Annotated in this window: 47 protein-coding genes and 1 riboswitch (2 of these 48 running past the window's edge); of the genes, 18 read left to right on the top strand and 29 right to left on the bottom strand. The window is 37.9% G+C overall.

The genetic code is table 11. The annotated features are described in order from the left end of the window. The 4 genes from Q4493_RS09470 to Q4493_RS09455 all read right to left on the bottom strand — a co-directional run. Positions 1-133: the start of an SDR family oxidoreductase gene (locus Q4493_RS09470; protein ID WP_303451916.1), read on the bottom strand. The gene continues 629 nt to the left of window position 1, outside the view; only the first 133 of its 762 coding nucleotides appear in the window; it begins with the start codon at positions 131-133; the stop codon falls past the left edge of the window. Between the two features lie 66 nt (positions 134-199). Beyond that, positions 200-1,336, bottom strand: coding sequence for an enoyl-CoA hydratase/isomerase family protein (locus Q4493_RS09465; RefSeq protein WP_303451914.1), 1,137 nt, complete (start codon positions 1,334-1,336; stop codon positions 200-202). 46 nt (positions 1,337-1,382) lie between these two features. Further along, positions 1,383-2,417 carry an oxidoreductase gene (locus Q4493_RS09460; protein ID WP_303451912.1) on the bottom strand — a complete coding sequence of 345 codons (1,035 nt, stop codon included), beginning with the start codon at positions 2,415-2,417 and terminating at the stop codon, positions 1,383-1,385. Between the two features lie 198 nt (positions 2,418-2,615). Next, complete coding sequence (locus Q4493_RS09455; RefSeq protein ID WP_303451909.1) at positions 2,616-5,996, bottom strand: methylmalonyl-CoA mutase family protein; 3,381 nt, start codon at positions 5,994-5,996, stop codon at positions 2,616-2,618. Between the two features lie 218 nt (positions 5,997-6,214). Here Q4493_RS09455 and Q4493_RS09450 point away from each other — a divergent pair, with 218 nt between their 5' ends. Next, a complete protein-coding gene (locus Q4493_RS09450; RefSeq protein WP_303451907.1) occupies positions 6,215-7,081 on the top strand; it encodes an AraC family transcriptional regulator in 867 nt (288 codons plus the stop codon). Positions 7,082-7,327: 246 nt separating this feature from the next. Here Q4493_RS09450 and Q4493_RS09445 read toward each other — a convergent pair whose 3' ends face one another. The 7 genes from Q4493_RS09445 to Q4493_RS09415 all read right to left on the bottom strand — a co-directional run bounded on the left by Q4493_RS09445 (position 7,328) and on the right by Q4493_RS09415 (position 19,980). Next, the gene (locus Q4493_RS09445; RefSeq protein ID WP_303451905.1) at positions 7,328-8,359 is read right to left on the bottom strand and encodes a glycosyl hydrolase family 18 protein; all 1,032 of its coding nucleotides are present in this window, start codon (positions 8,357-8,359) and stop codon (positions 7,328-7,330) included. Between the two features lie 28 nt (positions 8,360-8,387). Continuing rightward, the gene (locus tag Q4493_RS09440; RefSeq protein ID WP_303451903.1) at positions 8,388-9,944 is read right to left on the bottom strand and encodes a tryptophan halogenase family protein; all 1,557 of its coding nucleotides are present in this window, start codon (positions 9,942-9,944) and stop codon (positions 8,388-8,390) included. 88 nt (positions 9,945-10,032) lie between these two features. After that, a complete protein-coding gene (locus Q4493_RS09435) occupies positions 10,033-11,058 on the bottom strand; it encodes a cupin-like domain-containing protein (protein ID WP_303451902.1) in 1,026 nt (341 codons plus the stop codon). Between the two features lie 9 nt (positions 11,059-11,067). Continuing rightward, complete coding sequence (locus Q4493_RS09430) at positions 11,068-12,597, bottom strand: tryptophan halogenase family protein (protein ID WP_303451900.1); 1,530 nt, start codon at positions 12,595-12,597, stop codon at positions 11,068-11,070. A 159-nt stretch (positions 12,598-12,756) separates the two neighbouring features. After that, positions 12,757-16,023 carry a TonB-dependent receptor gene (locus Q4493_RS09425; RefSeq protein WP_303451897.1) on the bottom strand — a complete coding sequence of 1,089 codons (3,267 nt, stop codon included), beginning with the start codon at positions 16,021-16,023 and terminating at the stop codon, positions 12,757-12,759. Positions 16,024-16,573: 550 nt separating this feature from the next. Then, on the bottom strand, positions 16,574-19,348 hold the full coding sequence (locus Q4493_RS09420) for a glycosyl hydrolase family 18 protein (protein ID WP_303451895.1): 2,775 nt from the start codon (positions 19,346-19,348) through the stop codon (positions 16,574-16,576). A 218-nt stretch (positions 19,349-19,566) separates the two neighbouring features. After that, positions 19,567-19,980, bottom strand: coding sequence for a hypothetical protein (locus Q4493_RS09415; protein WP_303451893.1), 414 nt, complete (start codon positions 19,978-19,980; stop codon positions 19,567-19,569). A gap of 130 nt (positions 19,981-20,110) precedes the next feature. Between Q4493_RS09415 and Q4493_RS09410 the strand changes: the two genes are divergently transcribed. After that, positions 20,111-20,788: a hypothetical protein gene (locus Q4493_RS09410; protein ID WP_303451891.1), complete on the top strand. Its 678-nt coding sequence runs from the start codon at positions 20,111-20,113 to the stop codon at positions 20,786-20,788. 354 nt (positions 20,789-21,142) lie between these two features. On the opposite strand, the gene Q4493_RS09405 is transcribed toward Q4493_RS09410, so the two are convergent. After that, on the bottom strand, positions 21,143-22,327 hold the full coding sequence (locus Q4493_RS09405; RefSeq protein WP_303451888.1) for an acetyl-CoA C-acyltransferase: 1,185 nt from the start codon (positions 22,325-22,327) through the stop codon (positions 21,143-21,145). A gap of 225 nt (positions 22,328-22,552) precedes the next feature. Between Q4493_RS09405 and Q4493_RS09400 the strand changes: the two genes are divergently transcribed. From Q4493_RS09400 to Q4493_RS09355, 10 genes are all read left to right on the top strand, one after another. After that, complete coding sequence (locus Q4493_RS09400) at positions 22,553-22,945, top strand: MerR family DNA-binding transcriptional regulator (protein WP_303451886.1); 393 nt, start codon at positions 22,553-22,555, stop codon at positions 22,943-22,945. 48 nt (positions 22,946-22,993) lie between these two features. Further along, the gene (locus Q4493_RS09395; protein ID WP_303451884.1) at positions 22,994-24,163 is read left to right on the top strand and encodes an isovaleryl-CoA dehydrogenase; all 1,170 of its coding nucleotides are present in this window, start codon (positions 22,994-22,996) and stop codon (positions 24,161-24,163) included. A gap of 89 nt (positions 24,164-24,252) precedes the next feature. Then, positions 24,253-25,860: a carboxyl transferase domain-containing protein gene (locus Q4493_RS09390; protein WP_303451881.1), complete on the top strand. Its 1,608-nt coding sequence runs from the start codon at positions 24,253-24,255 to the stop codon at positions 25,858-25,860. 8 nt (positions 25,861-25,868) lie between these two features. Continuing rightward, a complete protein-coding gene (locus tag Q4493_RS09385; protein WP_303451879.1) occupies positions 25,869-26,705 on the top strand; it encodes an enoyl-CoA hydratase/isomerase family protein in 837 nt (278 codons plus the stop codon). A 43-nt stretch (positions 26,706-26,748) separates the two neighbouring features. Further along, positions 26,749-28,764, top strand: a complete 2,016-nt coding sequence (locus Q4493_RS09380) for an acetyl/propionyl/methylcrotonyl-CoA carboxylase subunit alpha (protein ID WP_303451933.1) — start codon at positions 26,749-26,751, stop codon at positions 28,762-28,764. Then, positions 28,761-29,663, top strand: coding sequence for a hydroxymethylglutaryl-CoA lyase (locus Q4493_RS09375; protein ID WP_303451877.1), 903 nt, complete (start codon positions 28,761-28,763; stop codon positions 29,661-29,663). Before Q4493_RS09380 ends, Q4493_RS09375 begins: the two co-directional genes overlap by 4 nt. 32 nt (positions 29,664-29,695) lie before the next feature. Then, a complete protein-coding gene (locus tag Q4493_RS09370; RefSeq protein ID WP_303451875.1) occupies positions 29,696-30,403 on the top strand; it encodes a CoA transferase subunit A in 708 nt (235 codons plus the stop codon). A gap of 10 nt (positions 30,404-30,413) precedes the next feature. Continuing rightward, positions 30,414-31,070, top strand: a complete 657-nt coding sequence (locus tag Q4493_RS09365) for a 3-oxoacid CoA-transferase subunit B (RefSeq protein WP_303451873.1) — start codon at positions 30,414-30,416, stop codon at positions 31,068-31,070. Between the two features lie 129 nt (positions 31,071-31,199). Beyond that, positions 31,200-31,293, top strand: a riboswitch (cyclic di-GMP riboswitch). 63 nt (positions 31,294-31,356) lie between these two features. Beyond that, a complete protein-coding gene (locus Q4493_RS09360; protein WP_303451871.1) occupies positions 31,357-31,716 on the top strand; it encodes a DUF3718 domain-containing protein in 360 nt (119 codons plus the stop codon). A gap of 223 nt (positions 31,717-31,939) precedes the next feature. Beyond that, positions 31,940-33,091: a patatin-like phospholipase family protein gene (locus Q4493_RS09355; RefSeq protein WP_303451869.1), complete on the top strand. Its 1,152-nt coding sequence runs from the start codon at positions 31,940-31,942 to the stop codon at positions 33,089-33,091. Positions 33,092-33,149: 58 nt separating this feature from the next. Here Q4493_RS09355 and Q4493_RS09350 read toward each other — a convergent pair whose 3' ends face one another. Continuing rightward, positions 33,150-35,117, bottom strand: coding sequence for a monovalent cation:proton antiporter family protein (locus tag Q4493_RS09350; RefSeq protein WP_303451867.1), 1,968 nt, complete (start codon positions 35,115-35,117; stop codon positions 33,150-33,152). 250 nt (positions 35,118-35,367) lie between these two features. Between Q4493_RS09350 and Q4493_RS09345 the strand changes: the two genes are divergently transcribed. Continuing rightward, positions 35,368-36,258, top strand: a complete 891-nt coding sequence (locus Q4493_RS09345; protein WP_303451865.1) for a GGDEF domain-containing protein — start codon at positions 35,368-35,370, stop codon at positions 36,256-36,258. A gap of 23 nt (positions 36,259-36,281) precedes the next feature. Here Q4493_RS09345 and Q4493_RS09340 read toward each other — a convergent pair whose 3' ends face one another. Together Q4493_RS09340 and Q4493_RS09335 are read right to left on the bottom strand one after the other, a co-directional pair. After that, a complete protein-coding gene (locus Q4493_RS09340) occupies positions 36,282-36,950 on the bottom strand; it encodes a hypothetical protein (RefSeq protein WP_303451863.1) in 669 nt (222 codons plus the stop codon). 2 nt (positions 36,951-36,952) lie between these two features. Next, positions 36,953-38,260, bottom strand: a complete 1,308-nt coding sequence (locus tag Q4493_RS09335) for a DEAD/DEAH box helicase (protein WP_303451861.1) — start codon at positions 38,258-38,260, stop codon at positions 36,953-36,955. A 192-nt stretch (positions 38,261-38,452) separates the two neighbouring features. On the opposite strand from Q4493_RS09335, the gene Q4493_RS09330 reads away from it, so the two are divergent. Continuing rightward, positions 38,453-38,653, top strand: coding sequence for a hypothetical protein (locus Q4493_RS09330; protein WP_303451859.1), 201 nt, complete (start codon positions 38,453-38,455; stop codon positions 38,651-38,653). Positions 38,654-38,678: 25 nt separating this feature from the next. On the opposite strand, the gene Q4493_RS09325 is transcribed toward Q4493_RS09330, so the two are convergent. The 14 genes from Q4493_RS09325 to Q4493_RS09260 form a co-directional block, all read right to left on the bottom strand. Continuing rightward, the gene (locus Q4493_RS09325; RefSeq protein ID WP_303451857.1) at positions 38,679-40,082 is read right to left on the bottom strand and encodes a sodium:alanine symporter family protein; all 1,404 of its coding nucleotides are present in this window, start codon (positions 40,080-40,082) and stop codon (positions 38,679-38,681) included. A 29-nt stretch (positions 40,083-40,111) separates the two neighbouring features. Further along, on the bottom strand, positions 40,112-40,987 hold the full coding sequence (locus Q4493_RS09320; protein ID WP_303451855.1) for a 1-acyl-sn-glycerol-3-phosphate acyltransferase: 876 nt from the start codon (positions 40,985-40,987) through the stop codon (positions 40,112-40,114). 142 nt (positions 40,988-41,129) lie between these two features. After that, positions 41,130-42,533 carry a Re/Si-specific NAD(P)(+) transhydrogenase subunit beta gene (pntB, locus tag Q4493_RS09315; protein WP_303451853.1) on the bottom strand — a complete coding sequence of 468 codons (1,404 nt, stop codon included), beginning with the start codon at positions 42,531-42,533 and terminating at the stop codon, positions 41,130-41,132. 11 nt (positions 42,534-42,544) lie between these two features. Next, positions 42,545-44,080 carry a Re/Si-specific NAD(P)(+) transhydrogenase subunit alpha gene (locus Q4493_RS09310; RefSeq protein ID WP_303451851.1) on the bottom strand — a complete coding sequence of 512 codons (1,536 nt, stop codon included), beginning with the start codon at positions 44,078-44,080 and terminating at the stop codon, positions 42,545-42,547. A gap of 295 nt (positions 44,081-44,375) precedes the next feature. Continuing rightward, positions 44,376-45,644: an extracellular solute-binding protein gene (locus Q4493_RS09305; protein ID WP_303451849.1), complete on the bottom strand. Its 1,269-nt coding sequence runs from the start codon at positions 45,642-45,644 to the stop codon at positions 44,376-44,378. Positions 45,645-45,653: 9 nt separating this feature from the next. After that, a complete protein-coding gene (locus Q4493_RS09300) occupies positions 45,654-46,157 on the bottom strand; it encodes a YcgN family cysteine cluster protein (protein ID WP_303451848.1) in 504 nt (167 codons plus the stop codon). A gap of 21 nt (positions 46,158-46,178) precedes the next feature. After that, positions 46,179-47,228, bottom strand: a complete 1,050-nt coding sequence (locus Q4493_RS09295) for a lytic transglycosylase domain-containing protein (protein ID WP_303451846.1) — start codon at positions 47,226-47,228, stop codon at positions 46,179-46,181. A 37-nt stretch (positions 47,229-47,265) separates the two neighbouring features. Continuing rightward, positions 47,266-47,553 (bottom strand): YcgL domain-containing protein, encoded by a 288-nt coding sequence (locus tag Q4493_RS09290; protein WP_303451844.1) that lies wholly within the window; start codon positions 47,551-47,553, stop codon positions 47,266-47,268. A 73-nt stretch (positions 47,554-47,626) separates the two neighbouring features. Beyond that, positions 47,627-48,772, bottom strand: a complete 1,146-nt coding sequence (gene rnd, locus Q4493_RS09285) for a ribonuclease D (RefSeq protein ID WP_303451842.1) — start codon at positions 48,770-48,772, stop codon at positions 47,627-47,629. Positions 48,773-48,822: 50 nt separating this feature from the next. Then, the gene (rluB, locus tag Q4493_RS09280) at positions 48,823-49,686 is read right to left on the bottom strand and encodes a 23S rRNA pseudouridine(2605) synthase RluB (RefSeq protein WP_303451840.1); all 864 of its coding nucleotides are present in this window, start codon (positions 49,684-49,686) and stop codon (positions 48,823-48,825) included. Between the two features lie 347 nt (positions 49,687-50,033). After that, on the bottom strand, positions 50,034-50,615 hold the full coding sequence (scpB, locus tag Q4493_RS09275) for an SMC-Scp complex subunit ScpB (RefSeq protein ID WP_303451838.1): 582 nt from the start codon (positions 50,613-50,615) through the stop codon (positions 50,034-50,036). Further along, a complete protein-coding gene (locus tag Q4493_RS09270) occupies positions 50,602-51,417 on the bottom strand; it encodes a ScpA family protein (protein WP_303451931.1) in 816 nt (271 codons plus the stop codon). The genes scpB and Q4493_RS09270 overlap by 14 nt, the downstream gene beginning before the upstream one ends. Positions 51,418-51,510: 93 nt before the next feature. Continuing rightward, positions 51,511-52,131: an L-threonylcarbamoyladenylate synthase gene (locus Q4493_RS09265; protein WP_303451836.1), complete on the bottom strand. Its 621-nt coding sequence runs from the start codon at positions 52,129-52,131 to the stop codon at positions 51,511-51,513. A gap of 12 nt (positions 52,132-52,143) precedes the next feature. Continuing rightward, complete coding sequence (locus Q4493_RS09260) at positions 52,144-53,013, bottom strand: PHP domain-containing protein (RefSeq protein WP_303451834.1); 870 nt, start codon at positions 53,011-53,013, stop codon at positions 52,144-52,146. 348 nt (positions 53,014-53,361) lie between these two features. Here Q4493_RS09260 and aroF point away from each other — a divergent pair, with 348 nt between their 5' ends. The 4 genes in view from aroF to trpD are tightly spaced (each overlapping or abutting the next) and all read left to right on the top strand, a layout consistent with a single transcriptional unit that may run on beyond the window. Then, a complete protein-coding gene (gene aroF / locus Q4493_RS09255) occupies positions 53,362-54,378 on the top strand; it encodes a 3-deoxy-7-phosphoheptulonate synthase (RefSeq protein WP_303451832.1) in 1,017 nt (338 codons plus the stop codon). Continuing rightward, positions 54,375-56,012 carry an anthranilate synthase component 1 gene (locus tag Q4493_RS09250; protein WP_303451830.1) on the top strand — a complete coding sequence of 546 codons (1,638 nt, stop codon included), beginning with the start codon at positions 54,375-54,377 and terminating at the stop codon, positions 56,010-56,012. Before aroF ends, Q4493_RS09250 begins: the two co-directional genes overlap by 4 nt. Next, on the top strand, positions 56,012-56,710 hold the full coding sequence (locus Q4493_RS09245; protein ID WP_303451828.1) for an aminodeoxychorismate/anthranilate synthase component II: 699 nt from the start codon (positions 56,012-56,014) through the stop codon (positions 56,708-56,710). Before Q4493_RS09250 ends, Q4493_RS09245 begins: the two co-directional genes overlap by 1 nt. Next, on the top strand, positions 56,703-57,671 hold the 5' portion of the coding sequence (gene trpD / locus Q4493_RS09240) for an anthranilate phosphoribosyltransferase (RefSeq protein WP_303451825.1). Its footprint extends 72 nt past the window's final position; the window shows 969 of its 1,041 coding nt (coding positions 1-969); the start codon lies at positions 56,703-56,705; its stop codon lies beyond the right edge, outside the window. Before Q4493_RS09245 ends, trpD begins: the two co-directional genes overlap by 8 nt.

Raw genomic sequence — 57,671 nt, 5'->3', positions numbered from 1 at the left:
TTTCACTTAATAACGCTTCATTCAAATCAATCAAAGCAAGCTTAGCACCTTGTTGTGCTAAGTTAATCGCCATCGCTCTGCCAAGCCCCTGACCACCACCTGTGATCACAATTGTTTTATCGTTAAGATTCATAACTTACCTTTATCTTTATGCTTAAATTTAATTTTTCTCAAACTATTCTATTTAAATCGGACTCTGCTATTTTTTAATTGTCGTAAAAAACCAAGCTACTTGCTGTTTATCTACCGATTCGATACTTTTATAAAACCAGTTAGGCTGTTTGTCTTTGTCCACTAATAACGCTCTCACGCCTTCGGTAAATTCAGAAAACTGACAACATCGAATTGACAAATTGAATTCTTGCTCAAAACATTCTGCTAATGATAACCCCTGACAATGGTTTAATTGCTGATAAATAATGTGCGCGCTCAATGGACTACCGTGCATTAAATTTTGTTTTGCCTTGTTGAACCAATCACTGCAATTTTCTGCATCGACAATCGCATGATAGATATCAACGACATTATCGTAAGCAGTGACGCTTTGGATCCTAGCTATTTCGTTGTCAATTTGCCCAATAATTTGCATTTCGCTTTTCGCAGCAAAACTATTCACTAGATCAGAAAGTAGTTGATGGTTTATGCTTTCATTCGTCGTTAATTCAAGTTTTAACAGTGAATCGATTAAAGTGGGAATATGCTCACTATCGATAGAATAGTCTGCCATTTTTAATCGCTTTGCATCTGCACCAGTAAAAGTCATGCCCGTTAAACCAAGAAATAAACCAACACCTTTTGGCATTTGATTTAAAAACCAACTTGCGCCAACATCAGGGTATAAACCTATGGTGATTTCTGGCATCGCCATCACTGTTTTTTCGGTAACAATACGGTGATTTGCGCCAGCGACTAAACCGATACCGCCTCCCATAACGTAACCATCGGCTAACATTAATATCGGTTTGCTTGCATGATGAATAAGTTGATCTAATTGATACTCTTTAGTGAAAAACTCGACACCTAAACAAGAAGATATTTCATCATCGTTTAAGGTATTTCTTGCGTTTATTTTATGTTTAGCAACCAGATCATGATAAACACTAACGACATCTCCTCCGGCGCAAAAAGCTTTATCTCCTGCACCTTGAAAAACAATAGCAGCAACACCATCATCAGCTAACCAAGATTTTACTTGCGGAAGCAGGAAATCAATCATAGGTAAGCTTAATGCATTTAAGCTTCTACGCGCATTTAAGGTAGCAAAGGCAACTTTTACACCGCTATCTAGTAACTGCTCGGTTAAAATAACCGGCGAATTATCCGAAGGCTGTATCATTATTTAACTACCACCTTTTCAAAAAGTTAATAACTGAATAGTGCGATTAAAGTGAATCATCAATGGCAACAACAGTTCTACCGGTAACACTTCCTTCTACATAAGCTTCAAATGCATTGGGTAAATCAGAGAACGCGATAGTTGTTGGAGAAATCACATCAAGCTTACTAGGCTTTAAATCAGTTGCTAAACGATGCCAAGCTTTGGTGCGCACAGAAATTGGCATTTCTACCGAGTTAATCCCGAGTAAACTCACGCCACGCAAAATAAAAGGCATGACAGTCGAGTCGAGTTTAACCCCACCGGCTAAACCGATGGAGGCAATATTACCCCAAACATTAGTGGTTCTAGTTAACCAAGATAGCGTTTCACCGCCAACATTATCAACAGCCCCGCCCCACAAAATACTTTCAAGTGGTTTTTTTCCCATTTCTACATCATGTCGATTTAATAAACGTGAAGCGCCCAGTGATGTTAAGTAGTCTTTCTGCTCCGATTTACCCGTAAATGCCACCACGTCATAGCCAAGTTCAGCAAGCATATTAATGGCAAAACTGCCGACGCCACCTGTCGCTCCGGTAACAAGAATAGGACCGAATTCAGGCTTTTGGCCATTATCTTCCATGCGTTGAATGGCTATAGCAGCTGTATAGCCAGCAGTACCAAGCGCCATAGCATCACGTAAACTTATCCCGTCAGGTAGATTAACGACTGAATCAGCTTTTACTCGTGCATAATCGCTATAGCCACCATCATATAATTCTGAAAGTTGTGCCCCACAAACCAATACTTTATCGCCTTGTGAAAAACGACTATCACTTGAAGAGACAACAATACCTGATAAATCAATGCCTCCTACAAGTGGGTAAGTACGAAGGATCCGCCCTTTTCCTGTGGCCGCTAACGCATCTTTATAATTGATATCAGAATAGGCAACTTTGATCACAACTTCACCAGCGGTTAAATCATCAAGACTGATTTTTTCAAAACCGCTAGTAATCACTTTTTTATCGCCAACACTATTTTGGTGAATGCGAAAAGCTGTAAACTTTTGAGGAATTTCATTTCTCGATTCGGTCATAATATTTTACTCAAATAGATTCAAATAGCGTCCTAACATAACTTGTTAAAGATAATGCCAAAAGACGACTTTAGTCCTAGAAACAATGTTAACATTTAGCTAAATACACGTGCTGGGTTCAAATAAAAAGCTCAATTTAAACAAGCTCATATATTATTAGCGCAATGTATTTAGTTTTGCCCTGATTTCTTATTACAACTACATATTACGACGGTACTGACCGCCGGCTTCAAATAATGAGTTAACAATTTGTCCAAGAGAGCAGACTTTACAAGCGTCCATCATTAATTCAAAAATATTCTCATGATTAATCGCTGCCGTTTGTAATCGTTTCAACAACACAGTTGTTTCTGCTTCATTGGCTTTGTGTAAACTCGCTAACATATCTATTTGATAGTTTTTCTCTTCTTGTGTCGCACGAATTACTTCATCTGGTACTACCGTTGGTGAGCCTTTTGAACTTAAGAAAGTGTTAACACCTATAATGGGATATTCGCCAGAATGCTTTAAATGTTCGTAATGTAAGCTTTCTTCTTGAATTTTTCCGCGCTGATACATAGTTTCCATTGCACCTAGTACACCACCACGTTCATTAATGCGATCAAATTCAGTTAACACTGCTTCTTCGACAAGATCTGTCAGCTCTTCAATAATAAACGCTCCTTGAATTGGGTTTTCGTTTTTAGATAAACCTAATTCACGGTTAATAATTAATTGAATCGCCATCGCGCGACGAACACTATCTTCTGTTGGTGTCGTGATCGCTTCATCGTAAGCGTTAGTGTGTAATGAATTACAATTATCGTTTATTGCATAAAGCGCTTGTAACGTTGTGCGAATATCGTTGAAATCAATTTCTTGCGCATGTAACGAGCGACCAGAAGTTTGAATATGGTATTTCAACATTTGCGCTCGAGCATTCGCGCCATATTTGTTTTTCATCGCTTTCGACCAAATACGACGAGCTACTCGACCAATAACCGCATATTCAGGGTCAATACCATTTGAAAAGAAAAACGATAAGTTTGGACCAAATTCGTTAATGTCCATACCACGGCTTAAGTAATACTCTACAAAAGTAAATCCATTCGCTAATGTAAGCGCTAATTGGGTAATGGGATTAGCGCCAGCTTCTGCAATATGGTAACCAGAAATAGACACCGAATAGAAATTACGTACGCCTTTTTCGATAAAATATTCTTGAACATCCCCCATTAATCGCAAAGCGAATTCTGTCGAGAAAATACAGGTATTTTGTGCTTGATCTTCTTTTAAGATATCCGCCTGAACCGTACCACGAACTTGCGTTAAAGTTTTAGCTTTTATCTCTTGATAAACTGCAGGAGGTAACACTTGGTCACCCGTAACGCCTAAGAGCATTAAACCTAAACCGTCATTTCCATCTGGTAACTCGCCTTGATACGTTGGACGTTCGCAGCCTTTCTCTTGATAAATTTTCTTAATTAACGCTTGTGTTTCTTTTTCTAAACCATGCTCAGTAATATAACGCTCACATTGTTGATCAATAGCAGCATTTAAAAAGAAACCTAACAACATAGGCGCTGGGCCATTAATAGTCATAGACACTGACGTCATGGCATCGGCTAAATCGAAGCCTGAATAAAGTTTTTTCGCATCATCTAAACAGCAAATTGACACACCAGCATTACCAATTTTTCCGTAAATATCAGGGCGAATGGCCGGATCATTACCGTATAAAGTTACAGAATCAAAGGCGGTTGATAAGCGTTTAGCTGGCATACCTTTAGAGACATAATGAAAGCGACGATTGGTTCGTTCTGGACCGCCTTCACCGGCAAACATACGGGTTGGATCTTCCCCTTCACGCTTGAATGGGAATAAACCTGCGGTATAAGGAAATTCACCTGGTACGTTTTCTTGTAAGCTCCATTTTAAAATATCCCCCCAACCTTGGTATTTAGGCATACTGATTTTCGGGATATTCGTATCAGACAATGATTTAGCATGGGTTTCAATTGAAAGCTCTTTATTGCGCACTTTAAATTTAAATTCAGGATCTTTATAGCGCTGAACTTTATTTGCCCATTCTTCTAGCAATAATTTATTTTTTGGGTCAAGGTCTAACTCAACCTTAGCGTATAACGTTTCAAGTTGTGTAATAAGCTGCGCTGAAACATCGGAGGGTGTTTCTTTTGCCGTTTCAATTGCTTGGTGAATGCCATAAAGTTTTTGTGCAACTTGTGTTTGCTTATCAACCCACGCATCGTAGCCACGATTATTTTCTGAAATTTCAGATAGATAACGAATACGACTACCTGGGATCACGCTGCTTTTATTGGCTAAAGTACCATCGATTGATAAGATATCACCAACCGTTAAGCCTGCTTTTTTGTTTAACTCAGTGATCACTGCATTATAAAGTTCTGTCATGCCGCGATCGTTAAATTGCGACGCTATGGTGCCAAATACCGGTACTTCATCATCACCTGCTTCAAACATGCCTCGATTACGTTTGTATTGTTTTTTCACATCACGTAATGCGTCTAAAGCACCACGCTTATCAAATTTGTTCAATGCAATTATGTCAGCAAAATCAAGCATATCTATTTTTTCTAGCTGAGTAGCGGCACCGTATTCTGGCGTCATCACATATAAAGACACATCTGAATGTTCTTCAATTTCAGTATCTGATTGGCCAATACCTGAGGTTTCTAAAATAATCAGATCAAAATCAGTCGCTTTTAAAATTTCTAGGGTGTCATTCACATAAACCGATAAAGCAAGGTTTGATTGACGAGTCGCTAATGAGCGCATGTAAACACGATCATTATTGACGGCATTCATCCGAATTCTATCACCTAGCAATGCCCCACCAGTTTTACGTTTTGAAGGATCAACAGAAACAATAGCAATTTTACTATCCGCTGTTGCCATTAAAAAACGACGAATAAGTTCATCAACTAATGAAGATTTACCTGCACCACCTGTGCCGGTAATCCCTAAAACGGGAGTTTTGCTAGCGGTTGATATTTTTCTAATTTTATCAAGAGCCGCTTTATTTTCTTCAGGGGCATTTTCTGCGGCAGAGATAAGACGGGCGATAGCTTGTTTATCATTCTTTTTAAGGTTGGCGACGTCATCTTTTTTAACGTTCGTACCTGTTTTAAAATCACAACGTTCAAGCATGTCGTCTATCATGCCTAATAAACCTAATTCACGGCCATCATCTGGTGAGTAAATACGGGTAATACCATACTCTTGCAGCATGGCAATTTCTTCAGGCAATATAACGCCACCGCCACCGCCAACAATACGAATATGCTCACAACCACGCTCTTTTAAAAGATCGTACATATATTTGAAATATTCGTTATGGCCCCCTTGATATGAGGTCATCGCAATAGCGTTAGCATCTTCTTGAATCGCTGTATTGACTACTTCTTCAACACTTCTGTCGTGACCTAAATGAATCACCTCAGCGCCACTTGATTGTAATATTCGGCGCATGATATTGATCGCTGCATCATGGCCATCAAATAAAGAAGCCGCGGTTACAATTCTAACTTTATTTTTTAATTGGTAACGTTCAGTCGTCATAACTCACTCACTTTTAATGTTATTGATTTATTGCCGTTGGATAAAACACAACGAAAATTAAATATTTAGTGTTTTCTTGTGAAATAAATTTACATTAACCATATTGGAACATACCAAAACCCTAGATAAAATTGATTTTATTGTTAAATTGATGGACTATATTGCTATATTTAAAGCTATAATAAAATTCCTTGTTTTTTTATTAGAAAACTAAAGTTATGAAAATTGATACCGAGCAAAGTATTCGTTTGATCATTCCATTATTTTTATTAACAAAATTAAAGCGTCACCCTTTAACATCTGGTCTATATCCTCTTTCATTAGGAAGGTCAGTTGACCAAATGTCGTTACACTTATCGCAAAAAAATGCTGCTCATTACACGTTAATATACAGCCCTTCTTCACAAGGAATTTTAGACTATAAAAACCAACAGCGAGAAATAAAACAAGGTGATCTTGTTATTCTTAGTCCAAATCAACCTTTTAAGTTTTCCAGCATTGAAAACAAAAGAAAATCACCAGAAAATGTTATTTATTGGATAAATTTTACGGGAAAATTAGCCGATGATTTTGCAGAAAGGTTATTGATGAAAATGAAGAATGGTATAGCGAATGTCGGTAGCTTAGGAGAAATCATAAGAGATTTTGATACGATATTAGCGTTAGGCCAACGTGGTTATACCGCAACTAATGTGATTCACGGTATTCACCTTTTACAGCAAGTGTTAAGTTCGTTAGCTCTACAATTAAGGTTAACAACTTTTAATCAAAATAGTCACTTTGATCTTAAAGCGATAGAAACATTAATGCAGGAAAATATGCATCATGAACTCAATCTTGATACCCTCGCGCATTATTGTCAGCTGTCAAAATTTCACTTTTCAAAGAAGTTTAAAGAATTAACAGATACGTCGCCTATTCAATATTTTATCAACATGAAAATTCAGAAAGCTTGTTATCAGCTTGATAATAGTCAAGATAGTATCAAACAAATTGCAGAGTCGTTGGGGTATAGCGATCCGTATTATTTTTCAAGATTATTTAAAAAGGTCGTCGGTGTTTCACCAAAAAATTATCGTAAATAAAATAGACAATTGGTAAGGGAAGTCGTTTCCCGTCATCTATAAAGGGAGCTAACAATGTGTGTCTTACCAATTGTCTAAAAACGAGATAACACTAAGACTGTTGATCTTTCGAGATTGTTTTTGCAGCATTTTGTTGGGTATTTATTCAAGGCAGAGCCTTGGTAATATGGTTGTTCCACATAAAAGGCGATAACGCCGTAAAAATGACCAACAAACGCTGTCCGAAGGTTCAATAGTCCCTATAAACTATTGAACTCCTTGATAATTTTTGACAGTTTCATTGATTATATTCAATAAGCCTTTACTACTTTGATGGTCTTTTGATAATTCCCAAATCATCACCCCTGCCCCTTGCTTAATAGCTAGCTCAGTTTTCGCTTTAGTGGTTTTATAGCCATTAAAAGTCAAATAACTACAAAGCTCACAATTTTTACCGATTAAATCAGCCTGAATAGCTTTCTCTCCAAACTCATTTAATAGATCATTAAAGCTATAATTAGCCTTGTATTGACCAAATCCATAACCATAAAAAGGTAAACCTAAGATTAATTTTTCTTTTGTTAAGCCTCTTTTTTTCCACAATTGAATATCCGCTTTTGCTTTTATCAGTGTTGAATGTTCAACACCCACATCTCCCCATGTCGGACCTACTGCGTCATAAGACATAATTGAAACGTAATCAAAATATTTTAGTGTTGACTGAGGTAACATGCCGCCTATATAAGAGCCAGTTGCTGCCGTTAACAGTTTTTCTTGCGCTACTAAGCTATTATTTAACGCTTTAACAAACGGTAAAAAATTTCCTTGATTATCTATTTCTGTTAATAAATTGCCTTCAATATCAATATCTACACCGTCTAAGTTAAATTCATCGACAAAGTGTAATAAGCGATTAACAATTGCAGCTCTTTTATCCGCGAGTAATAACTGTTGCCAGTCACCTGCACAACTTGGATATGAAGCGCCTCCAAAGGAAATAAGCACTTTGACACCGGCTTGATGCGCTTTGTTGACCGCATATACAATTTCATCTGATTTGAGTGGTTTGCCAAATTCACCTACCATGCATGTTGGTTGCTTATCTTCTAGAAAAACACCTTGTTTATTAGGATGTAAAAATGCCAGTGTCAAATGGGTTATTTTCGTAAAATCAACGTGTTCCACTTGTTTCATTAACCCGTAATAGCTAGGTAAATAACCAATAACAACCGTTTTAGCAACACTAGTTGACTGAAAGCAGCACAAAAAAAATAGCAGGTAAAATAGTCTAATATTCATTAAAACTCACTTAAATCACAAATTAAAATTACGGTAAAAGCAATTCATGATGCTTTTTGAAATTCATGCCACAGCGTCGAATAAAATCTTTAACGTCTGCAACTTCTTGATGATGAGCAGAATAATCAACTCGTCGGTTATTTAATTGTTTAGGAAAAACCCCATAGCCCGCTAACAAACAAGCCCACGACTTAGGCTTATAGCTTCCCCACAAATGATATTTATTCATATCCCCCTCGAAATCTTGGCTATTTTTCCACAAATATAAAATGCGCGTTAAATTTTCAGAGAGATGTGGGTTAGCAGAATTATCTCGCCAATAATTGGTATCGTTCCGTTGATTAGTTTTATAATGACAAACGATATAATCTCGAATGCCATCAAACTTTTCGTTTATGTCTGCGTTAAAGGGTTTCTCATATTGATTCGTGCCTTTTCCTTCTTGAAAACACTGAATAAATTGTGAAATGGTATTAAATGATAAAGCAATGGCGGTTGCCTCTAGCGGCTCTATAAAGCCTTGCGATAAACCAACGGCAAGACAGTTTTTATGCCAGTGCTTTTCAACTCGCCCAACTTTCATGGTTAAATGGCGAGCTTCTACATCACTTTCTAATAAACCTAAATGCGATCTTAATTCGATTTCAGCTTGATTTGAGTTAATGTAATTATCGCTATAAACATAGCCATTACCAAAACGATTTCGTAAAGGAATTTGCCAAGCCCAGCCATTCGTTAACGCTGTAGCGCGGGTTTCGGCAGGAACGTTGTCTGACATGTCACTGGGTAACACAACCGCAGCATTATTGACTAAATTATCCTTGAAGCTGTGGTAATTCACTTTCAAGGTTTGTTGTAATAACAGTGAAGAAAAACCAGAGCAATCAATAAAAAAATCCCCCTGAAATGTCATTGCTTCTTTTAAACGTTCCTCACTGTCATTATCTTGAATAAGCGTAACAGAGCTGATATTACCAAGGGTGTTAACTTGGGCATCAGTCACTTTGCCAAAAATTCTTTTTACTCCTAATTTTTGTGCATTTTTTGCTAGAAATTGTCCTAATAAAGCAGAATCAAAATGATAGCCATAAGCCACACCAAACGGGAAACATTCATTAGGAATAGGGGCTAAGTTGTTTCTTGCAAGGTAGGTTTCTAAAAAATAATCGTCAGGATTGGCGTTAATATCATACCCTTGCATCCGCGCTTGAATGTTTTTATAGAACAAAGGAAGGGTAAATAAATCGTCAGTTTGTGCAGCAAAAGGATGAAAGTAAGATTCATACCCTTCAATCGTTGACCATTTATCAAAAGTAATACCTGTTTTATAAGTAGCATTACAATGAGGCATCCACTCTGAATCAGGCAAACCAATAGCATCAAAGAAAAATTTTAGATGTGGGGTACTTCCTTCGCCCACACCAATAATGCCAATTTCTTTCGATTCAATCAGACAAATTTCTGAGTTTCTCCAATGGTGTGCCAACAAGTTTGCAGTCATCCACCCTGCGGTTCCGCCCCCCACGATTACGATCTTTTTAGGCGTACCATCACTGTTTAATTGAATTGATTGCTCGTTTATCATTATTTAATCACTTGTATAGAAAACGGTATTATTATTAATTACTTACAAATAAGCTTTAACACTTTTAATGGCTGTACTATCAGGTTTTTCATTTTTGATCTTGCCATTTTTGAATGAAATATGTTTTTATTGCTTCAACATACTTTGGCGTTAATTCGCCTAAGACATGTTGTTGGTGCTCTGGAATATAAGCAACCGGGTCAACACCTTGCTTAAATAAGTAATGATCGAATAAACAGCGCCACGCCTCACGTTGTTTAGGTGTCAAATCACGCATTGCCACAAGCGCGATATTTAAGCTGTCAATCACACTTGGTGATGTAGCAGAAAGCGCAGAAGAGCCATTCCACCAATAATTGATTAAGCCATTCACTTTTTCTAAAGACTCAACATGGTGCCACCAAAGCATGGGAATAAAAATCGCATCACCAGGTGACAGTTCAACACTATATGCGTGCGCTAAGGCATGTTTAAACAAAGGGTATGAGTCAAAATCAGGCTCGTTAATATCAACCAAACTTGTTGGTGCGCCAGCTGGGGTAAAATTTAATGGACCTGGATACAAATTTGCCGTTTGCTCTGGCGGAAATAAAACAAAGCGTCGGCGTCCTGCAACCACACACGCGAAATTATCTGAACTATCATAATGAGTATTCACTATTCCTTCATTTCCCACCCATAAACGTGGTGTTACTTCAGGTGAAAAAAAATCACTGCTATTTTCTCGAGATAAGTTTGGTAAAATATCTTCAATTACCGCCCCTTGCATTGAAATAGCCGGATAAACTTTTTTATCGACAAGTTCTAAAAGTCGACCAAGGTATAAATCAACGCGTTCTTCTCCTCGAATAAAGTTCACGTCGGTCATGGCATCATTGTAATAAAAACGCTTATTTGCAGCAGGTGGAGCAACCACCATGGCGGCTTTCTCCCCCGTATAAAACTGATTAATATAATCAACAAAATGTTGAGATGATTGCAATGAACACTGAACTAATGGCCAATGCTTTGCAAAATTTCGAATAACCACAGGCTGTTGAGCTGGGACTAGCTCCTCAAAAAATTGTTGGGGAGACATCGATGAAAACTCAGGAATCATTTTAAATTTATTCATCAGGATAAACTAATCTTGTGGTTCATTTTGACCAAACGAATGCGCAGGACAATTCGTTTGGATAAAATCGTGATGGCTGGGCATTTTCATAACCATATCTCTGATCTCTTGCACATTTTTATTGAGCGTATTAGCTAAATCTTGCGTATGAAAACCATCTAATAACGGGTGATATTTTTTCGAGTGAATATGCATGCCATTAAGAATTGAATACCAACTATCACTGGTGAAAAGTTTACCTTGTTCCTCTTCAATAGAACCACGGTGGCGAAAGGCTTTAATCTTCTCATCCAATGACGGTGGAATTGTCATGGTTTGGCACCAACGCCAAAAGTCAGAATCAGTACGATCAGAGGTACAATAATGCAGAATAATAAAATCTCGAATTTCCTGATAATCAGCATTTATTTTTTCGTTAAAAGCCGTTTCATTCAGTTCATCAAAATCTTTATCAGGAAAATGTTTGATAAAATGTACTAAGGTTTTATATACCAAATGAATCGCTGTTGATTCTAAAGGCTCTAAAAATCCACTGGCTAAACCTAAGGCTAAACAGTTTTTGTGCCAAATTTTTTCTCTTCTTCCTGTTTTAAAAGGAATAATGTTAGGTTCATTCAATAGCTTCCCTTTGACATTAGCTTTTAATAATGTGATTGCTGCTTCATCACTGCAAAACTTATCGCAATAAACATAACCATTGCCAGTACGATGTTGCAAGGGTATATGCCATGACCATCCGGCTTTTTGCGCACTAGCCACGGTATATGGAGGTGGTAAATCAACTTGCTCTGTTTGTACCGTAACAGCTCGATTACAAGGTAAATAATCAGACCAGTCTTGAAAGGCAACGTTTAACGATTTCTCAATAAGTAAGCCTTTAAACCCGGTGCAATCGATATAAAAGTCACTGCTTACAGGTGTGTTATCAGCCAATGATACGTTTTCAATAAATCCATCTTTATCTACATTAACGTTTTGAACTGTCGCTTCAATACGAATAACACCTCTTTTTACACACAGTTCCCGTAAATATTGTCCTGCTTTTACCGCATCTAAATGTAATGCATGAGCAAAGCTAGAAAAAATCCAATGTTGCTGTTGATTTGAATGCAACATAAATCGCTGATGTTCGGCCATAATCGCGTTGGGAGAATGATCAAGCCAGCGTGTTTTTTCGCCATCAGCAAGAGACTTTTGCCACGCTTGATAAAAATCAAAACCATTAACATCTTTACCAGTTTTACCAAAAGGGTGAAAAAAATTCTCTCCTGAGCTCAACCAATTATCAAATCGAATACCTAATTTAAAAGTGGCTGATGTTGATTGAATAAAATCCTTTAAATCAATTTGCGCCGCTTTGGTAAAATCTATAATGGATGGCACCGTGGACTCACCAACACCAATGGTATTGATGTCAGGCGACTCAATTACGGTTATCTTGATGCTATTACCACGAGTAATGCTCGACAGTAATGCCGCAGCCATCCAACCCGCGCTGCCGCCACCGATAATACAGATAGATTTTATTGGGTTTTGCATAGTCATACCGTAGTGAAATTAGGAATATCTAGCATAGTAAAGCGAAGATGAATGCTTGTATAACCTAAGTTTGAAAGGCGATGTAGTTGACGGTTAAGTAAAAGAAACTGTGCAGCTTGCTCACTACACAGTTTAATCACTTTATTTCAACATTCGCTTTTAAAACGTGCCACGTAAACTTAAGGCGTAACGACGTTCAGGAGAGAATGAAAAAGCATCCGTTTTAAATCCTTCCTGATTTTGTTGATATTGAGTTTTAGTTTCTGATTCTAGTAAGTTATTTACCTGTAAACCAATTTTAATATTTTCAGAAATATTATAAAACAAACTCATATCCATCATGCCTTGATCTTCAGAATAAGCTGGTACAAATTCTTCAGATTCACGCAGTGTTAATAAGTACTCTGAACGCCATGTGTAGGCTAAACGTACTGAAATATCATTTTTCTCATACATAGCAACAACATTAAAGTTTTGATCTGAGTACCCTTGTAGCGGTAGTCCGGTAAATTGACGGAAACTATTACGGTTATCCGTGATAGGTTCACCTGCTCCGTTATACGTTAAGTTTTGTGTTGGATTAGTATTAGGATCTTCCAAACCATTTTGGTCAATATAGGTATAATTGAACTGCAAACCTAAGCCACTCCAAATTCCGGGTAACATATCGTAGAATTGTGAATAAGCAAATTCAACACCACGAATAGTGCCTGAACCTGTATTAGCTGGTCCATATGCAGAAACAGGGTAATCCGTTCCATCTACTTCAACTTCTGTAGAAAATTGCTTGTTCCTAATAATGTTCGACAATTTTTTATGGAATAAGCCAACCGTTAATGAACCTGCATCGGCAAAATACCATTCAGTTGATAAATCAAGATTAATTGATTCTTCTGGTTCTAAGAAAGCATTACGCGCATTAGCACTTATTTCAATATTACGCAGATCAACGGTAGGGTTGGTTTCTTCATCCTTTCCTTGTGATGGATCTAAGTAAACTTCTTGATAATCTAAACTGATATTCATTTTGTTTGCTGAATCAACAAGGCTCGGGTAATAAAGTCCTTTTGAAGCACCAAACCTAATAATCAATTCATCCGTGATACCAAAATTTAGGTTTAAACTCGGCAATACCGTTGAGTAATCTGTGCCATCTATCGTGCTAGAAAATGTTTCTCCTGACGCTAAGGCGTAAATACTCGGGTATTGATTAAGCATAACTTGGTGAAGTGAATCAGTTTCAACAGTACCGCGCCGTGATGTAGAAGGTAAATTAATTCCGCCTGTAGACTGCAACTGATAATTCACATAACGTAAACCAACATTACCTTTAACAATAACGTCTGAGTTATCTAGATCAAAGTCAAAATCACCACGAACATAAAACTCGGTACGTTCAGTTTTACTTGAGCTGATATGACGAGGAGCAAAATGCGTGTGAACACGGTCAGCTAAATCTTCATAGGGAACCGCACATCCACCACTTCCATCCATGGCATTACCAATGGCACTCCATGTACCACATCCATCACGTAATGTTTGGGCATAGTTTTCAACTAAATCCATTTGTGGAAATAAGAAACTGTTATTCGCCCCCATTAACGTGGAACCGTTATAATGATCGGCAAAACTAACGCGTTGAAATAATTCAGGTACAACTTGAGGTGAAGCATTATAAGAAGCTTGTGCATTCCATGGGGTACCTAATGCTTGCCAGCCTTCATAATCAGTATCTCGAACGGTTAATGTTTTTTCTGAATAATAAAGTCCTGTTTTAATCGCGGTAAATGCTCCATCTAATGCATAAACAAAGTCGAGTTTAACACTATCAGAATCGGCCTCATTATGTACCTCTTGTTGCATACCACTAGCAAGACGTAAAATAGGGTTTGTATCCGCTTCTACGTCTTCAGGAGTTGAAGTATTTGAATTTAAATATTCAATTGTCGGATTATCGCCTCTTAGATCTAAGAAAAATGGCGCATATTCGCTAGTTTGATTACCATTAATTCGAGAAGTAAGTGAGTTATTGTGAACAATCTGTTCTGAATCTACATGTTGATAATCAAAAGCTACCGTTAACTCGTCAGTCGCTTTAAAAATTAAATTTAACGAAGTATCTTCCACCGTACTTTCATTAAAGTTATAGCGAGAGCGAAATTGAAGCGGCAATTCAGGTTCATTTGAACGTCCAATACCGGAAGTTACATAACCATTTGAATCAACACTTAAAGGATAACCTTCATCAGTTCCATCAAACCATTGAATCGCGTTAGGAGCATAAGGTAAGAACCCTCTATCACCAGACGCGATAACATTTTCACGCCATTCTAAAGACGATTTAGAATCAATATGCTCAAGTGTTGCCGTTATTCTTTCATCTTTACTTTGCCACTGTAAAGACGCTGTTAAGCCAGTACGTTTGCGATCGTTTTCTGCAGATGTCATTGTATAACTTGCAGGTGCATACCAAGTGGCTCCCTCAGGCTGTCCTTCTAATTCTTGACCTTCGAAGGCAGGAACATAAGCAGCAGCATCTTCTTCTGTGTACTGAACGGTATCCGCTAGGTCACCGCTACATGCGCGCCAATCTGTTGCATCAGGAATACAAGGATTCGAGTAATTTCCCGCCGTAATGCCTGGACTAGGTGTTCCCCAAACATCATAAGAAAACGTATCTACCGGACCTCGACTATGGAAATTACCAAGACCAAAACCATCACCACGGGTTTTAAATTCAGATTGAGAAGCGGCAATTAATACGCCGAATTTTCCTGAATCTGTATCCCAATTATCAGAGAATAGTGCGCTAAATGATGGGGTCGTTTCTTCACGGTAATCACCGTAGTTAGCTTGCGCGCTAACAGAAACCATTCTATCGTCAGAGTCAAAAGGTTTTCTTGTAACAAGGTTTACGGTACCTGCAATACCACCCGAGATTAAATCAGCCGTTTGGTTTTTAAAAACTTCAACAGCTCCTAATAATTCAGCTGGAAAATCTTCATAGCTTAACCCTCCATCAGGTTTAGCACTAAAAGAATCTCGACCATTAATTTCACTGCGAACGCGGTCTAAACCACGCACCAATACGCTGGTACCTTCATCAGCAAAATGCTTAGGATCACTAGATGAAGCAAAACGTTCAATCGTAACACCTGGTAACCGTTGTAGCGCCTCAGTTACCGATACATCCGGTAATGCTCCTATATCAGTAGCTGTAATAATATCTTTAACTGTGTCAGCATACCTTTTTAAACTTTGAGCACTTTCAACGCTTTGTCGCATGCCAAGTACTTCAATTTGTTCTATTTCTTCTTCAATTGCCGCTTTATTATCCACTTCTTGGCTAAAAGCACTTGAACTAGCAATAGAAAATGTACTGCATACAGCAGCGCAAATAATATTTCTTTTAAAATTCATCGACATTATGTAACCCCTTAATTGCGATCATTACTTTCTTAGATAATTGTCATTTTTATTTTGTAAATCTTTTTACGCTGAATATTATTTAAACAGTTATAAACCAACAATGACAACGCTGTCAAAATTTAATACAAAACTACTGCTCCATGAAAAATTTTTCAATAGTGGTAACAGCTATTTATTTGTGTCTATGTTTGTTTGGGTTGTTTGTTTAAAGTTCTTGCTCAATAACAGAGAAGTCTAAAAGTAAACTAAGCTAGGATTTTGCAAGAATCATTATATCCATGCGGTTACATTATCAAGTGGTTTGTCAATGTGATATAGGCTTGCTTTTCTAAATCATGAAACGTAACAGGAAAAACCATAAACATCTGTTATTAAACGATTAAATCAAAGATAGATAAGAATAATATTTCATGAACTGTAACTAAAAATGCTCCGTTTTCTTGAAACCAGCTAACAAGTTTTCTGATAAAAAAGTCAGATGAATCAAAAATAACAAGATTGTGGAAATAACATTAAAGCTCGGGAAAGTTATTATTAACATTAAGCGTTAGGCAAACCAGTGTGGGTATAAACCTTTCAATTCAGCAATATATGTTCGACTAATAGGAAGTTCTTCAGCACCGATCACAACAACGTATTTGAGTTTTGACACTTGTTTTACCTTAGTGACTTTTTTAGGGTTTACTAGATAAGAGCGATGTATTTGCAAAAGAAAGCTTTCATCAAAATATAATCTGACGGTGCGTAAACGCATGCTAATATAGCGCGGCTCTTTTTTACCTTGTGAGTAAATGCCTGTATAGCCTGATTCCGCTTTTAAATATTTAACTTTATCTTTATTACTCGTTAATTCGTAAAGCTCCGACAAAATTGTCGGTTCTTTTAAAAGCGCTTGAATAGATTTTTGAACCATCAAAGTTTGATAAACTAGTACTTGAATTAATTGTTGATCTTGTTCATTCAGTTCTTCTTGCGTAACAATTTCAATATTAATATCACTCGCATTAACAATCACCTCATGTCTAGACATTAAAGCCTGATTACCAAGTTTAGCAACGAGTTGATCATGATGGTTTATCGTAACTTTAGCGTCTTGATTTAATAAGTCGATAAAATACTGACTCGCTTGTTCAAGCCCTTTGTATATGTCTTTTTCAGGCGTGGCAAACATATTAAATGAAGTAATTCCGACAAATAAATTTGATTGTGACGCTAAATCAAAACTTCGATGTTCATGATCATTGCTACTTATTTCTCCAATTGGCTCACTAGCCTTTACTATCCTGTTATTTTTCTGGGTTGCTTCAGTACAGGCTTGAGATGCAATAAATGATAACTGATATGGCGTTTGAGCAGTAAAGCGTACATTTTCAAAGGGAATAACAACAGCTAAGCCCTTAACATTTGATTCGGTTGTTAAACTAAACCCAAGTGAACTTGCTTGATGATATAAAGAATTTAAACGTGCGTGGTTAATGGTAGCACTTTCATTGAAATTCACATCAGTTTTAAAACTTAATATTAAAAAAGGACTGTCTTTTATTGATTGAAACTCAAGAACATGGGTTATTTCGTTGAGGTGCTCATCAATAAAATCACATAAATTATACAGTAACTGATAAAAACGTGTCTCATTAGTAATAATTTCAGTATTCGATATTGGTTTAAACGTGATCGTTCTGTTTTTATTCAATGAAAATATCGTCTTAATATTCAACATCATTTGTTGTAAAGAAATAACCTCATTAAATTGATTCTCAACACCTGACTTCAAGTTTGTTTCAACTAATAAATGAGAGATAGGAGCTAACACTTTAGAAGACAAGCCGGTTAGAGCCTTAGTATTACTCGTCGTTAATAGTTTCCTTTCTTGAACTTTTTCAGCAACGGACACTAAATGTAAAAGCGGTTGTTCAATACCATGCAATAAATGTTGTAAGCGATTAAATGTTTGCTTTTCTATAAATATTTGACGATTACGTTTATTAAGTAATACGATAAAAGTAATAATGCTCACTAAAATTATCGATAACATTTGAATAAGTACTATTAAGGCATTTTCATTCTCTCGCCAAAATTCTTTCAACATAAAATAACGACTTTTCAGCCAATGATATTCCTTAAATACCGTTATTACAGGTTGGTCGCCATTATGTAATTGACGTATAGCTATTCCAGCTAATTGATGCTTCTCGGCATAATCAACTTTTGCAGAAATTGAACGATCATTTTCATAGGCAATAAAGTGCCCACCATATTTACTTGGATTATATAAATAACTGGTTTTACTTTTATCATCCCATAAACGTTGATAATGTTCAGATGATAGAAAATAAGATAAGTTTTTTTGATTATATATTCCTGTTGCCCCACTTTGGTTACTGTCCCAACTGCCCCAACTAAGATTAGTTGATGGTTGACCTAAACCATTATTAATATTACTTACGCCTTCAATCCCCACCGCAAACGACGCGATTGATAAAACAATTTTTCTTTTGTCTATACCAAAATGGGTTAATGTATTGACAACGGTATTAATTGAACGTTTATTGTCATCAGCATAAAGTGATGATTGAGGCTCAGCTATTTTCCCTTCATCACCGGGTAGCCTTGTTACATCAACAACCAATAAATCAACATTGTCATTTAGCATTTGAGCATTCCAAGCATCATCCAATGAATATGGCGCCAAAATAGCTTGCAACGAACAGTTAATTGCTTTTTGTTGACATTGATGATTAATTTCTTGCAATAACAGGTTTAAATGTTGAGGATCATTATCTCGTTTGCTAATGGTATCTTGATGTCGTTTTCTATTAATAGGAAATTGCCAGTCAATTTCAATGCCATCAAAATGATATTTCTGCATAAATGCAATGGCATTACGCGCTATTTTTTCACGCCCTTGCTGACTGGACGCTAACGTAGAAAAATTATCAGAACGGCCCCACCCACCAATACTTATTATGGTTTTTAATTTTTTATTCGCGTTTTTAACTCTGATTAATTGGCCAAAACTTCCTAAAAATTCCTCCTCACGATCCGCGCTCGGATAAAGGTGTTCCATATCGGCAAAAGAATCACCGGGTTCAACAACACCATCAACAGTTAAATCTGCACTTTTATAGACTAAATGCGTCATCAAATTAACGGGTAAGTCTTGAACATGAATATTAGGACTATATACCGCCCATTGAGAATAATACCCCATGATCACAGGCGGCTTCTGCGATGTGTCTTCTTGAACAATTGCTGACGATTTAACTTCAATCGATAAGAAAGTTAACAGTATGATAAGGAATAAAAAATTGAAAAATTTCATATCGGATTAATTACAATCGACCAATAAAGAGCCTATGAGCCGAAAATTGTTTGCCATAAATTTTAATATCGTAAGTTTAATAAAGAGTGAATAACAAAATGACCAATTTCACTACTGTAATTCAATTAATATACGAATGAAATATTAGTTGAGGCTTATTTTTTAACATTAGTGTGCTGCTAATCGTTATCGCAAATAATCATTAATGCCATTTTGCATTATATTGGGGGAAAATTTAATTCAGTTGCGATTAGGTTTAATACTTTAATTAACTTTTTATCGAGAAAACTAGCCAATAATTTAGGGTGCTGACAAAGTAAGCGTTGCTCAACATCAGTAATAGCGACAAAACAGCTGTGCAGATTATTCATTTGATCTGGTAAATAAATGACATCATCGGCAAATTCACTTTTTACTGTTGAATGAGTTTTGATGCTTATATCGTAAAATTTTTCAGGTGATTCTATAGATACACAAAGATTAAGAATGTTGTTTTCATCGCCATACCAACCGGCTGTCATCGTTTGAAAGTTAAGTTGGGATTCTAATCGGTTAGCAATAGATTCTAACGTCGAAAATTCTTCAGAAAGCAAACTATTTACTTTTATCGAGATGGGTAATTGAGATTCCATAAACACATTTAACAATGAAAAGGATAAAGCACATTAACGTATCTCATTTAAAATTAATAGTAAATGTAACCGCCTACAATTATTACATTTTTCAACTATACTCAAACTTATTTACTTAGCACCCTCACCAATGAAATTAACGCTTTTACTCATCTTTTGTTTACTAAACACCTGTAAAGTAGCAATAAGTAAAGAAGTGAAAGAAAGGTTCATCATTAGTTATGTCGAGCATGCCTCAATCATTAATTACTATGTGCCTTTGTTAGATGCAGCCTACCGTTCAATAGGTATCGAACCTGAGTTTGTGCAAATAAATGACAAACGAGCATTAAAGTTACTAAATCAAGGGGAAATCGATGCTGATACGGCTAAATCAGGGGAGGTTTTTGTTTTATATCCAAATATTATTAAAGTACCTACTCCCATCAGTAAAATTCAAGTAATGCTGATTTGCCAATTAACCATGGACTGTGATCTAAACGTGCTGCAATCACCTAACAAAATGTTGGGCTTAATTGCTGGTGATGAATTCTATAGCAACCTATTAGCCAGCAGTAAAATTCTCATTACCGAAGTCACTAGCTTTAAAATATTAATAGAAATGTTTAAACATAAAAGGGTTGATTATATTTTTATGGTTTTTGATGAAAGAGATATAAAAGCTAAAGCAGCCTTTGATAATAAATACTTAATCGAAGAAAAAATTGGCTTTCATATTATGAATAAAAAACACCGCGACCTTATTCCTAAGTTAGACAAAGCTATTCAAGCACATATGAATATGCCTTTCCCGCAAACAATCCATTAATTGACTATTCAGCTAAAAATTAGCCATAAAAAAATCGTAAACGATATATCATTTACGATTTTTTATCAGGTGGTAACTAGGGCGTGTTGATCTTTCGAGGTTAATTTTTGTTCAAAATAAAAGCCATTTATTCAAGGCGTGGGTTAAGTAGCATGGTTGTTCCATGTAAATAGCGAACAACGAATAAAAAATGGCTTTTAATTGAACCCTTCGGGCAACGTTTGTTTGTCATTTCTACTGCATTTTTGCTCATTGAGGTGGAATAACCACATAACATTCGCAATGCTTTGTATAAATACCAAACAAACAGTTGCAAAAATCATCGCGAAAGATCAACACGCCCTAGTCAATTATTTAAAACATTTCAACCGCAAATGCAGTTGCTTCACCACCACCAATACATAGTGAGGCAACCCCTTTAGATAAGCCTTTATTTTTCAACGCATGAATTAATGTCACAATTATACGTGCTCCACTAGCCCCTAAAGGGTGCCCTAAAGCACAAGCTCCACCATTAATATTAACTTTTTCAGCATCTAAATCTAACGCTTTCATACCTAACATAGTTACCATCGCGAATGCTTCATTAATTTCAAAGAGATCAACATCAGCAGTTGACCAATTTGCTTTATCTAACACTTTTTTCATCGCGCCTACGGGTGCAACAGTAAACTCTTCTGGCTTTTGCGCATGTGTCGCGTGTGCTACGACTTTACACAAAGGTGTTAACCCTCGTTTTTCAGCTTCTGATTGTTTCATCATGACTAAAGCCGCTGCGCCATCAGAGATTGAACTTGAATTGGCGGCCGTTATTGTACCGTCTTTTTTAAAAGCCGCTCTTAATGAAGGAATTTTTTCAGGACGTGCATTGCCAGGTTGTTCATCTATTTCAAACACCGAATCACCGCGACGTGATTTAATCGTTACTGGGGCAATTTCATTGGTAAAAGCGCCTGATTCAATAGCAGCATTAGCACGTGATAACGAACGAATGGCATATTCGTCCATAGCTTCACGAGTAAAACTGTTTTCATCTGCTGTCCCTTGTGCAAAACAGCCCATAGCAATGCCGTCATAAGCATTTTCTAAACCATCGGTCATCATATGATCTAATACCTGACCATGCCCCATTTTAATGCCAGCTCTACCTTTTGGTAATAAATGAGGGGCATTGGTCATACTTTCCATACCGCCCGCAATGGCTATATCAATAGAACCAGCAATTAAAGCATCATGTGCTTGCATGGCGGCTTTCATGCCTGAGCCGCACACTTTATTTATTGTGGTACACACAGTGGATAAGTCTAAACCAGCCGTCAATGCTGCTTGACGTGCAGGCGCTTGTTTTAAACCTGCAGGTAATACACATCCCATAATCACTTCATCTACTTGATCATTGTTAAGCTTGGCTTCTTCAAGCGCAGCTCGAATAGCCGTAGCTCCTAACGTAGGCGCAGTAACGGAAGATAAACCGCCCATAAAACCGCCCATTGGCGTTCTTTTGGCAGAGACAATAACAATAGGGTCAACAGTAGACATAAAACTCTCCAGCGAATACTCGCAACATAATATTTTCAAACAGTTGTTCGACATAATACCCGACTACCAAGTTTACGCCAACGTTAACTTGGTAGTTAATTAGTACTACAACCTTAGAAATGTAATAAATTATTGCCAGTTATTATGACGAAAAAAACAGAAAAGTTTACGTTTACGTAAACTTCATGGTATCGTTGGGATATATTAATTAAATTTGAGTATTTTATGAGTAAGCATACCACTGTTTCCTACTCTATTGGTGAGTTAGCAAAAGAGTTCGACATAACCACAAGAAGTATTCGTTTTTACGAAGACCAAGGGCTAATTTTACCAACCCGCAAAGGTCAAACACGAATTTATAACCAAAGAGACAAAGTTAGACTAAAGTTAATTCTACGTGGCAAACGATTAGGATTTTCTTTAGCTGAAACAGGCCGTCTTTTTGAGCTTTACGATGCAGATAAAAGTAGTGCTACTCAATTAAAAACGATTATGGATCTGATTGCTCAGAAAAAAAATGATCTCAATCAGCAGTTAGAAGATATCCAAGCAGTATTAATTGAATTAACCGGTTTAGAAAAAAATTGTCAAGATGCGTTAGATCTTATCAAAAAATAACAATAAAAATGCATTTTAAATACTAAATTATATCAATAAGGAACAGTCATGATTTCAAGTTTTTCATCTCTTAATTTTAATCTAGGCGAAACTGTGGACATGATCCGCGATCAAGTAAACGCCTTTTCTCGTGACGAAATTGCGCCTCGTGCTGAGCAAATCGATTTAGATAACGAATTTCCACACGACTTATGGCGTAAGTTTGGCGACATGGGTTTATTAGGCATGACTGTTGACGAACAGTACGGTGGTTCTGGCCTAGGTTATTTAGAGCATATGGTCGCGATGCAAGAAATAAGCAGAGCTTCAGCATCGGTTGGTTTAAGTTACGGTGCGATGTCAAACCTTTGTTTAAATCAGCTAAATAAAAATGGCAACCATGAACAAAAGCAAAAATATTTATCAAAACTTTGTACCGGCGAACATATTGGTGCCTTAGCAATGAGTGAACCTAACGCAGGTTCAGACGTAGTAAGCATGAAACTTCGTGCCGATAAAAAAGGTGATAAGTACATTTTAAACGGTAATAAAATGTGGATCACCAATGGCCCTGACGCGCATGTATACGTGATCTATGCAAAAACTGACACCGCTGCCGGTTCAAAAGGCATCACGGCTTTTATCGTGGAGCGTGATTACCCTGGTTTTAGTCGTCATCAAAAATTAGATAAATTAGGTATGCGTGGCTCAAATACATGTGAATTAGTATTTGAAGACTGTGAAGTGCCGGCAGAAAATATTTTAGGTGAAGAAGGCAAAGGTGTTCGGGTATTAATGTCTGGTCTTGATTATGAACGTTTAGTTTTAACCGGTGGGCCATTAGGCATTATGGATGCATGTATGGATCTTGTTGTGCCATATATTCACGATCGTAAACAATTTGGGCAATCTATCGGTGAGTTCCAATTAGTTCAAGGGAAAATTGCTGATATGTACACCCAAATGAATGCAGCTAAATCTTATGCTTATATGTGTGCTCAAGCGGCAGATCGTGGCGAAACAACGCGTAAAGATGCTGCAGGTGTTATTTTATATGCCGCAGAGCTTGCCACCAAAATGGCGCTTGATGCTATTCAATTATTAGGTGGTAACGGTTATATCAATGAATTTCCTGCTGGGCGTTTATTGCGCGATGCAAAACTTTATGAAATTGGCGCTGGTACGTCTGAAATCCGTCGTATGCTTATTGGCCGTGAATTATTTAACGAGTCTAATTAAGCAAAGTTGATCGAGGTAGGTTGTTAAAATCAGCCTACTGATAGCTTCATGATAATAAATCACAATTTCCACAATAAAGGTAGATAGTCGTGGCGAAGATAATATCTAAAATTAATTCCCGTAGTCCTGAGTTCATCGAAAATGCTCGAGCAATGCAAGAACAAGTGTGTGACTTAAAAGAAAAGCTAGCAGAAATAAAACTAGGTGGTGGAGAGCGAAGCCGTGAACGCCATTTATCACGAGGTAAATTATTACCTAGAGATAGAGTCAACGCCCTGCTCGATTCAGGATCACCTTTTTTAGAGTTATCACAACTAGCAGCATACAAGGTGTATGACGACAATGTACCTTCTGCAGGGATCATCACAGGTATTGGTCGTGTGGGAGGCCAAGAATGTATCATTGTTGCCAATGATGCCACCGTGAAAGGCGGGACTTATTACCCGCTGACCGTGAAAAAACACATTCGTGCGCAAACAATCGCTCAAGAAAACAATTTACCTTGCATTTATTTAGTCGACTCTGGTGGGGCGAATTTACCAAACCAAGATGAGGTTTTTCCTGATAGAGAACATTTCGGTCGGATCTTTTTTAATCAAGCGAATATGTCAGCACAAGCTATACCACAAATAGCTGTTGTGATGGGCTCTTGTACTGCAGGTGGCGCTTATGTTCCTGCTATGGCTGATGAGTCCATTATTGTTAAAGAGCAAGGTACGATATTTTTAGCAGGTCCGCCCTTAGTAAAAGCAGCCACAGGTGAAGTGGTAAGTGCAGAAGATTTAGGTGGTGCAGATGTTCATTGTCGTACTTCTGGGGTGGCGGATCATTATGCACAAAATGATCATCACGCCTTAAAAATTGCTAAAACCGCTATCAAAAATTTGAATCGAACTAAACCGGTTGAAATGAATATTCAACCTATCGTAGAGCCTGTTTACGACAGCGAAGAAATTTATGGCATCATCCCAAAAGATTCTCGCCAACCTTTCGATATTCGAGAAATTATCGCCCGCGTTGTTGACGGTAGTGAATTTGATGAGTTTAAGGCCTTATATGGCACCACTTTAGTTTGCGGATTCTCAAGAATTTTCGGTTACCCAGTTGGCATCGTCGCCAATAATGGGATACTTTTCGGCGAATCAGCACAAAAAGGTGCGCACTTTATTGAACTATGTGCGCAACGTAAGATTCCATTGGTTTTCCTACAAAACATCACCGGCTTTATGGTTGGACAACAATATGAAGCCGGCGGTATTGCAAAACATGGCGCAAAAATGGTGACCGCAGTCGCTACCGCTCAAGTTCCTAAGTTTACTATTTTAATTGGCGGAAGTTTTGGTGCTGGCAATTATGGTATGTGTGGTCGGGCATATGATCCTCGCTTCTTGTTTATGTGGCCAAATGCCCGAATTTCAGTGATGGGCGGCGAACAAGCAGCGGGTGTTCTTGCTCAAGTAAAACGTGATCAAAAAGAAAAACGCGGTGAAGCTTGGTCGGCACAAGAAGAAACGGACTTTAAACAACCCATCATTGATGATTATGAACATCAAGGCCATCCATACTACGCATCAGCCCGACTTTGGGATGACGGTATTATTGATCCAGCAGACACTCGTCAAGTATTAGGTTTAGCGATTTCAGCTTCGTTAAATAAGCCAATTGAAGAGACAAAATTCGGCATTTTCAGAATGTAGGCAGCAAGATGACTCAAATAGAAAATAATTTAATTATTGATAATAACAAGGTGCTTTTAACCATAGATCGTTATGGTGTAGCAACGGTTACCTTAAATAACCCTGAAAAGCACAATGCTTTTGATGATGGGGTTATCACTGCACTGACTAAAGTTTTCATGCATCTTAGTAAACGTGTTGATGTTCGTATTATGGTGTTAGCGTCAACAGGAAAAAGCTTTTCTGCAGGCGCTGATCTTAGCTGGATGAAACGCATGGCAAGTTATAGTTATGAAGAAAACTTAGCCGATGCCAATGCATTAGCCAACATGTTAAAAACCTTAAACTTTATGCCACAAACGACCATTGCACAAATACAAGGCGCGGCTTTTGGCGGTGCGGTTGGTTTAGCAAGTTGTTGTGATATCGTTATCGCAAGTAATAAAGCCAGCTTTTGTCTTAGTGAAGTAAAACTTGGTCTTATACCCGCAACTATCAGTCCTTATGTTGTCAACGCTATGGGTCAAAAAGCCAGTCGTCGTTATTTTCAAACAGCAGAGCGCTTTTTTGCTGATAAGGCCTTAAGCCTTGGATTAGTTGATGAAGTGGTTGAATTAAATGAATTACCCGCGGCCGTCGATAACATGATAAGCACGCTTTTAAGTAATAGCCCTGCAGCTGTCAGACAAGCAAAACAACTTGCATTAGATGTTGCATTCCAAGACATTGACGATGCATTACTCAATATCACCAGTGAGCGCATCGCATCAATTCGAGTTTCAAAAGAAGGTCAAGAAGGCTTAAGCGCATTCTTTGAAAAACGTGCGCCGAAATGGCAACAAGAGCCTTCAGAGCAAGGATCATAACATGTCGCAATCTCCTAATAATCTACCCACTAGGTCTGATAAAATGTTTACCAAAATTCTTATTGCTAATCGTGGCGAAATAGCTTGTCGTGTAATTAAAACCGCCCGTAAAATGGGGATATTAACGGTTGCCGTTTATTCTGATGCAGACAGTAATTCCCTTCATGTCAATATGGCTGATGAAGCTATTTACCTTGGCCCTTCGCCTTCAAGAGAAAGCTACTTAGTTGCTGAAAAAGTGATTGAAGCGGCGAAACGAACTGGCGCACAAGCGATCCATCCTGGTTATGGCTTTCTTTCTGAAAATGCTGACTTTTGTCGGATGTGTGAGCAAGAAAATATCAAATTTATTGGCCCTCCGGTTGCCGCAATTGAAGCTATGGGGTCTAAATCTGCCGCAAAAAATATTATGGAAAAAGCGCAAGTTCCACTTGTCCCTGGCTATCATGGTGAAGATCAAACAGAAGCGGTAATCAAAAAAGCTGCTGATGAAATGGGCTACCCTGTGCTATTAAAAGCAACCGCAGGTGGCGGTGGTAAAGGTATGCGACAAGTGTGGAGTGAAGCTGAATTTTCAGAAGGCTTCGCAGCCGCTAAACGTGAAGCTAAATCGTCATTTGGTGACGATACCATGTTAGTTGAAAAATACTTAACTCAACCTCGCCATGTTGAAATTCAAGTATTTTGTGATAACCATAATAACGCCGTGTACTTATTCGAACGAGACTGCTCTGTTCAACGTCGTCATCAAAAAGTCATTGAAGAAGCACCTGCGTTTGGCATGTCTGAAACACTTCGTCAAAAAATGGGTGAATCAGCGATCAAGTCAGCACAAGCAATAGGCTATCAAGGTGCTGGTACCGTTGAGTTTCTATTAGATGTTGATGGTTCATTTTACTTTATGGAAATGAATACTCGCCTACAAGTTGAGCACCCTGTAACTGAATTAATTACAGGTCAAGATTTAGTGGAATGGCAACTTCGGGTTGCAGCAGGAGAAGTTCTGCCAAAAACGCAACAAGAATTAGCCATTAATGGTCACGCTTTTGAAGCGCGTATTTATGCAGAAGATGCTAATAACGACTTCTTACCTGCAACCGGCAAACTTAACTTTTTACAACCGCCAGTTGAAAGTGACCATGTCCGTGTTGATACTGGTGTTAGACAAGGTGATGACGTCAGTGTTTTTTACGATCCTATGATCGCAAAATTAATAGTTTGGGATGAAAATAGAGAAAAGGCGCTACAACGTTTAACCAAAGCGCTTGCAGAATATCGTATTAGCGGTGTCACCACGAATATAGATTTTCTCTATAATTTAGCCACTTGTCCTGCATTTATTAATGAAGATATTGATACAGGTTTTATCGAAAAACATCAGAGCGATATTTTTCATAATAATGAGCAAACGCTTGCTGATGAATTACCCATTGCCGCGTTATATTTAGTCTTGTCGTTGGCAGAAAGAGCTAAAGCTAATGCGGCAGATACTTCTGATCCCTACTCGCCTTGGAATAGCACAAATGCATGGCGATTAAACGAGGCTCATATTCACCAGTTAACCTTGGCTCATAATGATATTGAGTATCCTGTCACTGTTGAACAAAAACGGCATGGCAGCGACAGCTATTATCTGATCACAGTCTCTAATAAAACCCTTGATTGCCAAGGGAGAATTTCAGGTGACACTTTATATGTCAGTATTGATGGGTATCGCAGCCATGCCACCATCGCTAGAAATGACAATGAAATCAGCTTATATCGCCAAAATGGAGCCTTTAACTTTACTTACATTGAACCAGAATGCGGCAATGATGAAACAACTAATAATCTAGGTGGCTTGCTTGCCCCTATGAATGGCACTATGGTCAGCGTGTTAGTAAAAACAGGTGATAAAGTTACAAAAGATCAACCATTAATGATAATGGAAGCGATGAAAATGGAACATACCATTAAAGCGCCAGAAGATGGCACAATTGACGCTTTATATTACGCACAAGGTGACATGGTTGATGGCGGCTGTGAATTATTAGCTTTTACGGCACAGGAAAAATCATGAATCAATTCCCTAAGCGCGTAAAAATTGTTGAAGTAGGCCCTAGAGATGGCTTACAAAATGAAAAACAATTAATCACCGCTCAAGACAAAATAACACTGATAAATAAACTCGCCGATGCAGGACTTAAAACCATCGAAAGTGGTAGTTTCGTGTCGCCCAAATGGGTGCCACAAATGGCAACGTCAACCGATGTTTTTAATGGTTTAACACGCCAACACGATGTTAGTTATGCCGCTTTAACTCCTAATTTAAAAGGCTTTGAAGCTGCCATTGCAGCCAATGCTGACGAAGTTGCCATATTTGGTGCTGCCTCTGAAGGATTTAGCCAGAAAAACATTAATTGCACCATCGCTGAGAGTTTAGCGCGATTTGAGCCGATTATGGCAGCAGCAAAAAACGCCAATATTCCGGTAAGAGGCTATGTTTCATGTGTTATTGCATGCCCTTATGATGGTGATATTGATCCTGAGCAAGTAGCTGAAGTTGCTGAAAAATTATTCAACATGGGCTGCTATGAAATTTCATTAGGTGACACCATTGGTGTTGGCACAGCGGCAAGTGTACAAAAGATGTTACAAGCAGTAACAGCCCGTATTCCGAGAGAAAAACTAGCCGTACACTTTCATGATACCTACGGGCAAGCGTTAACGAACATTTACACGGCTTTACAAAATGGCATTGCGATTATCGATAGCGCCATTGCTGGTTTAGGTGGTTGCCCTTATGCTAAAGGCGCTTCAGGCAACGTAGCCACAGAAGATGTCGTATATTTATTAAATGGGCTTGGAATCGAAACAGGTATAGATTTTAAAAAATTACTAACAGCAGGATGGTTTATTAGCGACGTGTTAGGCAAATCGCCAATTTCTAAAGTTTCTACGGCATATCGTGCGCAATAACCATCGAATAAAATTGAGTTAAGGAGTATATAGTGGCTGGATTTGACAAAGTAGTGTCAAGCTATGAAGAAGCAATGGCTGGTCTCGAAGATAATATGACGATTATTTCGGGCGGTTTTGGGCTTTGCGGCATTGCTGAGAACCTCATTACTGAGATCAAACGTAAAGGAACCAAAGGTTTAACCATGGTTTCTAATAATTGTGGCGTCGATGATTTTGGCTTAGGGGTATTATTACCAAACCGACAAATAAAAAAAATTATCGCCTCGTATGTAGGTGAAAACGCTGAGTTTGAACGCCAAATGATGAGTGGTGAGCTTGAAGTTGAACTTACACCTCAAGGCACCCTTGCTGAAAAAATGCGTGCAGGAGGCGCGGGGATCCCCGCTTTTTTCACCGCAACAGGCTATGGAACCCCTGTTGCAGAAGGAAAAGAAGAACGAGAATTTAACGGCAGACACTACATTCTTGAACAAGCAATTACCGGAGATTTTGCTATCGTCAAAGCGTGGAAAGCAGACCGTTATGGTAATTTGGTCTTTCGTAAAACAGCACGTAACTTTAACCCTTTAGCGGCAACCGCCGGAAAAATCACCGTTGTAGAAGTAGAAGAAATTGTTGAACCGGGCGAACTCGATCCTGATCAAATTCATACTCCAGGTATTTATGTAAATCGTGTTATTCAAGGCACATTCGAAAAACGTATTGAGCAACGAACCATTCGTTCTAGTGCTAAGTAAGGAGATAACAATGGCGTTAACAAGAGAACAATTAGCACAAAGAGTCGCTCAAGAATTACAAGATGGTTATTATGTTAATTTAGGTATAGGTATTCCAACCTTAGTGGCTAATTATGTACCAGAGGGTATAGAAGTTATGCTGCAATCTGAGAACGGTCTGCTTGGCATGGGTCAGTTTCCCACCGAAGAAGAAATTGACGCAGATTTAATTAACGCAGGTAAACAAACAGTCACCATGGCAACAGGCGCTTCAATCTTTGATTCTGCAGAGTCTTTTGCGATGATCCGCGGTGGCCATGTCGATTTAACCGTATTAGGTGCTTTTGAAGTGGATGTCAGTGGCAATATCGCCTCTTATATGATCCCTGGAAAACTTATCAAAGGTATGGGCGGTGCTATGGATTTAGTTGCCGGTGCAGATAATATTATTGTAACTATGACTCATGCTTCCAAGCATGGCGTTTCAAAATTATTACCGAGTTGTACATTACCGTTAACGGGTAAAGGCTGTATTAAAAAAGTGTTAACAGACCTTGCTTTTCTTGAAATAAAGGACGGTGCATTTCACTTATTAGAACGAGCGCCAGGTGTTTCAATAGATGAAATAAAACACTTAACTGCCGGAAAACTAGTAATTCCGGACGATGTTCCTGAAATGATTTTTTAACAAAAAATAGCCGTAACCCTTTGTTAATAATATAAATTAATTTTATTCATGGCGAATATCTCACATTAAAATGCGTAATATCTACACAGATGGTTGCAATTCTGTTTTATTTTGGTAATACTAAAAGTGACAAAGAAAAGGCAAGGTACGCGAAAACGTACTACGCAAAACCACCGGTCTAAGGGTTTATATATTATAAATCTATGACAGCGGAGTTACCATGTTATTAGGTACATCCCGTGGTTTTTTCTTTTACTAACTCAATTTACTTATTAAGGTTATTAAAATGAAAAAATTATTACTAGTTTCTACGATTACTGCTTTAACACTGACGTCTGTTGTATCAGCACCAAAAGCTGAAGCTGCTAACATAGCCCAGAGCTTATGTGAGTATGTTGCCGCCGATGACAAGAAACGCATGCGCTCATTTTTAAAGGCGAATAAATTAAAAATTCGCAGTATCTTCGATGGTATTCAATGTAATGGTAAAAACCTGTTGGTCTTTGCAGCTGATAGGGGTTCAGAAAAAACTGGCTCTTTGATGATTAACAAGCTGCCTAAGAAAGTTGTTTCAGCTAACTTGGCACTTTTGCAAAGCGGATCGCAACCATTAATAGACGCTGCTAACGAACGCGTTAGTAGTTAAATTATTTTTTAGTAGGCGTTATTTGTTCATGCAATAAAATGTTTTACTAGTCAATAATTCTATGTCGATTTAAAAAGCCAGCTTATGCTGGCTTTTTCTTTTCTTCAATTCAGCATATTTCAATAGTCTAGTCGTAATATTTCATTTATCAAATAAAACTTTTTCTGGTTTATCTTTATAAAGTCATTACAATAAATTCATTATGCTTAATGTAAAAAGCTAGATGTTAAAAAAATATAATATTAAACATAAACATAACGCGTTAATCTTAACGGGAGGGGGTGCAAGAGCCGCTTATCAAGTTGGCGTACTTTCAGCCATTAGTAAGTTTAGCCCTCGACATTATCCTGTTCCCTTCCCTATTATTTGTGGTACTTCTGCAGGTGCTATCAATGCCACGGGCATCGCCTGTTATGCATCATGCTTTCAATTAGGGGTAAAAAAACTGGAATGGGTTTGGAACAGTTTAAAAACAGATAGGATTTACCATAGCGACCCGTTTCGCGTAAGCAGTCATATCATCAGTGGTATTCTTGGAAGCTTTCAAGCAGATTATGCTAATAAATCAGCTCGCAGTTTACTAAATAATGCTCCTCTACGTACTTTGTTGAGCAATATTGTTGACTATAACAGAATTGATCAAAACATCTTAAAAGGAGATTTATCCGCGCTTTCTGTTACTGCATCTAGCTATTCTAATGGAAATTCAATTAGCTTTTATCAATCTCACGAGTCGATAAAGCCATGGTTTAGAGCTAAACGTAGTGGTATTCCCACACAAATTAATTCTGATCATTTATTAGCTTCAGCGGCAATACCATTAATTTTTCCGTCCGTTAAAATTAAAAGAAACCATTTTGGTGATGGCTCAATTCATCAATTATCGCCATTAAGTCCTGCTATTCATCTTGGCGGTAAAAAATTATTTATTGTCGGTGTTGAACAACCTAAAGAAACACTTCATATCAATGAAAACAACCCGCACCCTCCTACCACGGCGACCATAGCAGGTCATTTACTCGACGGAATATTTTCTGATACTTTGCAAAGTGATTTAGAACGCATGCACAGGGTAAATAAAACGTTATCTTTGATCACCGATGAAAATAAAATAAACAATGATGGCTTAAAAAACATTGAATCACTTGTATTAAACCCAAGCCATAATTTTAATTCAATGGCGGTAGAGTATTACCATGAGCTCCCCTACACCATTCGTTTATTGTTGCGTAGTATAGGTATCACAAATGATCAGGAGTCGAGTATTCTAAGTTATTTATTATTTGATAAAGCCTATTGTAAACAATTAATAAAACTTGGCTTTGAAGATGCCTTAGAGAAAGAATCAACCATTCGACAGTTTTTAAATATATAAATTTATTACTCACATATTTTCACATTACAAAGCAGCATGGCGATATTTAACAGACATATTATCGCCCTTCTTGCATATAACGCTCAAATCGTTCTACACGACGTGGTTTACCTCGAACCACTAAAGTATCTTGCACTTTAAGAATAACGTTATCATCTGGCTCTTCAGTCTCTACACCGCCACTTCGCAAGGCCACCACCACAACTCGTCTTGATTCAAGGTTTAATGATTTCAACGAATGACCTACCGCAAAAGAATCATCCGTCAGTAAAATTGCATGCGCAAATTCAATTCTATCAATAGCATCAGGGCTCATATCAGTATGCTCACCTTGGAAAAAACCATGAAGATGATTGTAGTGATTTTTCCGCTCTTTTTGCACACGACGCATAATGCGTGAAAAAGGTACGCCAGTTAAAGACAATACTTGAGAAACCAGCATTAAGCTCCCTTCTAAGCTTTCTGGAACTACTTGGTTCGCACCAGCTTCCTGTAAGGCATCGAGTTGGTCATCATTACGTGTACGAACTAAAATAGGCACATCTGGTGACATAGAACGCACTTTTTGAATAACGTCAATAGATTGTTTATCTTGACCAAAAGCTATAACCACTAACTTCGCCGTGGATAAATGAGCAGCCTCTAGTAATTCGTTTTGTCTTGATGAGCCAAACAATACATTTTCGCCGGCTTCTCTTGCTTTAGTTGTTCTTAACGGGTCTATATCAATGGCAACAAAATCAATCCCTTCTTGTTTTAAAAACCGGCTTACTGTTTGACCTATCCGGCCAAAGCCACAAATAATGACATGATCTTTTAATTCATTGTTATTCGGCAAAGTTGACAACTCTTGAGTATCCTCAGGTTGCTCATTGCTTAACCATAAGCCCATTTGTCGAGCATGATCTATCATGTAAGGGGTTATCGCCATACTGATAACCCCTACACCAAGTAATAACGAGGCAATATCAGGCGGTAGTATATTTACTTGAGTAGCTAATGCAATTAACACAAATCCAAACTCGCCCATTTGCGCTAGCATAATTGCCGATGCCCATGCATCCTTCGCTTGTTCTCCTGCTTTGATTGCTAAAGACTTTATTACTAAAATTTTCACGATCATAAAGCCAATCAACAAACTCACCATTATAAAAGGTGACTCAAACAGAACGGCTGAATTAAGCTTCATCCCAACGGTTACAAAAAACAAACCCAATAAAATGTCGCGATATGGCCTTATATCAGCTTCAAGTTGATGTTTATATTGGCTTTCACCTAACATCATTCCGGCTAAAAAGGCACCTAACGCCATAGATAAACCAAACCATTGTGTTAATGCCGAGGCAACTAAAGTAACAAGTAAGGTGGTTAAAACAAACAACTCATCTGTTCTCACTTGAGCGACTAAATTAAATAACCGAGGCAGTACCCATTTCCCCACAGAGAGTAAAATACCAACAACAAAAATACCTTTAACTAACGCAAACAGTAAGGCATAAATCATTGAGGTATCTGAGTCTTGTGCAAACATCGGAATAATAATTAATAACGGGACTACGGCAACATCTTGGAATAACAAAACTGCAACAGCGATCTGTCCAGACTTTCTTTTCATTGCACCAGATTCACTTAATTGCCTGATCACAATAGCGGTTGAAGAAAGTGCTAATATTCCCCCTATCACGAGTGAACTTGCAAAACTTTGTCCTAAAAGTAATGAAATAATTAAAAAGACTACTAAAGATATGCCAACTTGCAAGCTGCCAACAGCAACCACCAAATGGCGCATTGCCATTAATTTGGGTAATGAAAATTCTAAACCTAAAGTGAATAATAAGAAGACGATGCCGAGTTCAGCAAAATGCTCATAATCAACATGCTCATGAGCTAAAGCAAACCCATGCTCACCAACAAGCATGCCTGCGACTAAGTAAGCTAGAATTGCAGGTAAATGTAATCGTCTAAACAACCACACAATAAGAACAGCACTAGTAAGGATCGCTAATATTTCGAGATGGCTAGACACAAAACCTCTATTTAAAAATAAATTAACATGATATTAATCACTTAAGTATATCTGATAATTTAAAAATTATTCTCAAAAATAGTTAAAGTGGCAAAAATTTGCCGACATCTTTTTGACAAAAGGATTAACGTATTAATTAAGGCAACATTTTATCGTCATTACAAACACAATTTATTGATATAAATAACAAAAATATTAGAGGCATAATTTTTGCTTTTATTCACTGCAATAGCGTTATAAAGGTGAATATATGCAAACTCTAAATTTAGTAGAAAACTCAAATGTAGACTTTAATGCATTTAAATTATTTGATACTCGTGATCATGAAGATAATTATCGTAAACTTGCATTAACCGAACAATTACAAACAACTTTAGATTTAAAGTCACTACTTAATATATTTGCAATGGAAGTATCAAAGTATGTAAATTTTTCTGGTTTATACTTTAAACAAGAAAGTATCTCAGCTTCAGCAAGAGGAAGCAAACCAGGTAAAAAAGAGCGTTTATTTGAATTAAAAATTAATAAAGAATACATAGGCACGCTAACCTATACGCTTAATTCACCGATAAGCCTAGCTAATAAAAAAATCTTACAAGGTCTTCATCAATTATTGATCCACCCAATTAATAACGCGATAAAATACCAAAAAGCGATAAAGTTAGCGATGCAAGATGGTTTGACGGGGTTAGGTAATCGTCGATATTTTGATGAACAACTTAAACGAGCGATGCATCATGCCAATAGACAACGTACAAAAGTTGGATTAATGGTATGTGACTTAAATAAATTTAAATTGATTAATGATACTTATGGCCATCATATTGGTGATGAAATATTAGTTAACTTTGCGAAGACATTAGTCAGCTCAGTTCGCGATTCAGATAGTATTTTTAGATTTGGCGGTGACGAATTTGTCATTATTGTTGAAGATGCTAGCGAACAATCATTATTAATTATTGAAGAAAGAATTAACTATGGTTTAACCATCAATAGTTTATTAGCTAAATATCAGGTTGCTTGTGCATTAGGTTATACCTTTATGAATAGAGCTGATGATCCAACTAGCTTTTTTGAACGTGCCGATAATATGTTGTACCGTCAAAAGATCGCATCTCATAAAGCATTGAGTATCATTTAAGCAATAAAAGCCAAGATATGTATTTACTCATCGAGTAAATTGTTTAATGCCGCTTTTCTTTCGTTAGGCGTAGTCCCAACTAATAAGCGGCAAAATCTCACCGCATAGGCGAACCTTTCTTGACCAACGGCGACCAGAACTTCTTTAAAATAATCTACTGGTAGAAAGAATGTTTGTGCGTAATGGTTTATCGCATCTTCAATAGAGGGATATTCAACATTATCAAAATTGAATGTTTTATCTTCACTCCATTTTAATTCCTCGATATTGATACCATTAACGATTAGAGGCCAACCTTGAAAGTTAACGCGTTTTTTCGCAACTTCATACATAAACCAAGCGCTCCGTTGAAAACCTGCAAAATTACCGCTTTCAAATTCACTATTTGCCAATTCTTCTTGAGTCCAATTAATACCAATAGCGAGATCCTTTTGATATTGCTTGATCAAAAAACTTTTTACTTCTTTAAAAACTGACCAAATAGCGTTTGCTCGACTTTTATTAGCCGGCACATAACATTCTTGGCAACAATTCAAGCTTAATGCTGGATGCGGGCAATTTAGCACATGATTTTCTGCTTGAGGAAAATGATAAACCTTTGCTGCGGGCTCTGCACAGAACCAGCAGCAATGTCGAAAACTAAAAGGGCTTTCAATGAATGAATAACCGTTTTTCGGCAGTTCATTAAGCATAGTTATTTACGCTTTTTTTTCGACACTTTAAGCTTTTTACCTTTTTTAGCCTTGCCTTTTAACACTTTTAATGCTGATTTTTCACGTTTACGCGCGACTTCTTGATTTTTTTCTTGCGTTGCTTGGTATCGATTTTTCTTCACAAGCGGCTCTTCAGCATCGTTATATTGTTGAGGTAATGGCCTGTTTAATTCATAGCCAGGTACAACTATACGTTCAAATTTTCTTTCAATAAGCGCTTCAATATTCTCAAGAAAACGTTCATCTTTTGGGCTGACCAATGAAATTGCTGTACCAGATTTCCCTGCACGACCAGTACGACCGATTCTATGAACATAGTCTTCGGCTAAAAAGGGTAAATGAAAGTTCACAACATAAGGCAAGTCTGCAATATCTAAACCGCGTGCGGCTACATCCGTCGCCACAAGTACTCGCACTGTCCCATCAATAAATTGCTCAAGGGCTTTGTTCCTAGCGCCTTGCGTTTTATCACCATGACACAACGCCGCTTTAATTCCATCGAGTTTTAATTCTTTTGCTAAAATATTAGCACTTTCGCGTGTCCCAGCAAAAACAAGTACTTGTTGCCAGTTATTAACACCAATTAGCTCAGATAATAATTCCCTTTTCCGTTGTTCACTTACCCAGTAAACAGACTGCTTAACTTTACCTGAAGTAGTATTTTGTTTGGCAACTTCGATGTTTTTTGGTGTATTAAGAATTTGATTCGCCAAACTTTTTACTTTATTAGAAAAAGTAGCTGAGAACATTAACGTTTGATGCTTGCTTTTAATCAAAGGCAAAATGCGTTCAATTTCCGTTAAAAACCCCATATCTAACATGCGATCAGCTTCATCAAACACTAAAAAATTTAATTGTGATACATCAATATGACGTAATGCTAAATGCTCTAAAAGCCTACCGGGTGTCGCAACTAAAATATCTAAACCTGATTTTAATAATGTCGTTTGGGCGGGCATGTTAACACCGCCAAAGATCACTCCAGACTTTATCGACATAAACTGGCTATAAGTCGCAATATTTTCAGCAACTTGTGATGCTAACTCTCGAGTTGGAGTTAAAATTAAAGCTTGCAGATTTCCTGTCGATTTATTTTTAGCAATGGCATCTAAAATTGGCAAGGTGAACGCAGCCGTTTTACCGGTTCCCGTTTGCGCACTTGCAAGCAAGTCTGAGCCTGAACGAATCACAGGAATTGCCCGTTGTTGTATTGGCGTTAAATTTTTATAGCCACACGCCTTTACCGCTTTTAATAAGTCGGCCGACAAACCAATTGCATCTACACTCACACTATCACCTAAAGTCACTCACACAGAAATTGCTGCGGATTATAACAGTCTTGTCGCGAATAAACATAAATCGCTTCCTTATTATTTACACATTTCTTTCCTATTGTTTGAACATTCTTTACATACACTTAGCTTGAATGAATCGAAAGACTATCTTGTTTTACTTTGAGAAATAAAAAGGAAAAGCTAAATATGAGATTAAAACAATTAACTTTAAGCTTTATTCGTTTGAAGATGCAAAGTTGGAAGCAAAAAAGCTGGCATCAGCAACCAGCTTTCGCATTTAATAAAGATCATTTATCTTTCATCGTAAAAGCAAAGTTAAAGATAACGTCTCCCCCATTGACCGTAGAAATTATTACCCTTAACGGATTACCTAATCAAGAAAGATAATTTTAAAAGCGTCAAAACACTTACACTATTTTTGCCAGATCCCTTTCGTTAAATGGTATCTACTATGTTCTTCTTCATCTGGCATATATTCAGGTAACTGACCTGTAGAGCTTTGTTGATGATAATTTTTAGCCACACTGACAATCACTTTCGTTAATAAAAATAATGCACATACATTTAAAACTGTCATTAAGCCGGTAGATAAATCCGCTAACGCAATCACTTCAGGTAAACTGGCCACAGAGCCAAAGACGAGCATAGCCAAGAAGCCAATACGTAAAAACCAATGCCCTATTTTATTATCTAATTTTAGGTATTTTAAGTTATTTTCAGCATAGGCAAAGTTGGCGACAATAGAAGTAAAAGCAAATAGCATAATAGCAATCGTGATAAAGTCACTACCCCATTCGCCCACTTGAAACACTAACGCTTGCTGTGTTAATTGAATACCTTGTATTTCGCCTGATGCACCGTCAAACAATAAAATCAAAAAAGCAGTACATGAACAAATGACAATGGTGTCAAAAAACACCGCCAACATTTGAATATACCCTTGAGAAACTGGATGTGGCGGATGTGGAATTGCAGCTGCAGCAACATTTGGTGCGCTTCCCATTCCCGCTTCATTTGAATACAAACCTCGTTTAACCCCTTGCACTATCGCCGCGCCCACTAAACCACTGCCGGCTTCTTTTAACCCGAATGCAGAGGCGAAGATATCAGCAATAATTGCCGGAATAGCATGAATATTTAACCCTATGACCACCAAACAGACGCAGATATAGGCAACCCCCATCAAAGGAACCGTTAATTCTGCGAATCGAGCAATATTTTTTAAACCACCAAAGATTATCAAGGCAGCAGCAATAGTAATAATCATGCCGGTAGTCAGTGGCGCTATACCATAAGAGCCGTAGAAAGCATCTGTGATCGAATTAGCTTGCACTGAACTAAAAACAAAGCCATAACCGAAAAATAAACATAATGAAAAGCCAATGGCGAGTTTTTTATTTTGTAGACCTTTACTCATGTAATAAGCAGGACCACCTCGAAAATTACCTAAACTGTCTTTTTCTTTATATAATTGACCTAACGTGCTTTCGGCAAACGCTGTTGCCATACCAACGAAGGCGATAAGCCACATCCAAAAAACAGCACCTGCGCCTCCCAACGAAATAGCAACCGCAACGCCCATTAAATTACCGGTGCCAACTCTTGCTGCTAGCGATGTACATAATGCTTGAAAAGATGAAATACCATGAACATTTGCTTTGCGACTTGATTTAAGCAAAACAAACATATGTGAAAACTTGGTCAGCTGGATCCCTTTCAACCGAACCGTAAACCAAATCCCACAGCCAGTCAGAAGATAAATAAGCACACTTCCCCACAGGTACCCATTTATGGTACCAACCCATTGCTCAATCAATTGAATCTCCTAACAATTTTTTATTTATTCTATGCTAATGAAGGGTATAAATGAAGTAAACAACCTTTTCCTAAGAAAGTTAATTGATAACTGGCTAGGTTATGCTCTTGATCTGCTAAGGTTTCTTCCACGATGCCTTTATCAACGAGAAATTCTAAAACAGAAGTCGCAAGTTCTTGGCGTTTTATTTTAGTTGAAATTTCAACACAAGTGGCGAAACCTTTAAATGAATAAAGTGCCTTCATCACTAAAGCTTCTGTATCAGTAATTTGAGGGAGTGCACCTTCATAAGCAGGGAACTGCTTTTCAATAAATTTACCTGCAACACGTTTATAAGATGCTTGAATAGCTTGAATATCCTCTTCTTTATTACCAGTAATTTGATAAGAATGAAAAATACCCGCCTCTTTTATACGGTAATCAACCTTAGCGAGGAAAATAGGGATTTTGCAACTTTGCGCCACATGATAAAAACCAGTTTTCCATTTCTGCGCTTTTCCGCGAGTGCCTTCTGGGGTAAATAAAAAAAACACTTTACTGTCTTTTTGTCGTACAACAAATTGATTAATAAGCTCAACTTGCCCCTTTCCTTTTGAGGAACGATCTATCGGCATAGCGCCTAACCACATCATAAAATTACCGATAACCGGGAGTCGACACCAACTGTCTTTTATCGAAAAATAGATCTTAGTATCTTGTAAAATAGCAGCTCCTAACGCATAGATAAAATCCCAATTAGAAGTATGTGGAGCTGCAATGGCAACACCTGCTCCATGGCTAGATGTTTCAGTAATTCGCCAACCGGCTACTTTAAACCACAAGGAGAATATCGATTTCAAAAAATATTTGCTAAAAACGCCATCAAATATCGTTTTCTCACGAATAGTTAATACTTTTTTACTCATAAAATTTTCACTTCAATCAGACTTGGAACTCGAGGTATGACAAGATTAGAAGCGTTAAATATAGCACATTAAGCCAAATTAAAGGTATAAAAAAAGCCATAACATCCGTTATGGCTTGTAACTTTAAGTAACTATCAAAAAGCTATAATGCTTTGGAAATCTTCTCTACAGATTCTTTAGCATCACCAAATAACATTTGACTATTATCTTTAAAGAACAAGGGATTTTGCACTCCCGCATAACCTGTGCTCATAGAACGTTTAAAGACAATCACTTTTTTGGCGTGCCATACTTCTAACACCGGCATTCCAGCAATTGGGCTACTTGGGTCTTCACTAGCCGCAGGGTTTACCGTATCGTTGGCACCAATAACCAAAACAACGTCAGTATTTGCAAAGTCGTCATTAATTTCATCCATACCTAGCACAATGTCATATGGTACTTTTGCTTCCGCTAGTAAGACATTCATATGCCCTGGTAATCTTCCGGCAACAGGATGAATACCAAAACGTACGTCAATTCCTTTACTGATTAACTTTTGTGTTAACTCATATACTGGGTATTGAGCTTGCGCAACTGCCATACCATAACCTGGCGTGATAATAACGGATTTTGCTTGCGACAACATATCAGCTACGTCTTCAGCTTGCGCTTCACTATGTTCGCCATAATCTTTATCATTATCAACAACAACGTCAGTGCCAAAGCCACCCGCAATGACGCTAATAAATGAGCGGTTCATCGCCTTACACATAATATACGATAAAATTGCGCCAGAAGAGCCAACAAGTGCCCCAGTAACTATCAATAAATCATTACTTAACATAAATCCTGCGGCAGCGGCTGCCCAACCTGAATAAGAATTAAGCATAGAGACGACCACAGGCATATCAGCGCCGCCAATGGAAGCAACAAGGTGCCAACCAAATACTAGGGCAATAGCAGTCATAAGGTATAACGCAGAATTACCACCACCGTTTTGTACAAAAATGACCATTAAAATAAATGACACCACGCCAGCAGCTAAATTTAATTTATGACGATGAGGTAACATTAACGCAGCAGAATTTATCACACCACGTAACTTAGCAAAGGCAACAACAGAGCCAGTAAAAGTTACAGCACCAATAAACACACCTAAAAACACCTCAACTAAATGGATGTTCACTGCCATTTGTTGTTCTTCAGTCAACGTAAAATGTTCACTATGTCCCATACCAAAATAACTATTAAAACCAACTAAAACCGCCGCTAAACCAACAAAACTATGTAAAATTGCAACAAGTTCAGGCATTTCTGTCATTTCAACTTTTTTAGCAAATCTTAAACCAATAAAACTACCAATGGCCATAGCACCAATTATAATCGCGACATTACTGACACGCGGATCAGCAATGGTTGCAATTAAAGCGATAAACATACCGACAATCCCGTACCAATTGCCCGTTTCAGCGCTTTCTTGCTTACTTAAACCCGCTAAACTGAAGATAAATAATAACGCCGCAATGATATAAGCAGCACTGATCAAACCTTGAGATAATTCCATGATCTTGCTCCTTATTTTCTAAACATTTTTAACATACGTTTGGTCACCACAAAGCCACCTACTATATTTATTGTGGCAATTAATACCGCAATCCCCGCTAACACCTGAATTACCGTATTATCTTGGCCAACTTGCAATAAGGCTCCAACAATAATGATACCCGAAATAGCATTAGTAACACTCATTAACGGGGTATGAAGAGAATGACTAACATTCCAAACCACGTGATAACCAATAACACAAGCTAAGACAAAAACCGTAAAGTGAGAAAGAAAATCAGCCGGTGCCACACTGGCTATCCAAGCAAATAAAAATCCCGCTGCGGCCATCCACCAATGCTTTTTACTCGAAGATTTTTCTTCTTTTACTTCAGCTTTTACACGTTCAGTTTTAGTCGATTTGACCAGTTGTGGGGCAGCACTTACTTGAATCGGCGGTGGTGGAAAAGTAATTTCGCCTTGATGAACGACGGTCATGTTTCGAATCACCTGATCGTCAAAATCTATGTGAATCTTGCCATCACTTTCTTTAGTTAACAGCTTCATTAAATTCACTAAATTATTCGCATACAATTGAGAAGCTTGATTAGGCAAACGCGAAACAAGGTCGGTATAACCAATAATTTTAACCCCAGCAACATCGGTAATTTTACCGGCCACAGTTAACTCACAGTTTCCGCCACCACCTGCAGCTAAATCAACAATAACGCTCCCCGTTTTCATCGATTTAACCATTTCTTCTGTAATAAGCTTAGGTGCCGGTTTACCCGGGATCATGGCAGTTGTAATAATAATATCAACGTCTTTTGCTTGCTCAGCAAACAACGCCATTTCAGCATCAATAAAGGCTTTACTCATTTCCTTGGCATAGCCATCGCCTGAGCCTGTATCTTCTTCTTCGTAATCAAGCGCTAAAAACTCTGCTCCCATACTTTCAATTTGCTCTTGAACTTCAGGTCGCGTATCAAAGGCTCGCACAATAGCACCTAAGCTTCCTGCTGTTCCTATGGCTGCTAATCCCGCAACCCCCGCGCCGATAATCATCACTTTAGCCGGAGGTAAATTACCTGCCGCAGTAATTTGTCCTGTTAAAAAACGTCCAAATGCATTTGTCGCTTCAATGACGGCTCGATATCCAGCAATGTTTGCCATAGAACTTAAAGCATCTAAAGACTGAGAACGAGTCATTCGGGGGACCATTTCCATGGCAAGAGTATTAATAGATTTTTCTTTTAATAAAGATAATAATTCAGGGCTTTGCGCTGGCGCTATAAAACTCACTAAAGTGGCGCCATCCACTAATTGAGCCGCTTCATCTAAAGTCGGTGCATTTACTTTAAAAATAATGCTGTTTTCCCAACATTTTTTCTTGGTTACTATCTCTGCCCCCGCATCAATAAACTCTTGATCTGTGAAGCTAGCTTTCACACCAGCTCCTTTTTGTACATGGACACTAAACCCTAGTTTGATAAGCGCCTTAACGGCATTAGGAGAACTAGCAACACGGTTTTCACCGCGCAGAGATTCTTTAGGAATTCCTATATTCATAAACCACCTTTTGATTGTGCGTTTTTATAATTTTATTATTATTCGTACAATGTTTTACCACTAACAGCACAATAATTAAACACAAAAATCCCTTAAAAATGTAGACTTTAAGTTATAAGTTAGAAGATATTCGTGTGATAAATTTTGTTAGTTTAAGAGAGGTTATGTCGTAGAAGTGTGACTCTATCAGCGTTTAAACGCAGGTGTAAAACCAAGTTCATGAAGCATAGCGTTTAATGCTCCGAAATTAACGGTTAAAAAAAGATTAAGGGCGAAAGCCAAATAATGAGGCGTATTATTTCTTTGTAGCAGAGTAAAGAGATATTCTTTTTTGCTCTAATAACTCGGTAATTTTATTAACATCTTGATGATTAATGAAATCTGAAAACGCTTTTTTCGCAAATTCAGCCATTTCGAACTCAAACTCTAAATCAAAGTATTGACTTTGATAGTTAGCCGCTTCAAAAATTTCAGCCGTTTGTTTGATAATAGGTCGTCCATCAATTCTCGCGGACTGTTTTGGCGAAAAGGTTGAAAGGCCTTTATTAATAAAAATTTGTGTTTCATTGGTATTAAAAAACTGCAAAAACTTCGTCAAATGTGCTTTTTCAGCGCCATTCTTAGTTAAAGCAATCACCGACATCGGCGCTAACACACTATTTTCTTTACTATCAGCAATTGTTGGAAACGGAAAAAAGCCAATATCAGCTTGATTCTTCACCGGTAAGCTACTTAATGAAAAACTCCCTATTAAGTTAATCCCGACGACTTCACGATAAATTAACGGCATCAGCTCATCCCCATCAAAGAAACGATGCTGGGCAAAAATATATTTTTTATTTAATAAATTTTTCCAATAATTAAAGACTAACAGGACTTCATCTGAAGTATAAGCAAGCTTACCTTTCACCAGTTGTTTGTATTTGTCTGCACCATGTAATCGTAACATCAAATAATCAAACCAACCGGCAATCTGCCAAGGGTATTTAGTACCTAAAGCAATAGGCGCAATTTGATTTTGCTCTAAGGTATCTAATAGGTTAATAAATTCAGGCCAGGTTTTTGGGGTTTTCATGCCTAAACGAGCAAATAAAGATTTTTTATAATAAAATCCCCAAATATAGGAGGTCAACGGAATACCATAGACATTATTATTAAATAACACTTGATCCTTTGAAGCTTGTTTAAACTGAAAGTCTAAGTGGTTTTCTTGCCAATAATCATTTATATCGACTACAAAACCATTATCAACTAGGGTTTTTAAACGATTACTGGCAAACCAGTTAATAACATCAACTTCATCTTGCATCGCCATAAGTTCGGCTAACAAATCAGGGTAATTTCTTGAATGTAATCGTATTAAACGGACTTTTATATTGGGATGAAGCACCTCAAAATCCCGTACTCTATCACGATATATTTGTTCTTTTATTTTTGTATTCGCTAATACAGCAAAGTTAATCACCCGCTGTTCACTCATTGCATATGCAAGAGAAGATTTGAGTAAAATAAGTCCATAAAGCAGTATTGAAACAATACGGTTAACGTTCATTGTTTGAATCATTATTTAACCCTAATCAATATCATTTAATGGCCAACTAACAATGTAATCTTCAAAGAAATCAATATCAACTTGATTGTCTTTCACTATTTTTCCACGTACAGACATGCCTGCTTTGTGCATCGCAGTTTTTTTACCTTTATGAAGCAACGGGTGCCAAGATGGAATTCCTCTTCCCTCTTTTAAACGACGATAAGTACAACTTGGTGGCATAAAAAAGATGGCGTCTAAATTATCTTGAGTTAGTTGAACGCAATCTGGGACAAGTGTAGTTCGTTTGTCGTATTGAGTACATTGACAACTTTTGTCATTTAATAAATAACAAGCAATATTTGAGTAACTCATTTCCTCGCCTTCATTAATATGCGTTGTTGGCATTAACTCTGTTTCTTCAGTGGTGTCTTTGTCATCAATAAACTTATGTAAACAACATTTAGCACAACCATCACATAATGACTCCCATTCACTGCGAGTCATTTCTTCTAACGATTTAGTTTGCCAAAATTTTTCAGTCATAATTTTTAATCACTAGCGTTATTAATGAATGGGTGGAAATTTAATACGATCAGAAAGGTGTCCTACCGAACTCACAAAATAATAAGATAAATTCCAGTGCATTAAACTTTTATAATTATCATAAGCTAAATACACTCTGCCTTTTTCATCATCTGGAAAAACTAACGCCGCTTTAACATTTACTATCGGTAAGTTAGTGCCATCGGCTCGTCTAATACCTAACTTTTGCCATTCAGCAAGTGATTTTTCACTTTCACGCCAAGCTTTTAACCAATTCTTTCGACTACCAGTATTTTTAGGTATCGCTAAATTAATATCAAAATTTTCGGGTAATTTGACTTGTCTTCCCCACGTTAGCGCATCATTCCAACCTTCTTTTTTAAGATAATTTGCCATCGACGCAAATACATCATGAAGGTTACCCCAAATATCTTTTTTACCGTCTCCGTCACCGTCGACGGCATAGGCTAAAAATGAAGTGGGCATAAATTGGTTTTGCCCCATAGCGCCCGCCCAAGAGCCTTTCATATCATCAATGGTGATATGCCCTTCTTGTAGTATTGTTAAAGCTGCCCATAATTGCTTTTTAAAAAACGCTTCTCGGCGACCTTCATAACTAAGGGTCGTTAACGCAGATACGACATTATAATTACCCATAATTTTACCAAAATTCGTTTCGAGCCCCCATAAAGCAACTATAAATCGTGGTTGAACATTATATTTTTCGGAGACTTTTTCTAAAATAGCAAGATGCTCTTTGTATTGATTACGGGCTTTATCAACCTTCCATTGCGGGACTCTTTTTGGTAAATAAGTATCTAATGTTTCAACTTTTTCAGGTTGGTTACGATCGGCAGCCACTGCACGTTGATGAAACTTTACTTGAGAAAAACTTTGCTCAATAAAATCGTCACTAAACCCTTTTTCTTGAGCTTCTTGTTTCAACTCAACAACATATTGATCAAACCCCGCTTGGCTTAGTTCCTTATCAGCAAAAGCTAAACTTTGGCACGAATAACTTAACAAAAATGTAAAACAACTAACGAGCGTACTTACTTTAACTAACTTCATAAAATACCTAATATTGCCCTTAATAATAAATGGATCTTTATAACTGTTGAGCTTTACGCTTCATTTGTTCTTTATGCTCTTTTAAAAGATCTTCTTGAGGTGGCGGTAATTGGAGATAAAACCCTTGATTATTCAAATTCTCTCTTACTTTATTAATATCCGCTAAAGCAAGTTTATCTTTATTGTCTAAATTGATAATCGTCACCAAAGTAGGCGTGCCAAACATCGCCATCAATGCCTCAGGCACATCATCAAACTTGTCTCTTTGCTTAATAAATAAATATGTTTGTGCCTTTTTAGGGCTTTTATAAATAACACATAGCATAATGCCGGCCTTTATTTGAAACTAAAAACTTGTAACTGAAAATTCAAAACAGATAAAACGTTACGTTAATTAACTATAGTTGCGAAAAGTTAGATTTTGCTTCTGCCAATAGTTTTTCCCCAAAGATACTCAATCGCCAATCTCTAAGTACATCAATTTTTTCCGCCGGAGTTTCATCAATATTCAATTGATAATGCCAAGATAAAAATTGATTAATTTGCTTTTTAGAAGCAAACACTTCGACTTGTTGTTGATGCTTTTTAGCAACCTCTGCAATAAACGATTTAATTTTTTTAAAGGTTTGTTTATAACCTGGGTACTCATCTAAGCGTTTAATTTTGTCAGGGTATTGCGCTTCATCCACTTGTTCAGCTTGCTTTAGTACTGCTAGCATTGCTTTACCTTTATGACGTACATCTAATACGTCAACCCCTTCAATGCCAGCCATAACGCCGACGTTTTTCGGTAAGGTTTGCGCCACACCAATAATGGTGTGATCTTTAGCAACAAAGCTAATCGGCAGATCTCTTTTCTTCGCTTGTTGAAAACGCCATTGACTTAAAAACTTTAAACTATTGAGTTGCTTAGCATTTAATCGCCAACTCATTTTCACGTTTAAATATAACTGGCTATCATCAATCGGGGTAAACTTACGCTCTATCATTAACTCGGTTTCTTGCTGCGCCGCTGCCAACCAAGGGGTTTGCATTAATTCTTTTTTTAACAAAGGATAAACTTGATACAAATATTCAACATCAGCACCGGCATATTCAATTTGACTAGCAGTTAACGGACGTTTCGTCCAATCGGTTCGTGAATCTGACTTATCAAGATCTATGTCTAAATAATGCTTCACCATAGCCGCATAGCCAAGTGATAAACCGTGTCCCAAAAATGACATCATAATTTGACTATCAATTAAGTTAATCGGCCGACAATTAGCTTGTGTTAAAAATACTTCCAAATCTTCTGAACATGCATGCAAGACTTTCTCAATATTTGCATCGGTCATTAACGCCCAAAAAGGCGATAAGTCATTTATCGCTATCGGGTCAATTAACGCCACTACCTTGCCATCACATACTTGTAATAAGCCTAATCGAGGGTAAAGCGTGCGGGTTCTAACAAATTCAGTATCAATCGTTAATACAGTAGCTTGAGATAATTGATGACATAATGAAACTAAACTCTCATCATCTTCAATATATTGATTTTGCAAAAAAGTTTCCCTTTATTGGTGAACGACAAATCAAACAGCAAATTTTCGCGTTAACTTCTACGTCTTCTAGTGGCTTGTTGGCTTCGATGTTGATGTTTTTTCACTGAACGACGAATACGTCGACTTTTCGCGTTATCCATCGCTTTTTCATCCACTTTAACTTTACTTTGCGTTTCAAGCGGAAGTTTCACTAACTTGCGATAATAGTTCACATCTTGCAGGTTTAACTCTGTCCAACCACCCGATGGTAATTGACGTTTTAATTCCATATCGCCATAACGGACACGAATCAAGCGACTCACTTGTACATCTTGGCTTTCCCATAAACGACGTACTTCGCGATTTCGTCCTTCAGACAATACCACATGGAACCAATGATTTCGCCCTTCACCGCCACGGTAAGTAATTTTTTGAAAACGTGCAGGGCCATCTTCTAATTTAACACCAGCTCTTAGTGTTTGTAGCATGGCCTCGGTAACTTCACCAAATACTCGAACGGCATATTCACGTTCAACTTTTTGTGAAGGATGCATTAAACGATTCGCTAATTCTCCATCCGTGGTAAAAAGTAACATGCCTGAAGTATTAATATCTAATCGACCTACTGCTATCCAGCGACCAGACTCTAGCTTTGGTAAGCGGTCAAAAACCGTCGGACGACCTTCGGGATCTTTACGGGTACACATTTCCCCTTCAGGTTTATTGTACATTAACACCCTGCAAAGCTCGTCTTCTTTGCTTTGTAGACTGACCGAATGGCCATCAATTTTTATTTGTTCATTGCCTTCGACACGATCACCTAAATAAGCCACCTTGCCATTAACTGTAATGCGTCCTGCACTGATCACCGTTTCCATTTCTCGGCGTGAACCTTTCCCCGCACGGGCTAATACTTTTTGTAGTTTTTCAGACATAGGTCTAACTCTCTTCCGTCAGTAACATCACAATTGCCAAGATTGGCCATTTCTCTTGCTTAGTTTCTGTCTCAATTGATTGAGTAATCACTCATTATTCGGCATTATACCAGTCCAAATAAGAAAGTGCGCTCTTAGCGATAATTTAAAAATTTAGAGGCAAGGAATTGATAGCAGAGAATGGTTATCCCGTATCAAAATCAATAACGCCGCCTAATATGCTTTTAAAGCTCGTCCTTCACAAACGTATGACCACCATGATAACTTCACAAAATTTGCTTAATGTACAATGACTATATCTACGCATATTTTGTTTATTCTAATGTCGTCCGTATCGTTCTATGTGGTTACTTCTTTATGTTAAAGGGTATTATATCTTGCATCGTACCATTAACGATAGAAGATTCTTCTATCGGGATTAAATCTGGTAATTGATCTAACGATTTTAAAGAAAAATAATCCAAAAACTCTTTAGTAGTTCCATACATAGAAGGCCTGCCGGGGACTTCTTTATAACCCAATATTTTTATCCATTCGCGTTCAATTAACGTTTTAATAATATGGCTACTCACTGCTACGCCGCGGACATCTTCAATTTCACTGCGAGTGATCGGTTGTTTATAAGCTATCAGTGCTAAGGTTTCTAATAAAGCTCGTGAATATTTCTGCGGTTTTTCTTCAGTTAATAACGCAATGTCTTCGTTATGTTCAGCTTTTATTTGAAATTGAAAACCTGATGCAACTTCAACTAAATTAACACCACGCGGCCGATAATGCTTTTCAATATTAATTAATGCCTGTTTAATTTGTGGAGTTGCAATACCATAATGGGGAAGTAATTGATCTTTAATCTTTTTTATCGATAAAGGTTTATCCGATGAAAATACTGCCGCTTCAATAAGTTGTTCGAGGTGTTTAGTGCTGATCATAACTGTCTTCAGCCTCTTTTAAGCGAACATGAATATCCCCTAGGTTTTGCACTTGCTGACATACTATTAATTGTTCTTTTAATAGCTCTAATACCGCTAAAAAAGTCACGACAACCCCATGCCTGCCTTCGCTGACATCGAACAAGGATTCAAATTTAATAAAGTGATTGCCATTAGCGGCTGACAATTTTGTTAATATGTCACTCATTCTCTGACGAGTTGACAGCGTTTCTTTCGCAATATGATGATGTTCAAAGGCTTGCGTTCTTTTTAACACAGCTTGAAGAGCAGTTACTAAATCGGCTAATTCGACCTCTGCCGCTCGAGTTTTATACGTAAAAGTAGTTGAAAAACTGGCATTCGCTATCGCAATATCACGTTCTAAACGCGGAAGCTCATCAATATTTTGCGCTGCTCGTTTAATAACTTCATACTCTTGTAAACGGCGCACTAACTCTGCTCTGGGGTCTTCTTCGTCTTCTTCAACTTGCTGCTTTGGTAATAGTAAACGTGATTTAATTTCTGCTAAAATTGCCGCCATCACTAAATATTCTGCCGCTAATTCAAGTTTAACGTCTTTCATCAATTCCACATAACTCATGTATTGTGTGGTTATAGGCGCGATTGGCAGATCTAAAATATCAAACTTTTGCTTTTTAATAAGATATAACAGTAAATCGAGTGGTCCTTCGAATGACTCTAAGATAATTTCTAAAGCATCCGGCGGGATAAATAAATCTTGCGGCTTTTCAACTATGGCTTCGCCTCGAATGAAAGCAAACGGCAGTACTTGCTGCTGCATTTCACCCGCTTGCAAGTTGCCCGTAGTGAGTTTGTTTACTTGATCATGTTCAGCATTATTTTGCATAAATATTATAACGTTAAGTTAATTGAATTATTCAAAAGGTGTCGGGTCGCCTTCCCCTACACGAATAATTTGTGCCTCTCCTTCGGAATAGTCAATTACCGTAGTTGGATGCTCGCCTAAATGACCACCGTTAATGATCAAATCAACTTGATGTTCTAACATATCACGGATATTTTCAGGATCATATTCCGCCATATTTTTTCCCGGCATAATCAACGTCGTCGACATAATAGGCTCTTCAAGTGCGGCCAATAAACCATGTACAATGGCATTATCTGGTACACGAATTCCAATAGTGCGTTTTTTCGGATTCAATAATCGTTTCGGCACTTCTTTACTGGCTTTAAAAATAAACGTGTAAGGCCCGGGGGTATTGTTTTTTAACGCTCGAAAGGCGCTGTTATCGACACGGGTATATTCTGAAAGTTCGGATAAGTCTTTACACACTAAAGTAAAGTTATGATTTTTATCAATATCACGAATGCGGCAAATTCTATCAAGCGCTTTTTTATCACCAATATGACATCCTAATGCATAGCCAGAATCGGTAGGATAAACAATCACGCCGCCTTGGCGAATGATTTCAGCGGCTTGCTTCATCAAACGGCCTTGAGGATTATCAGGGTGAACGTAGAAAAACTGACTCATAAGTGATTCCTTTTAAAACAATTGCCAAATAGGCGAAACACCTTCTGGCATCACTAAATTTCGACCTAAATCTGACCATTTACTTGGATAATGAAAGTCAGAGCCCATTGAAGCATGTAATTCATATTCTAAACAAAAGCTTAGCATCAAACGGCGCTGATCGTTATTCATTTGTGGTAAAACTATTTCTAAACCATCACCACCTGCTTCTTTAAACTGCGCCACTAATCGACGTAACCACTTTGTCGATAAATCATATCGAATTGGATGCGCCATCACCGCTTGACCACCCGCTTGATGAATGACATCAATTGCCTGCTCAATTGAGCACCACGTTGGTTTCACATAAGCACGTTTACCTTTGCCAATGTATTTATCAAACGCCGCTTGCATTTTAGCTACACTGCCTTGTTGCAATAACACTTTAGCAAAATGAGCGCGAGTAATAGAGCCTTCACCGGCCAACGCCTTTGCTTTTTCATAAATATTGTCAAAACCGCATTTAGCGAGTTTTTCGCCCATGGATAACGCGCGATTTTCTCTGGCAGTTTGTTGTTCAGCAATTAACTGTTTTAAAACCGGCGAAGATTTATCAATATTTAAACCGACAATATGAATTTCAAATCCTTGCCATTCGGTTGAAATTTCAATACCTTCGATGAGTTTTATTGGATGATTTTTTTCTACGATATACGCTTTAGCAATATCAAGCGCAGCGGTAGTGTCATGATCTGTGATCGCCAGCACATCAATTTGAAAGTTAACTGCACGTTCTATCAACTCTTCAGGCGTAAGGCCACCGTCAGAGCACTTAGTATGACTGTGTAGATCAACACGGCGATTTTTAAAATCGGCAAAATTTTCGGTTGACATCAATGGCATAATAAGTTCTTCTATAGAGGATTTTTTTCGCAAACTCATTTTACTTAGGTTAATAAACGAATGATACAAGTAAAACAAACTAATTCATTAATTTGGTGGTGGCATAACTCTACTTAAGTGGGTTGTGATAGTTTGCTTTTCATAAAAGAAATCGCAAAAAAATTCTGAAAACCCGCTTAATCACTTAAGCGGGTTTTTCTTTTTTATTACGTTTAAAATACATCACGAACAAAAATATAAGGGTTAACAATGTTAACAACACGAGTAAAAAGTTGGTTTATATGGTGGCTTCAGCCTATTTACGCTGGTTGACCGAACTTAATAATTTAACAGATTTAGGAAATAATCATGATCATCATATTAAAACCACAAGCATCTGAAAAAGATGCCAATGAAATATTAGATAAAATATCTAGCCTCGGCTTAAAACCGCTTTATATGCCGGGTATTGAACGCACCGTTCTAGGCGCATTAGGCGATGAACGCGTATTACGTCAGCTTCACCTTGATAGCTACCCTATGGTAGATGAAATCAAACCGGTACTGAGCCCCTACAAATTAGTTAGCCGAGAACTACAAGCTCATGACTCTATTGTGTCAATTGGCGGTGTAAAAGTCGGGGGTGGCAATTTTACCGTCATTGCAGGACCTTGTTCCGTTGAAAGCCAAGCGCAATTGTTTGGTATCAGCGACATGATTAAACAACAAGGTGTGCCATTATTACGTGGTGGTGCTTTCAAACCAAGAACCAGTCCTTATAGTTTTCAAGGATTAGGATTAGAAGGTTTGCAATTATTAAAAGCGGCGAAAGAAAAATATGGTCTTCCAATTGTCTCAGAAATTATTGATCCTAATGACGCTAAATTAATGCATGAATACGTTGATTGTTATCAAATTGGCGCGCGTAATATGCAAAACTTTCGTTTACTTGAAGCCGTTGGAGAACAAGCCGACAAAGCCGTTTTACTAAAACGCGGCATGAGTGCAACACTTGAAGAGTTGTTACTTGCAGCAGAATATATAATCAATGCCGGTAACCCGAATGTCATTTTATGTGAACGTGGCATTCGCACCTTTGAAACAGCGACTCGCAATACTTTAGATTTAAACGCCGTAGCTTATTTAAAAGAAAAATCTCATCTTCCCGTTTTTGTCGACCCTTCTCATGGCACAGGTGTAAAATCGTTAATCAATCCTTTATCACGCGCGGCTGTTGCTGTGGGGGCTGATGGTATTATTGTTGAAACACATTTAAATCCTAAAGAAGCCCTTTCAGATGGTCATCAAGCACTCACTGCTGACGACTTTGAGACGTTAATGGCAGATATAAAACCTTTTGTTTCCGCAGCAGGTAAAACATTATGAAGGCAATATTTGACCCCACAGCTCATACAGAAATAGGCTCGGTAAATACTTTATCGAGCAAAGCGAGTTATCAATCAGACCCATTAACATTGTTTAAAAAATTGTGCGGCAATAAAAGTAACAATCTTTTGTTAGAGTCGGCAGAGATTGATAAAAAACATCAATTAAAAAGTTTATTGCTCGTTGATGCCGCGATAAAAATTGTTTGTCATGGTAACCAAGTTAGTTTCACACCGCTAAGCGTTAACGGTGAAGCTGCGATTGCTTTTGCTAAACAAGAATTAGCGGCACACGCAACCATTACCTTTCACGGTAAAAGTTTACAGGCTACTTTTGCAGAAACCGCACAAACATTAGATGAAAAATCACGCTTATTAGCTACAAACCCGTTTCAAAGCTTACGGATTTTTCAGCAACTCAACAATGAAACGCATCATCCCTTTGCAGTTTTTCTTGGCGGCGCATTTGCATTTGATATGATCACCATGAGTGAAAAACTGCCAAACGTTCAAGAAAGTGATAATACTTGCCCAGACTTTGTTTACTACTTAGCAGAAACTTTAGTAGTCATTGATCATGAAAAACGTTCAAGCGAAGTGATTGCCAATGTTTTTTCAGGTCCAGAACAACAAAAATGTCATTTTGAAATTGCCCGACGTTTATCGGCAATTAAAGCCTTAGTAGAAAGTGATATCGCTCCACCGCAAACACAATATATTGACTCAGTTGCCCCAACAGAAGTGACTTGCGATATCAGCGATGAAGACTTTTGCCAAACGGTAATCGCGTTAAAAGAGCACATTAAAGCCGGGGACATTTTTCAAGTGGTTCCTTCTCGTACCTTTAGTTTACCTTGTGAAGATACCTTTAACGCTTATTTAGCATTACGAGAAAGTAATCCAAGCCCTTATATGTTTTATTTCCAAGATGAAGACTTTTGCATGTTCGGTGCATCGCCTGAATCAGCAATTAAATATCAACAACATAACAGACAAGTTGAAATTTACCCTATCGCTGGTACTCGTCCGCGTGGCTATAAAGCTAATGGTGAGTTTTCATTAGACTTAGATTGTCGAATTGAGCTGGAGTTACGTCAAGACAAAAAAGAGCTTTCTGAACATATTATGCTAGTTGACTTAGCGCGAAATGATGTGGCGCGCGTAAGTAAAGCGGGTACTCGACATGTGGCCGATTTACTTAAGGTTGACCGTTACTCACATGTGATGCATTTAGTATCAAGAGTTTGTGGCACGTTAAGTGACGACTTAGACGCATTACATGCGTATCAAGCTTGTATGAATATGGGTACATTATCAGGTGCGCCAAAAGTCAGAGCAACCGAATTGATCCGACAATTTGAAGGCAAACGCCGAGGCAGTTATGGCGGTGCGGTTGGCTATTTAACTGGCGATGGCGACATGGATACTTGTATTGTCATTCGTAGTGCATTTGTTAAAAATCAAATGGCGCACGTTCAAGCAGGTGCAGGCGTGGTGTTTGACTCAGATCCCCAAGCTGAAGCCAATGAAACCCGTCAAAAAGCCCAAGCGGTGATCAGTGCAATTCAAAAAGCGGCTAGAATGAAAAACCTGTCTTCAACAATAAATATCAATCATGAACAGGAGGCTAAGTAATGTCACTATCCTCTACCCCAAAGAATAACAACACTGAACACGTTAAAATTTTCATGTTGGATAATTTAGACTCTTTCACCTATAACCTTGTTGATGAATTTCAATGTTTAGGATTTGAGCCAACTATTTATCGAAACACCATCAGTGCTGACTATATTTTAGAACAAATTCAAGCATGTGAAACTCCGGTATTATTGGTGTTATCGCCTGGTCCTGGAGAGCCAAGTAAAGCGGGCTGCTTAATGCAGCTTATTGAAAAAACCGCCGGTAAATACCCTATCTTGGGTATTTGTTTAGGGCATCAAGCGTTAATTGAATATTATGGCGGTATTGTTGGCCGAGCACCTGAAATTATTCATGGAAAAGCGTCGAACGTACAACATGATGGTAATAACGCCTTTAACAATATTCAGCAACCGCTTCCTGTAGCGCGTTATCATTCATTAGTCGCCACAAAAATGCCAAACAGTTTAACCATGACAGCGCAATTTACCACCAGCGATGGTGTCGTTTTACCTATGGCAATTGAACATAATACAGACAGAGTAATAGGTTTTCAGTTCCATCCAGAGTCTATTTTAACGACATATGGCAGCAATTTATTAGCACAAGCCATTGAATGTTTAACGTCAAATTCAGCCCAAACCAGTCAATTACCAGAAAATATCCAGCAACAAACAGGGAGTTCTTATGAGTAATGTATTACAACAATTAGTTGATGGCCAATCATTAAGCCAAACGCAAGCTCACACGTTTTTTAGCGAAGTAATGCAAGGAAAAATAGCACCAGAAATGCTGGCCTCTGTATTAACGGCTTTAAAAATAAAAGGCGAAACCCCTGAAGAAATTGCGGGTGCAGCGGTAGCTGTAAGAGATTATGCAACCGACTTCCCTTTACAAGAAAATGGGGTTGCTGATTGCGTAGGAACTGGCGGCGATGGCGCTAATACGATTAATATTTCAACGACTGCGGCGATACTAGCCGCGGCTTGTGGCTTGACGATGGCCAAACATGGCAACCGAAGCGTTTCAAGTATGTCAGGATCTGCTGATTTATTAGAAGCCTTTGGTGTGAATTTAATGATGTCTCCGGCAGTCGCTAGTGAATGTTTACAAGTAAGTAACTTATGCTTTTTATATGCCCCAGCTTATCATCCGGGGTTTAAATATGCCGGTCCTGTTCGCAAAGCTATGGGTATTCGTACATTATTTAATATTTTAGGACCACTCGTTAACCCTGCTTGCCCACAAGTAATGCTATTAGGCGTGTATACCCCCGAGTTAATTCCTACCATGGCGCAAAGTTTAATATTAACCGGCGTGAAACGAGGCTGGGTAGTTCATGGCAGTGGACTCGATGAAATTGCTTTACATGGTGAAACACAAATCACCGAAATTAACCATGGCGAATTAACTGAGCGCACTATTACACCTGAAGACTTTGGTCTTTCTCGTTATACCTTAGAAGATATTAAAGGTGGCACTCCACAAGAAAATGCCGATATCATAAAAGCGATTTTATCAGGTCAAGGTCAACCAGCGCATAACGATGCGGTGATCATCAATTGTGCGGCCTTACTTTACCTGCATGGCAAAGCAGCAGATTTACCTTCAGCAGCAGCAATAGCAGCAAAAGTATTGGCTACAGGCAAAGCCTTA

Origin of the sequence: Colwellia sp. 1_MG-2023, from assembly GCF_030546755.1 — a bacterium.
In the GTDB taxonomy this organism is placed as follows: domain Bacteria; phylum Pseudomonadota; class Gammaproteobacteria; order Enterobacterales; family Alteromonadaceae; genus Thalassotalea_H.
The sequence above is the reverse complement of the archived record's forward strand: the minus strand, read 5'-3'. Positions and strand labels throughout refer to the sequence as shown.

What these genes read in the sequence shown, in the direction of transcription:
- Q4493_RS09410 (WP_303451891.1), top strand. Translation starts at nt 20,111, where the DNA reads ATGAAATTAACGCTTTTACTCATCTTTTGTTTACTAAACACCTGTAAA.
- Q4493_RS09455 (WP_303451909.1), bottom strand. Translation starts at nt 5,996, where the DNA reads ATGACGACTGAACGTTACCAATTAAAAAATAAAGTTAGAATTGTAACC.
- Q4493_RS09355 (WP_303451869.1), top strand. Translation starts at nt 31,940, where the DNA reads ATGTTAAAAAAATATAATATTAAACATAAACATAACGCGTTAATCTTA.
- Q4493_RS09330 (WP_303451859.1), top strand. Translation starts at nt 38,453, where the DNA reads ATGAGATTAAAACAATTAACTTTAAGCTTTATTCGTTTGAAGATGCAA.
- Q4493_RS09310 (WP_303451851.1), bottom strand. Translation starts at nt 44,080, where the DNA reads ATGAATATAGGAATTCCTAAAGAATCTCTGCGCGGTGAAAACCGTGTT.
- Q4493_RS09360 (WP_303451871.1), top strand. Translation starts at nt 31,357, where the DNA reads ATGAAAAAATTATTACTAGTTTCTACGATTACTGCTTTAACACTGACG.
- Q4493_RS09405 (WP_303451888.1), bottom strand. Translation starts at nt 22,327, where the DNA reads ATGTCTACTGTTGACCCTATTGTTATTGTCTCTGCCAAAAGAACGCCA.
- Q4493_RS09340 (WP_303451863.1), bottom strand. Translation starts at nt 36,950, where the DNA reads ATGCTTAATGAACTGCCGAAAAACGGTTATTCATTCATTGAAAGCCCT.
- Q4493_RS09400 (WP_303451886.1), top strand. Translation starts at nt 22,553, where the DNA reads ATGAGTAAGCATACCACTGTTTCCTACTCTATTGGTGAGTTAGCAAAA.
- rluB (WP_303451840.1), bottom strand. Translation starts at nt 49,686, where the DNA reads ATGTCTGAAAAACTACAAAAAGTATTAGCCCGTGCGGGGAAAGGTTCA.
- Q4493_RS09450 (WP_303451907.1), top strand. Translation starts at nt 6,215, where the DNA reads ATGAAAATTGATACCGAGCAAAGTATTCGTTTGATCATTCCATTATTT.
- Q4493_RS09250 (WP_303451830.1), top strand. Translation starts at nt 54,375, where the DNA reads ATGAAGGCAATATTTGACCCCACAGCTCATACAGAAATAGGCTCGGTA.
- Q4493_RS09305 (WP_303451849.1), bottom strand. Translation starts at nt 45,644, where the DNA reads ATGATTCAAACAATGAACGTTAACCGTATTGTTTCAATACTGCTTTAT.
- Q4493_RS09415 (WP_303451893.1), bottom strand. Translation starts at nt 19,980, where the DNA reads ATGGAATCTCAATTACCCATCTCGATAAAAGTAAATAGTTTGCTTTCT.
- Q4493_RS09425 (WP_303451897.1), bottom strand. Translation starts at nt 16,023, where the DNA reads ATGTCGATGAATTTTAAAAGAAATATTATTTGCGCTGCTGTATGCAGT.
- Q4493_RS09420 (WP_303451895.1), bottom strand. Translation starts at nt 19,348, where the DNA reads ATGAAATTTTTCAATTTTTTATTCCTTATCATACTGTTAACTTTCTTA.
- Q4493_RS09245 (WP_303451828.1), top strand. Translation starts at nt 56,012, where the DNA reads ATGTCACTATCCTCTACCCCAAAGAATAACAACACTGAACACGTTAAA.
- Q4493_RS09440 (WP_303451903.1), bottom strand. Translation starts at nt 9,944, where the DNA reads ATGATAAACGAGCAATCAATTCAATTAAACAGTGATGGTACGCCTAAA.
- Q4493_RS09465 (WP_303451914.1), bottom strand. Translation starts at nt 1,336, where the DNA reads ATGATACAGCCTTCGGATAATTCGCCGGTTATTTTAACCGAGCAGTTA.
- Q4493_RS09445 (WP_303451905.1), bottom strand. Translation starts at nt 8,359, where the DNA reads ATGAATATTAGACTATTTTACCTGCTATTTTTTTTGTGCTGCTTTCAG.
- Q4493_RS09320 (WP_303451855.1), bottom strand. Translation starts at nt 40,987, where the DNA reads ATGAGTAAAAAAGTATTAACTATTCGTGAGAAAACGATATTTGATGGC.
- Q4493_RS09345 (WP_303451865.1), top strand. Translation starts at nt 35,368, where the DNA reads ATGCAAACTCTAAATTTAGTAGAAAACTCAAATGTAGACTTTAATGCA.
- Q4493_RS09385 (WP_303451879.1), top strand. Translation starts at nt 25,869, where the DNA reads ATGACTCAAATAGAAAATAATTTAATTATTGATAATAACAAGGTGCTT.
- scpB (WP_303451838.1), bottom strand. Translation starts at nt 50,615, where the DNA reads ATGATCAGCACTAAACACCTCGAACAACTTATTGAAGCGGCAGTATTT.
- Q4493_RS09300 (WP_303451848.1), bottom strand. Translation starts at nt 46,157, where the DNA reads ATGACTGAAAAATTTTGGCAAACTAAATCGTTAGAAGAAATGACTCGC.
- Q4493_RS09430 (WP_303451900.1), bottom strand. Translation starts at nt 12,597, where the DNA reads ATGCAAAACCCAATAAAATCTATCTGTATTATCGGTGGCGGCAGCGCG.
- Q4493_RS09260 (WP_303451834.1), bottom strand. Translation starts at nt 53,013, where the DNA reads ATGCCATTGATGTCAACCGAAAATTTTGCCGATTTTAAAAATCGCCGT.
- Q4493_RS09295 (WP_303451846.1), bottom strand. Translation starts at nt 47,228, where the DNA reads ATGAAGTTAGTTAAAGTAAGTACGCTCGTTAGTTGTTTTACATTTTTG.
- Q4493_RS09460 (WP_303451912.1), bottom strand. Translation starts at nt 2,417, where the DNA reads ATGACCGAATCGAGAAATGAAATTCCTCAAAAGTTTACAGCTTTTCGC.
- Q4493_RS09435 (WP_303451902.1), bottom strand. Translation starts at nt 11,058, where the DNA reads ATGAATAAATTTAAAATGATTCCTGAGTTTTCATCGATGTCTCCCCAA.
- aroF (WP_303451832.1), top strand. Translation starts at nt 53,362, where the DNA reads ATGATCATCATATTAAAACCACAAGCATCTGAAAAAGATGCCAATGAA.
- Q4493_RS09395 (WP_303451884.1), top strand. Translation starts at nt 22,994, where the DNA reads ATGATTTCAAGTTTTTCATCTCTTAATTTTAATCTAGGCGAAACTGTG.
- Q4493_RS09375 (WP_303451877.1), top strand. Translation starts at nt 28,761, where the DNA reads ATGAATCAATTCCCTAAGCGCGTAAAAATTGTTGAAGTAGGCCCTAGA.
- Q4493_RS09365 (WP_303451873.1), top strand. Translation starts at nt 30,414, where the DNA reads ATGGCGTTAACAAGAGAACAATTAGCACAAAGAGTCGCTCAAGAATTA.
- Q4493_RS09380 (WP_303451933.1), top strand. Translation starts at nt 26,749, where the DNA reads ATGTTTACCAAAATTCTTATTGCTAATCGTGGCGAAATAGCTTGTCGT.
- Q4493_RS09265 (WP_303451836.1), bottom strand. Translation starts at nt 52,131, where the DNA reads ATGAGTCAGTTTTTCTACGTTCACCCTGATAATCCTCAAGGCCGTTTG.
- pntB (WP_303451853.1), bottom strand. Translation starts at nt 42,533, where the DNA reads ATGGAATTATCTCAAGGTTTGATCAGTGCTGCTTATATCATTGCGGCG.
- Q4493_RS09270 (WP_303451931.1), bottom strand. Translation starts at nt 51,417, where the DNA reads ATGCAGCAGCAAGTACTGCCGTTTGCTTTCATTCGAGGCGAAGCCATA.
- Q4493_RS09290 (WP_303451844.1), bottom strand. Translation starts at nt 47,553, where the DNA reads ATGCTATGTGTTATTTATAAAAGCCCTAAAAAGGCACAAACATATTTA.